This is a genomic window from Mesorhizobium sp. B2-4-3, assembly GCF_006442815.1.
Classification (GTDB): Bacteria; Pseudomonadota; Alphaproteobacteria; order Rhizobiales; family Rhizobiaceae; genus Mesorhizobium.
Genome location: NZ_VFVL01000006.1, coordinates 170,739 through 227,668 on the forward strand (window position 1 = coordinate 170,739; position 56,930 = coordinate 227,668).

Genomic DNA, 56,930 nt, shown 5'->3' on the forward strand with positions numbered 1-56,930 from the left:
GCCTCCTTTGCCACGGGCACAGTCTCGGCCGTCATGCCGCTTCTCCCTGATCGTCATGCGCGTCGTGATAGCTGAGCTCGATGATGCGCGATTCGGTGATGTCGGCGCCAGTGAGCTCGCCGGTGACGCGGCCCTCGCGCATCACCAGGACGCGGTCGGCCAGCAGCGTGAGCTCCTCGACGTCCGAGGAGATCACCAGGATGCCGACGCCGGAGCGGGCAAGGGCGCGGATGGCGTCGTGGATCTCCTCGCGCGCGCCGACGTCGACGCCCCGCGACGGCTCGTCGAGGATCAAAAGCTTGGTGCCGGCATTCAGCCAGCGCGCGATCAACGCCTTCTGCTGGTTGCCGCCGGAAAGGCCGGCGATCTTGGCGGTGACGCCCGGCGTCTTGATGCCGAGATGGGCGACAAGGCTTTCCGCCTGCCGCCGGCTCTTGGCGTCGGAAACGAACGGAAGACCTGGCACGCTGCGCAGAAGCTTCAGCGTCGAGATGTTGATGTTGAAGGCAACGGATTGCTGCAGCATCACCCCTTGCGAGCGGCGCTCCTCGGGCACCAGCGCGATGCCCGCTTTCACCGCCTCGGACGGGTTGGCGACGTCGAGCCGCTTGCCGTCCAGCTCGAAATGGCCGGCCTCGGGGCGGGCAAGACCCACAACCAGATGAGCGAATTCGGTGCGGCCGGCGCCGACCAGTCCGCCGAGCGCCAGAACCTCGCCCTTGTAGAGATCGAGGCCCACCTCCTTCACCGCCTGCTTCCAGGCAATGGAGCGCGCGGAAAAGACCGACTGCCGGCTGCGGTCGGCGGCGAGCCGGTCGCGCTCGTCGGGTGTGCGGATCGCATGGCCGATGATGGCTCGCACAAGTCCCTTCTTGTCCAGCGCGCCGCGCTCGGCCTCGCTGACGATGCGGCCGTCGCGCAGGACGGTGATCCTGTCGCAAAGCTGCAGGACCTCCTCCAGCCGATGCGACACATAGAGGATGGCGACGCCCTGGGCGGCGAGGTCGCGGATGATGGCGAAGAGTTGCTCGCTTTCCGGCTCGGAGAGCGAGGCTGTCGGCTCGTCCATCGCGATCATGCTGGCGTCACGGGTGAGCGCCTTGCCGATCATGACCAGCCAGCGCTGGGCGACCGACAGCTCGGAGACCTTCGTATCGAGCGGAAACCGGATGCCGACACGCTCGGCCGCGGCGCGCGCGGCGACACCCGAGCGCTTCCAGTCGATCATGCCGAACCGTGTCACCTTCGGCGCGCCAAGCAGCATGTTCTGCAGGGCGCTGAAATGCGGGATCAGATTGAGTTCCTGGTGGATGAAGGCAAGCCCGGCGCGCTCGGAAGCTTGCGGCGAACCCATCTGCAGCTCGCTGCCCGCGATGGTCACGCTGCCCTGGTCCGGACTGGTGACGCCGGCGAGACAACGGATCAGCGTGGACTTGCCGGCGCCGTTGGCGCCGACAAGGCCGTGCACCTGGCCGCGCTCGATATCGAGATCGGCGCGGTCGAGCGCAAGTTCACCGGCAAAGGATTTGGTCAGGCCGCGGATGCGCATCCATGCGTCGGCGGCCGAAACGGTCGCCGACACCTAGCCGCTCCGTTTCGCGGAGCGGCCCGGCCGGTATGTCTCACATGCCATTGGGATGTTCGGCCATGAACTTGTCGACATTGTCCTTGGTCACCACCACGCCGGGGATCTCGATGGTCTTGGGCTGCCAGGAATCGCCGGCCTTCATGGAGTCGAGAATGGCCTGGAACACTTCCTTGCCCTCCTGATAAGCGGGCTGCCAGACGGTGGCCGTCATGTCGCCTTCCTTGACCAGTTGCAGGGCCTGGGCGCTGCCATTGATCGATACGGTCGTCACGTCGGTGCGGCCGGCCTGGCGGAGCGCCGCCACGGCGCCCTGCATCGGCTCGTCCCAGCACGACCAGATGGCGAGCGGCGTGTCGCCACCGGCCGGATGCGCGGTCAGCCAGGCCGCGGCCGTGGCGTTGCCGAACTGGACCTGGCCGGGCGCGACCACCTCGCTGTAATCCACCTTGACGCCCGACTTGCCCTTGACGCCTTCGTCGAAGGCCACGCCGCGGTCGATGCAAAGCTTGCCCGGATGGAAAGTCATGGCCAGCACGTTGGCCTTCTCGCCGGCCTTCTCCAGAAGGTACTTCACCGAATCGCCGCCGACCTGCCGGCCGCTGGTCGTCGCCACGATGCCGGGGACGATCTCGCCGCCCCAGGTGCCGACGGGGATGTGCGCATCGCGCGCGGCCGCCAGGCCGGAGCCGATCGAGCTGCTGGCGAAGGCCAGCACGAAGACGGCGTCGACATGCTGGGCCGCGAAGGAGTTCATCGCCGCGTTGGCCTGATCTGCGCTGGCCTGGGTGTCGGTCACCTTGACGTCCCAGCCGGCCGCCTTGGCGGCGTCCGTCGCCCCGCCGATGACGGCGATGTTGAGCGCATCGTTGGCCAGCAGCGCGACGATGCCGAGCGTCTTGTGGTCCTGCGCCTGCACGGCGGTTGAAACGATCATCGTTCCGGCGGTCAGTAAGGCAAGCAAAAGCCTTTTCATCTGGGAAATCCTCCTCTCCCGTTGGTGCCGGCCCATGGCGGGCCGGCCGTTCCCTCTCCTCGGACTCCGATCAGGGGCGCCGGGACACCGGCTTGCCGTGTCCGTCGGGCACCCCTATCGGCCGCTTGCATCCGTTGCGGCTCCCGCGAGCCAACATGAGACGGAGGTGTCTGCTGCTTGATCTTGGTACCGGTACCATACGGTAGTTTTAGCAGACCGGCAATAGCCAGCATCGCTCAGCCGGAGAAATTCGCCTCTGCGCCGTCACATGTGATTTGAAACGGACAAGATCGTGTTGCTAAGCTGATTTTCCTTGTTATCGGTATCAAGCTGCAGCTATGGCTGAGGCAACCGAAGTGGAGAGCGCCGCGAGCGCGTAACAGCGCGAACGAGATGGGAGCAGACATGAAAGTGACCTATGACTTTTCCGGCAAGAACGTCATCCTGATCGGGGGGACGACCGGCATCGGGCGGGCAACGGCGCTGGCCTTCGCCAAGGCCGGAGCCAATCTCTACGTTTCCGGCATCGGCGCGGATTCCGGAGAAAGCCTCAAGGGCGAGGTCAAGCCGCTTGGCGTCGAGATCGAGTTCGAAGAAGTCGACGTTCGCGACAGCAAGGCGATGGCGGCCCTGCACAAGCATGCCTTCGAGCGGTTCGGTCGCATCGACATCGCCTTCAACAATGCAGGCGTCCCGGGTAAGACCGCGCCGGTGCACGAGCTCGAGGACGCCGATTACGACCTGCTGATGGACGTCAATCTGCGCGGCATCTTCAACGGCCTGAGGCACCAGATCCCGCATATGACCGCCAATGGCGGCGGAGCGATCGTCAACACCTCGTCGCTGTTCGGTGTCATGGGCTTTGCCACCACCGCGGTCTATTGCGCCAGCAAATGGGGCGTGATCGGCCTCACCAATTCGGTGGCGCTGGAAGTGGCGCGCAAGAACATCCGCGTCAACGCCATCGCGCCCGGCTCGGTGATGACGCCGCTGCTGCGCGGCATGTTCGGCAGCGAGCAGAGCGCCAAGGACACGGTGCTGCCGATGATCCCGATGGGCCGGATCAGCGACCCGTCCGAAATCGCGCAGCTAGTGCTTTTCCTGTCGTCCGACGCCGCGTCCTTCATCACCGGACAGGCCGTGGTCATCGACGGCGGCGGCTTCGTCGCGGGCGCCGACAAGCTCTGACGCTTCAAGGCAGGGGCAAGCCCCTGCCTTGCTCGCCACTAGGGTTTTGTTTTTCCGCAATTCCGGACGGAAAACCGTCACACACTTTTCCTGGAATTGCTCTAGCCAACCCAGCTCTTCTCGCCTTTGGCGAGGGCGATCTCCACCACTTGAAGGCCCCTGTCCGTCAGCCGCGACGGGAATGCGGTGCGCAGCCGGTCCTCATGCACCGGGATCACCCTGCGCACCTCGCCGCCAACCGATTTCAGCATCTCGGCGCTGGAGAAGATCAGATTGTGTTGGCTGCCGACGGCAAGGCCGATGGGCACGATCTGCGGCGCGGCCGGATCGAGCCCGGTCAAATTGTCGTAGGTGTAGATAAGGTCGCCGGCGAAGATCCAGCGATCCTCGCCGCCGCCGGTGCCGTCGTTGCGGACGGTGACATACATGCTGCCATAGGTGTGGGTGTCGGCGGCGAGATGGACGTCGATCCCCGGCAGCACGTTTTCCTGGTCGCCCTCGATGCAGATCATGCGGCCTTCCTTCGCCGCCTCGACCGCGCGCACGATATCGGCCGGATCGCCGCCGCCCACCAGGAAACGGTATTCCGGCCCGAGCGTGAGAGCCCAGACCCATTTGTCCAGCTCGCTCTTCTGGACGTAGAATTTGGCGTTGGGAAACAGATGCATGGCGCCCATGTGATCGAAATGAGCATGGGTTATGAAGACGCTGGTCACGTCCTCGGGCTTCACGCCGCATTCGGCGAGAACCGCCCACGGCCCGTGGTAGTTTGAGACGCCGTAGGCGGTAGCCAACTGTTCGCCATAGGCGACATGGTCGTAGCCGGTATCGATCAGGATGGTTTCGCCGCTGCCCTTCAGAAGCGCATAGGCATAGGGAAGCTTGCGCGTGCCCTGGTGCTGCGGCCCGTACATCATGACGCTGAAGGGGAATTTCTCCACCGCCGCGTATTCGAGCACCCAGATCGAGTAGTGTGCCATTCAATCCTCCCTTGATAGACTAAGAGCGCTTCGCCGTTTCACGGAAACGGCGAAGCGCTCTATCTCCTTGTTTTGACGCAATTCCGGACGGAATACCGCTCACATTTTTCCTGGAATTGCTCTCGATGCCTTGCCCAGGCAGGCGCGGCGCGTGGACGGCGCAACAGGCTTGGCCGAAATCGATGAGCTCGAAGCCGGGCAACAGGCGCGCGGTCGCGCGCAGATGATCGCTTGTCGCCCTTAGCGCGCGCGTCAGCGTGTCGAACCGCTTGTCCGACCTGTCCTGCGCCCCACGACAGGCCGTCGCCGCGGCACAGGCTTCCATGAGCGTGTCGGCGGCACCGCGCATATGATGGTAGTGGCGCACGGCAGGCTCCGGCGCCTGCAAGGCGCGAACAGCTTCGGCCGCTTGCACGACAGACCGCCTCGCAACCGCCAATGCGCCCTCGGCCAGCACCGCCTGGCGGCGCGACGTCAACAGGAGCAGCGCATAGCCTGAAAGCTGGGTCAGGGTCTGGCTGATCAATTGCTGCGCGTCACGCGCGGAATCGGCATAGCGCAGCAGCGACTGCTCCGTCACGCCGACGCAGGAATACACACCCATCGCAAATCCTCCACGCCGGTATCGCGGCGTCCTCCTCCTTGGGCATTACCTGATTTTGATATCGGTAACAACAGAATTGCTCCAACCGGTGCCGACAGCTTGTTTGTTCGACAAGGGAATGGTTTGATGCCCGCCGGCAGGACAGAGCGATAACAAACATGCCCAGGCGATCATCCGAGGACTCAAGCAAGCGCAATGGGAGCGCCAGGATGCGCGACGTCGCGGTTCGCGCCGGCGTCTCCACCATGACCGTGTCACGGGCCCTGAACGAGCCGGGCAAAGTGTCCGAGGACATGCGCGAGCGGGTCCTGAAGGCCGTTCGCGAGATCGGCTATCTGCCGAACCACCTGGCGGGCAGCCTGTCCTCGAACCGCTCGACGACCATCGGGCTCATCGTTCCCAGCATCGACAATTCGATCTACACGCAAACGGTCAAGGGACTGTCGGAGGTGCTGAAGCGCTCCGGTTTCCAGCTGATGATCGCGGAATCGGGATATGATCCCAACGAGGAAGAGGAACTCATCACCGTCTTCCTCAGCCACCGGGTCGGCGGACTCGTCCTCCACAGCACGGAGCATACGCCCCAGGCCATCGAGAAGATCCGCAAGTCGGGCATTCCTGTCGTCGAGAACGGAAACATCCCCAAAGAGCCGCTCGACATGGTCGTAAGCTATTCAAATCGCGATGCTTCTTACGCGATGACGATGCATCTCGGCAGGCTCGGTTATCGCAAGATCGCCTTCGCCAGCCTCTATTCCGTGCACAATGACCGCTCGCAGGACCGCCTCAAGGGATACCTGGCGGCGCTCAAGCAACTGGGGCACGAGCCCGACCCGCGCATGGTCCTGGAGACGGGACGCGGCCTTGCCGCCGGCGCCGAAGTCGTCGCGCGGGTGATGCAGAGCGTGCCGGAGGTCGACGCGCTCTTCTGCGCCGGCGAAGTTCTGGCCGCGGGCGCGCTGTTCGAGTGCCAGCGGCGCAATTGGTCGGTGCCCGGCCGCATCGCGCTCGCCAGCTTCGACGACGTCGACCTCTTGCGGCATGTCAGCCCTTCGATAACCACCTTGCGGCTGCCGCGCTACGACATCGGCGAGCGGACGGCGCGAATCCTTTTGAGCCGCATCATCGACGGCGCCGATCACCTGCGCGGCAGCGTCGTCGACCTCAAGTTCGAAGTCATCCAGCGCGAGAGCACCTGACCCTGCCCTTTGGACCGGAGCATGACACCGCTTTCCGCTTTTCTACGATTGCATTTTGTTACCGGTACCAATATAAAGTCGAGACCTGCATGGCAGTCGCATGCTTGGCGGGCTGTCGGTAGGAACGAGGGGTCGTGGCAATGCTCACAGAATGGCGGAACAGGATTTGAGCTTGTCGAAGGAAGCCGAAGGGGCAGCGCGCTCCACCCGGGCGAAGCCGTTAAACGAATGCACCGCCTTGATCACGGGCTCCACCGCCGGTCTCGGGAAGGCAATGGCGGCAAGGCTTGCCGAGTCCGGATGCAACGTCATGCTGCACGGTCTGGAAGATGCCGAGCAGATCGAAGCGCAACGCGACGATCTCGCCCGCAAGACGGGCGCCCGTGTGGCCTACCACAAGGCCGATCTCTCGACGCGGTCGGGGGTCGAAGGGTTGATCGACACCGCGATGTCGGTGCTTGGTCCGATCGACATCCTCGTCAACAATGCGGTCGTCCGGCACTTCGCGCCGGTCATGGATTTCCCGGCCGAGCAATGGGACCTTGCGCTCGCGGTCAACCTCTCCGCCGCGTTCCACGCCATCCGGCTTCTGCTCCCGAACATGCGCAGCCGGAATTTCGGCAGGATCTTCAACATCACCTCGGTCTACGGCATGCGCGGAACGACCGACCGCGTCGGCTATGTGACGACGAAGTCTGCTATCCTCGGCTTGACCCGCGCCGTGGCGTTGGAGAACCTGGATCGCGACGTGACCTGTCACAGCCTCTGCCCCGGGTCGGTGCTGACGCCGGGCACGGAGGAACGGGTGGAGAGGCTGATGGCGGAGCGCGGCATCGACAGGACAGCGGCTGAGCGGCTCTTCCTCGAAGGCAAGCAGCCCGGCGGCAACTTCGTCTCCGCTGGGAGCATCTCCGACCTGCTCGTCTTCCTGTGCGGACCGATCGCCCGCGACATGACCGGATCCGTGCTGCCGGTCGAAGCGGGCTGGCTGGCAAGTTGAGCCGGTGCCGAAGCAGGCCGGCATCTCCCGCCAAGTGATGCCGAACTATTTGTTTTACGCATTCCGGACGGAAACCGTGACGCGCTTTTTCCCGGAATTGCTCTAGACGGAGCCACTCATGGACGACCTCTACGAAGTCTACGCCATCCGTTACGGCCACCACGACCGCAACGCGGCCGCGAATTTCATCGGCGGCGACCCGCATGACGGCCCGATGCCGCTCGACTATTTCGTCTGGGCCATCGTCGGCAAATCGCGCACTTTCGTGTTCGACACGGGCTTCGACGCGAAAGTCGCGGACCGGCGCCAGCGCAATCTGCTGCGCCCCGTCGGCGAAGGGCTGAAGATGATCGGCATCGATCCGGACAAGGTCGAGGATGTCATCATCTCGCACATGCATTTCGACCATGCCGGCAATCACGAGCTGTTCCCGAAGGCCCGCTATCACGTCCAGGACGTGGAGATGGCCTACTGCACGGGGCGCTGCATGTGCCACAATTATCTCAGGCATCCGTTCGACTATGAGGATGTGGCCAGCATGATCGGCAAGCTTTATGCCGGGCGCGTGACTTTCCATGACGGCGTCTCGGAGGTCGCTCCGAACCTCACCGTTCACCGTGTCGGCGGCCACTCTAAGGGCCTGCAGGTGATACGTGTGAAGACGCGACGCGGCTTTGTGGTGCTCGGCTCCGACGCATCGCATTTCTATGCCAATTTCGAGCAGAACCGGCCTTTCCCGGTGCTGGAGAGCGCAACCGACATGCTGGACGGCTACGCCACCATGAAGAAGCTCGCCAGCACGCCGAACCACATCATCCCGGGCCACGATCCGCTGGTGCTCGCCCGCTATCCCGCCGCGCTGGCGGGCGTGGACGACATCGTGCGCCTCGACCTCGACCCTATCCCCGGAGCGCCGTGAGCGCCTATGATCGACGCCCCCTGATGGATCGAAAACCTCGGGGTGTTCGTCACAATCGCATGGAGACGACAATGAACAATCTCAAGCTCGGCCTGGCTGGCGCCGGCAGGATGGGAACGCCGATGGCGAAGCGCCTGATGGCGGCAGGCTATGGCGTCAGCGTCTATGACACCAATGCCGCCGCCATCGAAGCGTTGGTCGCGCAGGGCGCCGGCAAGGCCGCGACCCCCGCCGAGCTGGCGACGATCTGCGACGTGGTGCTGCTTTCGCTGCCGACACCGGAGATCGTGCAAGCCGTCTGCCTCGGTCCCGACGGACTTGCTTCCGTCAAGGGCGCGAGCATCGTCATCGACCTCTCCACCACGGGTCCGCGGACGGAGCGCCTCGTCGCGAAAGGCCTCAAGGCCGCCGGCATCGCCTTGGCAGATTGCCCGGTCAGCGGCGGCGTGGGCGGCGCTGAAAAAGGCACGCTGGCAATGATGGCCGCCTGCGACGAGGCGACGATGGAAACGATCCGCCCTATCCTCGAAACGCTCGGCAAACCGGTCCATGTCGGCCTGGAGCCCGGCATGGGCCAGATGATCAAGGTGATCAACAACCTGATGTCGGTGACGGCTTTGTCGATCGCTTCCGAAGCGCTCGTGCTCGGCACCAAGGCCGGGCTGGACCCGGACGTGATGCTCGAGGTCATCAATTCGGGCAGCGGCAGTTCCAACGCGACGATGACGAAGATCCCAAAATTCGTCCTTACCCGTGGCTTCGATTTCGGCTTCGCCATCGGGCTGTCGGCCAAGGACATCCGCCTCTGCCTCGAAGAGAGCGACGCGCTGGGCGTGCCGATGATCGTCGGCGGCGCGGTGCGGCAGTTGCTGACCGTGGCGAAGAGCGATCTCGGCGCCGATGCGGACCTCACCGAAATCATCAAGCCGATCGAAGGTTGGGCCGGCGTGACGGTTGCCGGCAAGAAGGCCCAGGCCTGACGGCAACTGGAACGCATCCGATGAGCGCCAACTCCCCCCAGGCGATTGCTCCGGGCCTGTCGCGCCGGCTTGCGGCGTTCGTGCGCAATTCGCAATGGAGCGACGTGCCGGAGCCAGTGCGCGAGCATGCGCTGCGCGCCCTCTTCAACGGCTTCGGGACCGCGCTTGGAGGTTCGTCCGACCAAGCGATCCTGCGCCTTGCGGCGAGCCTCGCGCCCTTCTCCGCCGGCGAAGCCGCGACCGTGATCGGCCACCGCGCACGACGGGATGCACCGACCGCGGCGTTCCTCAACGCGGCGTCGATGAACGTGTTCGACTTCGACGACACCCATCAAGGCACGATCATCCACCCGACAGCGCCCGTGGCGCCCGCCGTCCTTGCCCTGGCCGAAACCCGGCCAGTCAGCGGGACCGCGCTTCTCCATGCCTTCGTTCTCGGCGTGGAGGTGACCTGCCGGATCGGCAACGCGATCTCGCCGGGCCACTACAATCGCGGCTGGCACATCACCTCGACCTGCGGGATCTTCGGCGCCGCCGCAGCCGCGGCGAAGCTGCTCGATCTTGGCGAGGAGGAAATCCTGTGGGCCTTCGGCAATGCATCGGCCCAGGCATCTGGCCTTGTCGAGACGCTGGGTTTCATGGCCAAGAGCGTCGGTGTCGGCACCGCCGCGCGCGGAGGCTTGCTCGCTGCATTGATGGCGAAGGGTGGGATCGAAGGACCGCCGATGCCCCTCGAAGGTCCGCGCGGTTTCCTCAAGGTCTTGTGCGACGCGCCGCAGCCCGAGCTGATCGAGCGCGGGCTGGGCAGCGACTGGGAAAACCTGCGCAACATGTTCAAGCCATATCCTTGCGGCGTGGTCCTCAATCCCGTTATCGACGCATGCCTGAATCTACGCCGACAGCCGGATTTCTCCGCTGACCGGATCAGCGAAGTCACCGTGCGCGGCTGCCCGCTGCTCAAGGCCCGCGCCGACAGGCCCGACGTCACCACTGGCAGGGAGGCACAGGTCAGCGCGCAACATGCCGTCGCTGTCGCCCTGTTGCGCGGCACGGCCGGTGCGGCCGATTTCAGCGATGCGGCGGTGAGCGATCCTGAGGTGACGGCATTGCGCGCCAAGGTGCGTCCGATCGAAACGGACGAAGCCATTCCGGTCGAGGCAGCCTACATTTCCGTGTGCTGCAGCGATGGAGCGCATTTCGAGATGAGCGAGCTGGCCGCCACCGGCAGTCCGGCGCGGCCGATGACGGACGCCGCGCTGCGCGACAAATTCGCCGCCCTTGCCGAGTACGGCTGCCCGACGATCGATGCGGGCGCGCTTGCCGACAGGCTGTGGGCTCTGCACGACATCGGCGACGTTGGTTCGATCATCGCACTGGCCCGACCGAAGGTGTAAGCGCCAGGCGCACCGATCTCAGCGATTGTGCTGCGGCGGCTTCCAGACATGGGTGGAGATGATGTCCCTCAGCTCCGTGCGCACGGCGCGGAACAGCGGGCGGAATGTCGATGACATCGGCTTCTGCGACGACGTCGCAAGGATGAGCTTGCGCGTGATCTGCGGCTCGAACGGCCAGACCTCGATACGGCCGGCTTCGGCCAGCAGATGCACGGAAGCATAGGGCAGAACCGTATAGCCACCGCCCTCCTCGACAAGCAGCAGGGTCGACGGCATCGCCTCCAGCTCCATCTCGATGCGTGGATAGATGCCGTGCTCGGCGACGATGTTGTCGATCAGCCGTCTCAGGCCATGCGGCCGGCTCGGCAGGATCATCGGCAATTCCGCAAGCACGCTGAGACTCACCGGGCCGCGCGGCAGCGCCGGCTCGGCCAGCGCCGGGCCGATCAGGAAAAGCTCGTCATCGGCGAGCGGCTCGGTCAGCACGGAAGGGTGATTGGGCGAGTTGTAAAGCACCGCCGCGTCGATGCGGCCGGCAATCAGCCACTCGAGGATATGGCCGCTGAATCCTTCGATGACCTGCAGCGCGACGTTCGGAAACTCGTTCTTGATCTTCTTGACGAGCGGCACCGTCAGCACAGTTCCGACGGAGGGCGGAACGCCGAGCACCAGCCTGCCGCGCGGCGAAGCCCTGAGATTGGACACGGCGTTCTGCGCCAGCCGCATGCGCTCGACGATCTCGTCCGCATGCGATTTCAAGAGCGCTCCGGCTTCGGTTAGCACCACGCCGCGGCCGTTGCGGTGGAACAATTCGACGCCCAGTTCCTCCTCGAGCCCGCGGATATGACGCGTGATCATCGGCTGGGTGACATTGAGGTCGAGGGCGGCCTTCGAGAAGCTGCCCGCCGAGCCGACCGCGATGAAGACCTGTAACTGCTTCGTGTCCAACTCAAACCACCCAACCCGCCGCCGGGCGGTGCTTTGCCCGAAGCTCTCGACCTACGTGCGGAACGGATATTTCAGGCCGCGCACGTTCAGGAACACGGCATAGACCGAAGTTGTCGCCGTGATGAACAGCCGATTGTGCCGCGCGCCGCCAAACGCGACGTTCGCCACCATTTCCGGCACCAGGATCTTGCCGATCAATTCACCGGCCGGCGTGTGGCACTGGACACCGTCCCAGGCGCTGATCCAGAGGTTGCCGGCGATATCGACCCGGAACCCGTCCGGAATGCCGGGCGATATTTCGGCGAACACGCGCGAATTTACCAGCCTGTCGCCGGCAACGTCAAACGACCTGACGTGATGCGGCGCGCCGCGGTCGGTCAGATAACCGGAATCGGCGATGTAGAGCGTCTTCTCGTCCGGCGAGAAGGCAAGGCCGTTGGGCATCGAGAAATCGTCGGCGACGACGGTGATGCGACCGGATTGCGGATCGATACGGTAGACCCGGCAGCCGGGCTGCTCCTGATCGGCCCGCCGTCCGACATAGTCGGAGATGATGCCGTAGTTGGGATCGGTGAACCAGACACTGCCGTCCGACTTGACCACCACGTCGTTCGGCGAATTGAACCGCCTCCCCTCGAAGGAGTCCGCGAGCACGGTGATCGAGCCGTCCCATTCGGTGCGCACGACGCGGCGTTCGCCCTGCATGCAGGTGACCAGCCTGCCCTCGCGGTCGCGGGTGCTGCCGTTCGGATTGGCGACGTTGCCGCGAAACAATGAAACCGCGCCGGTCTCCTCGTCCCAGCGCAGCATGCGGTCGTTGGGGATATCGCTCCAGACCAGCGTGCGCAGGTCGGCGAAATAGACCGGCCCCTCCGCCCAGCGGTTGCCGGTGTGCAGCGTTTCGAGGAAGGCGACCGGATCGACAAGGTCGCCGAAGCGCGGATCGATGATCTCGTAGCAGGACATCGGCAACTTCCTTCACGTCAGGATCGGGCCATGAAGGTCACCGTTGTTCCGCCTCAAGATTCAACGCTGGACGAACGGAGCCGGAATGGAATTTCCGGCGTCGATCCACACGCTCTTTTCCTGGAGATATTCGTAGATGGCGGTGCGGCCGTTTTCCCGACCGAAACCCGACTGCTTGTAGCCGCCAAAGGGCGAGAGGTAGCTCGTCGCGCGGTACATGTTGACCCAGACGATGCCCGCCTCCAGCCGGTCCGGCAGCCGGATGCCGCGGCCGATGTCCTGCGTCCACAATCCCGCGGCGAGGCCGTAGATGCTGTCATTGGCGATGGCGACGGCTTCGTCCTCGTCCTCGAACGGAATGATCGAAAGCACCGGGCCGAACACCTCTTCCTGGGCGATGCGCATCGACTGGCTGACATTGCCGAAGATGGTTGGCTCGACGAACCAGCCATCCGCGATCGCCTCGTCCTCGGGCACCTTGCCGCCGAGCAACTGGAGCGCACCCTCGTCGCGGGCGATGCCGATATAGTCGAGGACCTTCTTGCGTTGCGGCTGCGTCGTGATCGGGCCGACCTGCGTATCCGGATCCAGCGGATCGCCGATCTTGGCGGTCCTCGCAAACGCGACCAGCTTTTCGACCACCTGATCGTAGACGGAGCGCTGCACCAGCGCCCGCGAGCCAGCGATGCAGGTCTGACCGGTCGCCGCGAAGATGCCCGAGACCAGCCCGGGAATCGCGGCCTCCAGCTTGGCGTCGGCGAAAACGATGTTGGCCGATTTGCCGCCGAGTTCCAGCGTCACCTTCTTCAGGCCGCCGGCCGCGGCCTGGTAGACGCGCCGGCCGGTGGCGTCGCCGCCGGTGAAGGCGATTTTCGCCACCCGCGGATGCGTGACCATGCGGTCGCCGATCTCGTGGCCGAAGCCGGTGATGATGTTGACGACGCCTTTCGGGAAGCCAGCCTTCTCGAACAGCCTTCCGAAGAAGAGCGCCGAGACGGACGAGAATTCCGACGGCTTCCATACGACGGTGTTGCCGGCGGCCAGCGCCGGCGCAAGCTTCCAGGTCGCCAGCATCAGCGGCGAGTTCCAAGGCGTGATCGCCGCCACGACACCCAGAGGCTCGAGCTTGGTGTAGTTGAAGACGCCAGGCTTATCGATCGGGATGACGCGTCCCTCGATCTTGTCGGCCAGCCCGCCGAAGAAGCGGAACCATTGCGGGATGTATTTGCACTGCATCCGCATTTCGTTGATCAGCTTGCCGTTGTCCCGTGTCTCGAGGACGGCGAGGTTTTCCGCCTCCTCGGCGACAAGGTCGGCAAAGCGCGCCATGATCTGGCCGCGCGCGCTCGCCGTCATCGACCGCCATTCCCCCCGGAAGGCCTGTGAGGCGGCCTCAACGGCCGCATCGACATCGGCGACGCCGGCGCGCGGAACAAGCGCCCAGGCCTTGCCGGTGAAGGGATCGAAGGACTCGAAATACTCGCCCGACGCCGCGGCGGCCCAGCGGCCGCCGATCAGCATGGCAAGCTTGTCCTCGGCGAGCGGCGGACGCTGGATCATGCGCCGATTTCCTGCAGGGCCTCGCGGGCATTGCGGAAAGCGTCGACGCCGGCCGGCACGCCGGCATAGATCGCGACCTGCAGCAGCACCTCGCGGATCTCGTCCTTGGTGACGCCGTTGCGGATCGCGCCCTTGACGTGCATCTTCAATTCGTGCGGCCGGTTGAGCGACGCCAGCATGGCGAGGTTCAGCATGCTGCGCGTCTTGCGGTCGAGCGTTTCGCGGCCCCACACGGCGCCCCAGCAATATTCGGTCACCAACTCCTGCATCGGCCGGTTGAAATCGTCGGCGCTGGCGAAGGATTTCTCCACGAATTCGGCGCCGAGCACCGCCTTGCGGATCTCGAAGCCCTTGTCGAACATGTCCTTACCCATCGGGTTATTCCTTTCTGGTCTGCTTGGGAGGGATCAGAGGCCGGGTGTCGGCCGGTATTTGCGACCGCGCGCCAGCACATGGCCGAGCGAGCCGTCGGTGAGGTAGATCTGGGTGGCCTTGGAATCGTACCGCACGCTTTCCTGGCCGGGATAGCCGAGCAGCTCACGCACGCGCGGGTTCATGTAATAGGTGCAGATGGCAATCGTCGTGACGGCTGAGAAGGCGCCGCCATCCTCCTTGTTGAGCTTCTCGAGATGCGCTTCCGCGCTCAACGCGGGATCGGCATCGAGCCCGCGATCGAATCCTTCCTTGAGGTCGACACGAAAATCGAGCGCCTTTTCGGCATCGGCGAAGGTGCAGACCGAGCCGAACGCCGGCATGTCGCCGTGGGCCGGAATGAGGAAATCCGCAAGGGCGAGGAACGTCTTGTCCGTGCTCATCTCAGGCGACCTTCTGATTGCGCCGTTCCGCAATCATGCGACGCGTGTTGCGCAGCGCCACCGCCATGATCGTCGCGGTCGGATTGGTCGCGCCGGAGGTCGGGAACGTCGAGGCGTCCATGATGTAGAGGTTGGGCACATCGTGGCAGGCACCCCACTGGTCGACGACCGAGCGCTTCGGATCGTCGCCCATCACGGTCGTGCCGATCAGATGCCAGCCGGATTCGCGCACCGGCGTCGAGACCAGCGTCTCGATCGCTCCGGCCGCCCGGACCGATTCCAGGCAACGGTCGATGTTGAACTTCAGAAGCCGGTTCGAGTTCTCGTTGACCTTGTAGACGATCTGCGGCGCCGGCAGGCCGTCGGAATCGACGAGGTTCTTCGACAGCACCACCTGGTTCTCCTCTTCCGGCAGGTCCTCGCCGACGATGCCCCAGATCAGCGAATGGCCGAAGCGGCGGGCGACGTTCTCGTGCAGGTTGGCGCCCCAGAAATCCTGGAAGCGGCCCTCTTCGGCGACATAGACCTTGGAGCCGGTGGCGCCCGACACGCCGACCGGACCGCCGGAGGGCATGCAGTTCCATTTCGATCCGCGCACGAAGCCGCGCCGCTCGTCGGTCTCGTAGAATTCCAGCGAATAGACCTGCTGCCCGAACGGGCCGCGCCAGGAGTCCAGCGGGTCCTCGTAGGAGGCAAGGATGCTGGCGAAGGGATGCATCATCAGCCGCTTGCCGACCATGCCGGATGAATTGGCCAGCCCGTCCGGGCTCTTCGCTCCGCCCGACATCAGCAGCAGCCGCGGCGTGCCGACGCCGTTGGCGCAGAGGATGACGACCTTGGCGCGCTGGCGCCGGTCGCGGCCGTTGGCGTCGACATAGACGACGCCGGTGGCAAGCCCTTGCTCGTTCGTCTCGACCTCCTTGACGCGGGCGCGCGTGACAAGCCGGGCGCCGGCCTTCAAGGCAAGCGGCCAGTGCGAGCGATCGGTGGTCGACTTCGCGCCTTCCGGACAGCCGGTGAGGCAGGTGCCGCGCCGCACGCAGGCATTCAACTCGCCGAACTTCTCGGACGGTATCGCGTTGCTGCCCGGCCACCAATGCCAGCCCATGCGCTCCATGCCGAGCGCGCCGCGCAGACCCACGGAGCCGATCGGCAGCGCCGGGAAAGGATATGGCCCCCGCGGTGGAAACGCCGGGTCGCCCGCGAGACCGGACACGCCGACCTCACGCTCGATCTCGAGCTGGTAGGGCAGCAGATCCTCGTAGGAGAACGGCCAGTCCTCGGCCACGCCATCGAGCGAGCGGACGCGGAAATCGGAGGGCAGGAAATGCATCCATTGCGCGCCGTAGAGCGTGGCGCTGCCGCCGACGCCGGCAAACATCAGCGGGTTGATATCCGTGGTCGAGGTATCGACCGGATAGTCGTTCGGGTTGTCGCGCACGTTCGGATTGGGATGCCACAGCTTGGTGCTGACCAGCTCATGCTCCGGCCGCGCGCCCGTGTAGTCGTTATATTCGGGCCATTCCCCCTGTTCCAGCGCGACCACGGAAAGGCCGGCCCGGGCGAGATGCAGTGCCGCGACCGAGCCGGAAGGCCCGGCGCCGACGATGACGACGTCCACTTCCTCGTCGCGCCGCGCGCGGGTGCCGCGTTCGCTCAGGCTCTCGACATTCATTTCATACCTCCCTCGATGGCTGGCGACCGGCTCATGCGAGCCGTGTGCGGTAGAACGCAGCCGCGCCTATGATGATGATGCCCTTGATGATGAGCTGCATCTCGATCGGAAAGCCCAGCAAAAGCACCAGATTGTTGATGACGACCAGCACCGCGACGCCAAGCAGCGCGACAAAGATGTTGCCACGTCCGCCCGTCAGCGCCACGCCGCCCATGACCGCCGCGACGATCGAGTCGAGCTCGTAGCCCTGGCCGACCCAGTTGGAGACCGTCCCGACATAGCCGAGCAGGAACAGTCCGCCTATGCCGGCGCAGACCGAGCAGATGACGTGGCACAAGATGATGACGCGATCGGGCGCGACACCGTTGAGGAACGCCGCCTTGGGATTGCTGCCCACCATGAATATCTCGCGCCCGAGGCGCGACCGGTGCAGCACGATGCCGAAGACAATGGCCAGCAGCGCCAGGGTGATGAGGTTGACCGGAATGCCCAGGATGCGGCCCGACGCGAGAAAACCCATGCCCGGCGGAAGCGTGCTGATCGGCGCGCCGCCCGTATAGGCAAAGCGGACCCCCTGCAGGATTATCATCATGGCCAGCGTGGCAAGGAACGGACTGACGTCGCGCTTGGCGACCAGCCAGCCGTTGACCAGGCCGACGACGGCGGAGAAGGCGATCGCCGCCGCGAAGATCATCGGGATCGCATCGTTGGTCGTCGCCTTGAACGCCGTCGCAAGCACCGCCACCGTCGCCATCAGCGAGGCCACCGACAGGTCGAGCCCCCGTACCAGGATGACGAAGATCTGGCCGACGACCACCATGCCGAGCGGTGCCGCGATGGTGAGCACGTTGACCAGGTTGGCCGGCCGCAGGAAGGTTGGCGACAGCACGGCCGCGACCAGCAACAGCGCGACGAGGAAGACGATCAACCCATAGCGCTCGAAAATCGAGGCGACGGACACACCTCGGGAGCGGGGCAGCGGGGTCTCCAGCGGTGCCATCACTGCCTCCGCCTTGTGGTGTGGATGCTGACGGCGACGATGATGATCAGGCCCTGGATCACCCACTGGTAGTAGGAAGACACGTTCAGGAAGTTCAGCAAATTGTTGAGCATCGTCACCAGCAGAACGCCGAGCAACGTGCCGAGGACGCCGCCGCGCCCGCCGGCCAGAATGGTGCCGCCGACAACCACCGGCGTGATCGATTGCAGCGTCAAGGCAGTACCAATGCGCGGGTCGCCGACACCGGTGCGGGCGGTCAGGAAGATCGCCGCCAGTCCGGCGCACAGGCCGGACAGCGCATAGGCCATCACCACGATGCGGTTGACGGGCAGGCCGTTCAGCCGTGCCGCCTCGCGGTCGCCACCAACGAAATAGATGCTGCGGCCGGAGCGCGAGCGCTGGAGCCAAAGGCCGGCAAGGGCGAAGATCGCGACGAGGACGATCGCCGTCACCGGGATGCCCCACAGATTCGCATAGGAGAAGTCGGCCAGGCCGCGCGGAACCGATCCGCCCGGCTCCTTGTCGTACATCAGCGTGGCGCCGAAGATGATCGACGACATGCCGAGCGTCACGATCAGCGGATGGACGCGCAGCACGATGGTGAGCAGGCCGTTGAGCGCGCCGATCGCCGTCGCGGCGATCAGGGCGAGAGGCAGTGCCAGCCACAGAAGATCCGGCCGCCACTCGAGGAAATGGGCGATGAAAACGGTCGATGCGCCGACCAGCGAGCCGACCGCAAGATCGATGCCGCCCAAGAGCACCACGAATGTCTGGCCGAGGCTGACCATGCCCAGCACGACGAGTTGCTGGAACAGGTTGCCGAAGTTGCGCCAGGTGAGGAACCGGTCGGACAGGAAACCGCCCGCGGCGACGAGCAGGATGAGCAACGCCACCACAATCACATAGGACAGCGAAAGCCGGTTGCGGCGGAATTCGGCGACGACGGCGCTCATGCGACCTGCTCCAGCCGGGCCGCGGTGCTTTCGCGCCGGTCGAGCGAGCGCACGGCGAGATCCATGATCGCCTCTTCGGTGGCGGACGCGCCGTCGATCTCGCCCGCGACATGGCCTTGCGACATCACGAAGATGCGGTCCGACAGGCCGATGATCTCCGGTAGCTCGGAGCTGATCATGAGGATGCCGACGCCCTGCTCCGCCAGGTTGCGGACGATGCGGTAGATTTCGACCTTGGCGCCGATGTCGACGCCGCGCGTCGGCTCGTCGAGGATGAGCAGCTTGCGGGCGATGCGCGACCAGCGGCCGAAAAGCACCTTCTGCTGGTTGCCGCCGGAAAGATTGCCGACCTTGACCTCCGGCGAAGGTGCGGCCACCGCGAAGTTGCGTATTTGCTCAAGGGCGATTTCGCGCTCGCCGCGCCGATCGATCAGCCCCCGCCTGGTGACGCCGGCCAGATCGGGCGCCATGACATTCGCCGAGATCGGCAAGCCGAGGAAAAGCCCCTCGTCCTTGCGGTTCTCGGTCAGGAAGCCGACGCCGTTGCGGATCGCCTCGCGCGGCATGCGCCGGTCCAAGCGCGTGCCGTCGAATTCAATTGTGCCGCCGTCGAGGTCGCGCGTGCCGAAGATCACCTCGGCCACTTCGGTGCGGCCCGAGCCGACCATTCCGGCGATGCCGACGACCTCGCCCGGCCTGATCGCGAAGCTGACATCGCGCACGCGATGGCCGGCGCGAAGGTTGCTGATCTTCAGGATGTCCGGCCCGCCGGCCGGCGCCTTGCGGCGCGCCGGATAGATCTGCTCGAGGCGGCGTCCGACCATCTTGGTGATCATCTCGTCACGCGTCAGGTCGCCGACCGGACCGGTGCCCGCCACCTGTCCGTCCTTCAGGATCGTCACACGGTCGGCGATCTCGAAGATCTCTTCCAGCCGGTGCGAGACATAGACGATACCGACGCCTTCGCGCTTCAGACGCCGCATGTTGTCGAACAGGAGATCGACCTCACGGCCGGAAATCACCGCCGTCGGCTCGTCGAGCACGAGCAGCCTCACCTCGCCGACCAGCGCCTTGGCGATCTCGACCATCTGCTGGTCGGCCAGAGGCAATTCATCGATCTTGGCATGGGTCGAGATCTTCACGCCGAGCTGCGCCAGTATCTCGGCTGCCCGCGCGTGGCGGGCGCGGCCGGAGATCAGGCCGAGGGCGTTGCGCGGCTGCGCGTCGACCAGGATGTTCTCGGCGACCGAAAGCTCGGAAAACAGAGCGAGTTCCTGATGGATGACGTGGATACCCGCCGCGCGCGCCTGCTTTGGCGACTGCCAGGAAACCGGCTTGCCCAGATAGGTCATGCTGCCGCCATTCGGCCTGATGGCGCCGCCCATGACCCGTATGAGGGTTGATTTTCCCGCGCCGTTTTCGCCGAGAAGAGCGTGGATCTCGCCAGGACGAACGGCAAAATCCACCCTGTCCAGGGGTTTTACGCCCGGATACTCCTTCTCGATGCGACTGAGCTCGATGACGGGAGTGACCATTTATCCGATGCTCGAAATTCCGGTTACGCCAGGGTGTGCGTCCGAAGGAACGCACACCCTGGCAGGCTGGGAGGCTTACTTCGGATAATCGGGCTTGAACGTGCTCGGATTGTATCCGGCCGGCAAGCCGTTGCTCGGCGACAGGTCGCCCGGGTCGCTCATGCTGACATGGTCGAGCAGGTGCCGGTCGCCCTTGACCGAAACAGTATCGGCTCCGGGCGAGGTCACCACGTTGAAGCTGACCTCGACCTTTTCGGGAACCGGGATACCCTTCATGACGTCGAGCACGGTCTCGATGCCGGTGATGCCCATCGAGGTCGGATAGTCGATGCCGACCATCTTGATGTTATGCTGGGAGGCCAGCTGATACATCAAGGCGATATCGCCGCCGGTCATCGGCGGAATTTCGCCGTCCTTGTAGCCCGCCGCGAGGAAGGCCTGGACGGCGCCGGAGCCTTGCAGCGCGCTGTCGGCCAGCACGCCGTTGATCTCCTTGCCGTGCTTCTGGATGAGTGCGGCCATCACCGATTTGCCGGTCGCGGGATTCCAGTCGCAATACTGCTTCTCCAGCACCTTGATGCCGGGAAACTTGCCGAACACCTCTTCGTTCGCCTTGATGCGGATTTCGGCGACGCTCGAGCCGGCAATGCCGGGCAGCATGACGATGTTGCCATTCCCGCCGAGCGTCTCGCACAGCCACAGGGCTTCCAGACGCCCAAGCGCCCAGTCCGAGGCGGTGATGTAGGTGATGTAGTTGCTCGCCGTCTTCACCTTGCGGTCGACCATGATGACGGGAATGCCCTGCTCCATGGCGCGCCCGACGACGGAGTCCAACGCGTCTTCCGTGGCGGCGGCGATCAGCAAGACGTCGACGCCCTGGCTGATCAGGTCCTGGATGTCGGCGATCTGCTTCGAGGGATCGTCATTGGCGTCGGTCGCCAGAAGATGCGCGATCTCATCGCGATGCTGGCCTGCGGCCCAGAACACGCCGTGCTGGAACGCCACGCGCCAGGCGTTCGATATCGAGGCGTTGGAGAAGCCGATCGTATAGGGGCCTTCCTTCTTCCACTTCGACGTATCGACCATCGCGTTGGCGTTCGGATTCCAGATCCAGGTCCGCGGCACGCCGTAATAGCCGGGCTTGGTTTCTTCCGCCGCGGCGGGGGCGGTCGCGCCGAGTCCCAAGGTCGAGACGGCGCCGGCGGCCGCCAGCGCGGCGGGCGCCTTGCGGATGAAGCTCGCACGAGATATCTTTTGATCCAAGATGCTCTTTATAGTCATACCTTCCTCCTCCTGGGCACCCTTTTGGATACCGATTGTTCCTACCCCAAGTAAAAATTTGATAATTTATAGTCTATTTCGTAATTTATATCGAAAAATACAAAGCGCCCGGCGACAACCGGTTGCCCAAGCCTCCCAACGCTTCGGATTAGCGGACGCATCGCCGCGAAGGTCAATCTCCTGAGTTGTAATAGCTGCTATTACGATTTTCTCGATTGGGCGCAGCAACGGTTGCGATCTAATAGGCAGCAGGTACCGGAAGCCTGAGATACGCCCGGGGAGGATCGACCGTTGAAAATTCTCGTTGTGCTGCGAATGATCCCGGATTCCGCTGGCGAGCTCGAACTGACGGGCGACGGACGCGGCATCGACCGCGAATGGCTGGATTTCCAGCTCAATGATTTCGACGACCATGCGCTGGAAGAGGCGATCCTTTTGAAGGAAGCCGCTGGCGCGACGGTCGTGGCCGTCGCCATCGGCGAGGGAAGTAACCGCGTGCTGCAGATGGCGGTCGCCCGCGGTGCGGACGAGGCGATCGCGCTCGAGGCCGAAGCGGACGGCATGATCGACTCGCGCGCGATTGCCGGTTCCATCGTCGCGCTCGCCCGCTCGAAGGCCGCCGATCTCGTCCTTTGCGGCGTCCAGTCGACCGAGGATCTGTTCGGCCAGCTCGTGCCCTATGCCGGCGCCCGGCTCGGCTGGCCGCATGTCTCCGGGTCCAGCAGGCTGAGCATCGAGGCTTCCGCCCTTCGCGTCACGCAGGAGCGCGGCGGCGGCATCGCCGCGACATACGAGATTGCGCTGCCGGCGGTGATTGGCGTGCAGACCGCCTCCAAGGCGCCGCGCTATGTCTCGGGCAGCAAGCTTAGAGAGGCGTCGAAGACGGCCATGGGCAAGGCGGCGTCCGAACCCGCCGGGTTCGAAAGATCGGCCGAGATCGTCGCGCTGAGATTGCCTGGACAGCGCGGCACCGGTGAAAATCTCGGAGACAATCCCGAAAATGTCGCCGACAGGCTGGCCAGCATCCTGGCGGCCAAAGGCTTTGCAGGAGTTTAAGCGATGCGGATTGTCGCCTGCACGGAAGGCTCATTCGGCAAGATCGAGCCCTTTTCGCTGGAAATGATCACGGCGGCGCGCATGGCCGGCGCTGCCGGCGACGAGGTGGTCGCTTTCTTCGCAGGCCAGGATCCGGAACCCGCCGTCACGAGCCTCGGCGCTGCCGACAGGCTTGTCGCGGCGAGCGCCGGCAATACCCAGCTCATCGCCGCCGAATCCTATGCGCGGCTGCTGGCGGATACCGTTGCAGCCGAAGAGCCGGGCCTGGTGCTGGTGCCATACTCCGCCAACGGGCTCGACGTCGCCGGTGATCTCGCGGCGCGCACCGGTTGGCCGCTGGTCTCCTATGTCAACGAAATCAGCCGCGACGGCGACTGGCTGGCCGTCGTCGCGCAGGTCTATGGCGGCAAGATCCTCGCCGAATGCAGTGTGCCCTTGCCGGCCATCCTGATGGTCAATCCCGGCGCCTTCGCCGAAGCCGAGCGGCGCGCGGTCGATCCGTCCAAGCTGCAACATTCCGACGCCACGCCCGTCGTGGCCGAAGGCAAGGTCCGTCTCGTCGGCGTCGAGGTTCCCAATTATGACGGCGTCGACCTCACGACGGCCGAGCGGATCGTCTGCGTCGGCCGCGGCATCGGCGACGAGGCCAGCATCGACATCGCGCGCGGTCTCGCGGACATCCTTGGCGCGGAGATCGCCGGCAGCCGCCCGGTGGTGGACAGCGGCTGGCTGCCGAAGGTGCGGCAGGTCGGCAAATCCGGCCAGAAGGTCAAGCCGAAGCTCTATCTGGCGCTCGGCGTTTCCGGCGCCCCGGAGCATCTCGAAGGCATGTCGAAGTCGGACCTGATCATCGCTGTGAACACCGATCCGAAGGCGCCGATCTTCAATGTCGCGCATTTCGGCGCGACCTGCGACCTGTTCGATCTCGTCGCCAATCTCAGCGAGCGGCTGCAGACCGGCCGCTGATATGAGCGAGACGCCTATACTGTGGATCGTCACGCTGGCGGCCGTCGCGCTGACACTTTGGCGCTCCCGCCGCTACGTCGCAACGTTGGCGCTGGCGCCGGGCGCAAGCCGGTTCGACCAGCCATGGCGCCGCCTGGAAGGTCTCGCCATCGCGATCGGCCTGCATCGCAAGATGCTGCGCAAGCAGCTGTCGGGAATCCTGCACGCGCTGATCTTCGTTTCGTTCTTCGTCCTGTTCACCGTCACGATCGAGGCTTTCGGCTCACGCCTGTTCCCCGGCTTTTCGCTGGCGCCGATCGGTGGCGACAGCTGGATCGCGCTGCTGCAGGATCTGTTCGCGGTGCTGATGCTGGTAGGCCTCGGCCTGGCCGTCTATCAGCGCTATATCCTGAAGCCGGCGCGGTTCAGGGGATCGAGCGGCAACGATGCGGCGATCATCTATGCGCTCATCCTGCTCATCGTCTCATCCCTGCTGATCGAGGCCGGCGCGCGGATCGTCGGCGGCGCCGACGGGTCATGGCGGCCGGTCGCGTCGTTGGTAGCCGATCTGCTCCGCGTCTTGAGCGTTCAGGCACATCCGACGGAGCAAATTGCCTATTGGGTCCATATCGGCGCCATCCTCGCCTTCCTAGTCTATATTCCGGGCTCAAAGCATCGGCACATGTTCCTGGCCGCGCCGAACATCTATTTTCGCAACCTCGAACCGGCCGGGACCGCGCCCGCGGTGCCTCCGGAGCGTGAGAATCCGGGCGTGGCATCGCTTGCACAATTCGACTGGAAACAGCAGCTCGACCTCTTGTCCTGCACCGAATGCGGACGCTGCCAGGCGGTCTGCCCCGCCTACGCCTCGGGCCTGCCTCTCAGCCCGAAGATGCTGATCACCGACATGCGCGACGCGCTGGCGGACGAGACGTCCACACCTCTGGTGGGCGGCGTGATCGCCGAAGAGACGCTGTGGGCCTGCACGACCTGCCGGGCCTGCATGGAGGCTTGTCCGGTCGAGATCGAGCATTTGCCCAAGATCATCGACATGCGGCGCCATCTTGTCGATGAAGGCCATGTCAGCCCCATGCTACAGGACGCGCTGTCGAACCTCACGCGTCTAGGGAACTCGATGGGCAAGCCGTCCAAGATGCGGGCGCGCTGGACGAAGGAGCTCGGCTTCCCGGTCAAGGACGCTCGCAGCGAACCGGTCGACGTCTTGTGGTTCGTCGGCGACTACGCGTCCTACGATCCGCGTGTCCAGGATGTGACCCGCAAGGTCGCCGAGCTTTTCACGGCCGCCGGCGTCGATTTCGGTATCCTCTTCGACGCCGAGCGCAACAGCGGCAACGACGTGAGGCGCGTCGGCGAAGAAGGCCTGTTCGAGACGCTTGCCCAATCCAACATCGACGCGATCCGCGAATGCAGCTTCAACCGCATCGTCACCACGGATCCGCACAGCCTGAACGCGCTGAAGAACGACTATCGTCATTTTGGTGCAGAGTTCGAGGTGCTTCACTACACAGCATTGCTTGCCGAACTGGTCACGGCGGGCAGGCTCGACATCGCACCGGCGGGCGGCGCCACGGTGACCTATCACGATCCCTGCTATCTCGGCCGCTACAATGGCGGCTTCGACGCGCCGCGCGACCTCATCAAGGCGGCGGGCTATGCCCTGCACGATATGCCGCGCTGCCGCGAGAATTCCTTTTGTTGCGGCGCCGGCGGCGGCCGCATCTGGCAGGGCGACGACGGCGTCAAGGAGCGCCCCAGCGAAAATCGCATCCGCGAGGCGCTTGGCCTGGGCGTCGGGATCTTTGTCGTCGCCTGTCCCAAGGACAAGGTCATGTACACAGCCGCCACCGATGCGCTCGGCGTGGCAGGTCAGTTGAAGGTTGTCGACGTGGCTGAGTTGATCAGGCTGCGGGAAGCGCCCGCCGCTGAAGGTTACGACCGGATCGAGGGCGGCGCGATCAACGGCTGACCGCGCCGAGCGCTCTTTGCGGGGTCAAGCGCCGCTCCACATTGCGTCCGGCACCACCACCAGCTTGCCGACGAAGTCCTTGCCCATGAAGTCGGTCTGGGCGCGGTGGAAATCCGACAGTTTGTAGACGCCGCCGACCAGCGGCTTGATCTTCTTGTCCTCGATGTAGCGGACGATGCGACGGAAGTCGGCCCGCGTGCCCTGGCTCGAGCCGTGGAGCTGGAGCTGCTTCAGATACATGGTGCGGAGGTCGAACTGCACCACCGGCCCGGCAATGGCGCCCGCCGTGGTGTAGCGGCCCTCGGGGCGCAGAATGCGCAGCAGGTCGTTGAAGATGGCGCCGCCGACCAGATCCGCCACCACGTCGATGGGCTGGCCGCCCGTCCCTTCGTTCACTGCGGTGAGCAGGTCGGCCACGCCGCGCGTGATCACCTTCTCGGCGCCGATGTCGAGCACGGCCTGTTCCTTGCCCTTGCCGGCCACCGCGTAGGGGATGGCGCCGCGCGCCCTTGCCAGCTGCACGATGCCGGAACCGACGCCGCCGGAGGCGCCGGTGACAAGCACACGCTCGCCGGCCTTCAGCGCGGCACGTTCCAGCATCTGCTCGCCGGTGAGATAGGCGCAGCAGAAGGTGGCGAGCTCGACATCGCTCAGATCGGTGTCGACGACATGCGCGTTTTCGGCCGGCAGCGCCTGGTATTCGGCGTATCCGCCGTCGCGGCCGTGGCCCATATAGTCGATGTCGGCCAGCGAATCGTCGTCGCGGTTATAGATCGAGAAGTCGACCATGACGCGCTCGCCGATGCGGTTCGCAGGCACGCCGTCACCGACTGCGACGACGGTGCCAACCGTGTCGGTGCCCTGGATGCGCGGGAAGGTGAGCGTGTTGCCCTGGCGGCGCCAGGTCGACACGGCAGCCGCATCCTCCTCCGTGCCATAGGCGCCCTGGCGCACCCAGACATCGGTGTTGTTCATGCCGCAGGCGCTGACCTTGACTAGCACTTCGCCGGCAGCCGGCGCGGGCACTTTCACATCGGTGCGGTAGACGAGCTTCTCCAGGCCACCATGGCCGATAAGCTGCACGGCGGCCATCGTGGCAGGGATCGTTCTGGTCATGGCATTCATATCGCTTCTCAGATGTTTGCAAGCACGCTGTTGACCGCGTCGGCGGTCTTGGCGACGACGACGTCGGCCTCCTCCCGCGTCAGGCAGAGCGGCGGCGCGAAGCCGAGGATATCGCCCTGCGGCATGGCGCGGCCGATGACGCCGCTTGCCGCGAGCGCCGTGGCGATCTGCGGCCCGACCTTCAGCGCCGGATCGAAGAAGACGCGGTCGTCGCGGTCCTCGACGAACTCGATCGCAGCCAGCATGCCGTCGCCGCGGACCTCGCCGACATTCCGGCGTCCGCCGACGGCCTTGGCGAGCTCGGCGCGGAAATAGCCGCCGGTCTCGCCGGCATTCTTCACCAGGTCCATCTCATCGATCAGCTCGAGATTGGCGACACCGGCGGCAACGCAGATCGGGTGCGCCGAATAGGTCCAGCCATGGCCGAGGGAGCCAAGCTTGTCGGAGCCCTTGACCAGCACCTGCCAGACCTTGTCGGAGACGATGACGCCGGAAAGCGGCGCATAGGCCGAGGTCAGGCCCTTGGCGATGGTGATCAGGTCCGGCTTGATGCCGTAATGGTCGGAGCCGAACATGGAGCCGAGACGACCGAAGCCGGTCACCACCTCGTCGGCGACGAGCAGCACGTCGTATTTGTTCAGCACGGCCTGGATCTTCTGCCAGTAGCTGGCCGGCGGCGGCACGATGCCGCCCGTGCCGAGGATCGGCTCGCCGATGAAGGCCGCGACGGTGTCCGGGCCTTCGGCGAGGATCATCTCCTCGAGCTTGTCGGCGCAATGTTGCGAGAACTGCTCCTCGCTCATCGAGCGGTCGGCGCGGCGGAAATAATAGGGCGCCTCGGTGTGCAGGATCGGCGCGCGCGGCAGGTCGAAGGCGTTGTGGAACAGCTCGAGCCCGGTCAGCGAACCGGTCATCACGCCAGAGCCGTGATAGCCGCGCCAGCGCGAGATGATCTTCTTCTTCTCGGGCCGGCCCAGCACATTGTTGTAATACCAGATCAGCTTGATGTTGGTCTCGTTGGCGTCAGAGCCGGAGAGGCCGAAATAGACCCTCGACATGCCCTTCGGCGCGCGGTCGATGATCATCTTGGCGAGCGTGATCGAGGCTTCGGTGCCGTGCCCGACATAGGCGTGATAGTAGGCGAGGTTCTTGGCCTGCTCGGCGATGGCATCGGCGATCTTCTGGCGGCCGTAGCCGACATTCACGCAATAGAGGCCGGCGAAGGCATCGATGCTCTTCTTGCCGGTGTTGTCCCAGACGGTGACGCCTTCGCCACCAGCCATGATGCGGGCGGGTGACTCACCCCGCGCATGCGTGCCCATATGCGTCGAGGGATGGAAAAAGTGGTCGCGGTCCCAGGCGGTGAGTTCGTTGGACTGTTCGAGCATTTTTTTACTCCTTGTTCGGATTCCCCCGACGGGCGCTTAGGCTACATCCAGGCAGAGGTATTTCAGATCCGTAAAAGCTTCGAGCCCATGGCGCGAGCCTTCGCGGCCGATGCCGGACTGCTTGACGCCGCCGAACGGGATCGGCGCGCCGGTGATCTTGACCCGGTTGATCGCGACCATGCCGTAGTCCAGGGCGCGGCCCATGCGCGCCTGGCGACCACCGTTCTCGGTAACGACATAGGCGACTAGGCCATATTCGGTGGCATTGGCGCGGGCGATTACTTCGGCCTCTTCGTCGAACGGCGTCACAGCCGCGACAGGGCCGAAGGTCTCTTCGCGCATAATCAAAGCCGCGTCCGTCACATCGACGAGCAGCGTCGGCTGATAGAACAACGGGCCGGCCGCGTGACGCTTGCCGCCGGTCAGGCAGCGCGCGCCGTGGTTAAGCGCATCGGCCACCTGCTCCTCGACCTTCTTGACGGCACGTTCGTGCATCAGCGGCCCGATATCGGCGTCGGCGGATAGGCCGTTGCCGATGCGGAGCTGCTCGATGCGGCGGGCGAAAGCGGCGCAGAAGCGATCATAGATCGGCCGCTGCACATAGATGCGGTTGGCGGCAAGGCAATCCTGGCCGGAGGTGGCGAACTTGGCGTCGAGCGCGATCGCCACAGCCCTGTCGATGTCGGCGTCGTCGAACACGATCAGCGGCGCATGGCCGCCGAGTTCCATCACCAGCCGTTTCATGGTCGCGGCACTTTGCGCGGCAATCAGCCGGCCAACTTCGGTCGAGCCGGTGAAGCTCATCGCGCGGACTCGCGCGTCGGCGCACATCGCCGCGACGATCGTGCGCGCATCGCCAGTGACGACGTTGAAGACGCCTGCCGGCAGCCCGGCGCGCTCACCGAGCTCGGCCAGCGCCAAAGCAGACAGCGGCGTTTCCGAAGACGGATGCGCCACGATGGTGCAGCCGGCGGCAAGCGCTGCGGCGGCCTTACGGGTGAGCATGGCCGACGGAAAATTCCACGGCGTCACGACGCCGACCACGCCGAGCGGCTCGCGGCGCACCGACATCTCGGCATTCGGCAGATGGCTGGTTACACTTTCGGCGTTGAGGCGCTTCGCTTCCTCGGCATACCATTCGACGAAGGAGGCGGCGTAGTCGATCTCGCCGAGCGATTCCTTCAGCGGCTTGCCCTGCTCGAGCGTCATCAGCAGCGCCAGGTCGTCCTTGGCGGCGATGATCAGATCGAACCATTTCCGCAGGATTTTCGAGCGCTCGTGCGGCAGCGCCGAGCGCCAGACGGAAAACGCACGCGACGCGGCATTGATCGCCTTTGTCGTCTGGGCGGCATCGAGCGCGGCCACGAAGGCGACGGTAGCGCCGGTGGCCGGATCGGTTACCTCAAAACTTGCCGCCGCTTCGCTCGCCGTCCAGTGGCCATCGATATAGGCGAGCGCGCGCAACAGCCGGCGATCGGCGAGGCGGTCGAGCGCGTCATGGTGGTTGGTACGGGCAAAGTGCGCGGACATCAGTCGGGTCTCCCGGTGCCGAGGCGATATGGAGAGACTAGTCGCGCGATCGAGACAAAGGGGCTGTTTCGGCAGGCTGATAGAGAGAGATTGTCTCTACTGGCGTGTGGAAGCAGACGACCTCTCTAGCTGGCCAGCCGTCGGATGCCACCAAACGGTGAAATTGGCCGAGCATCCACAACTTCGTCATCCACGGGCGGAGCGGAAGCGAAGCGGACGCGTAGACCCGAGGATCCATTCCGTGACCTTGATCGAAGGGACACAGCGGAGCAGAATTCTGCACCGTTGCAACGCCTCAAAGTCACGGAATGGATCCTCGGGTCTGCGCCGCGTCGCTTCGCTCCTTGCTCCGCCCGTGGATGACGAAGTAGCGGACGTTTCGGCTAATCTCCACACTGATCGTGACTCACCCTTATTCCGGCAGCAGATCGGCCACCGGCAGCACGGCCTCATCCTTGACCGTCTTGGTGACGATGTAGGTGAAATAGCGGTCGATGCCGATCTCGCGCTCAAGCAAGCCGTCGACCAGACGCTGATAGGCGTCAATGTCGCGCGCCATCACCTTCAGCACGTAGTCGACGCCGCCGCCCACCGACCAGCAGGCGACGATCTCCGGAACATCGCGAACGACCCGCTCGAAACGATCGAAGTCGGCCTGGCGGTGGTTGGCCAGGGTCACCTCCATCAGCACGGTCGCCACCGGCGCGATAGCGCGCATGGCGATCGCGGCGTGATAGCCGGAGACGATGCCGGCTTTCTCCAGCTTGCGCAGCCGCATCCAGCACGGCGTCGGCGACAGGCCGACCTTCTCGGCCAACGCCAGCTTGGTGATGCGCCCGTCGCGCTGGATGGCATCGAGAATCCTGAGGTCGATCGGGTCGAGTTTCGCTGCCGCCATGCGGGATCCGCCTTTCGTTGCAGACACCATGACGATGCATTATTTCGATTGTCAATTGGACTGATTTCGATCTCTAATAAGTCATGACATTTTGGCAGCCAGATCCTGCTCTTATCCGCCGGCCGGCCTATCTCTCGCTGGCCGACCAGTTCGCGCGCGCCATCCATGACGGGCGGCTGGCCAACGGCACGCGGCTGCCGACCCATCGCCGGCTGGCCGACGATCTGAAGCTTTCGGTGCAGACCGTCAGCCGCGCCTATGAGGAGTTGATCCGCCGGGGACTGATTTCCGGCGAGGTCGGCCGCGGCAGTTTCGTGCAGACGCAGCGTCGCGAGCCCGAACCGCCCTACATCCCGGAACGGCTGGGCGAGGTCATCGACCTCTCGATCCTGAAGCCGGTCTGCGAGCCGATGCATCTGGAGAAACTGAAGCAGGCGCTGGGCTGGCTGGCCGAGAACCTGCCATCGAGCTCGGCGCTGTCGTTCCGGCCGAACATGGTTTTCCCGCGCCACCGCGCGGTCGCGGTCGAATGGCTGAAGCTTTGCGGCCTCGAAGCCTCGCCGCAGAATATCAGCCTGACCAACGGTGCGACCGCCGGCATGACGGTGGCGCTGATGAGCGTGGCGCCGCCCGGCTCGACGGTCGCTACCGAAGCGATCGGTCACCACACGCTGATCCCGCTCGCCCGCTATCTCGGCTTCAACCTCGAAGGCCTGCCGATCGACGGCAACGGGCTGGTCCCCGAAGCGCTCGACGAGGCCTGCCGCCTGTCAGACATTCGCGCAGTTTTCGTCCAGCCATCGGTGATCAACCCGACGGCGACCTTGATGGACGCCACCCGTCGTGAGCAGATTGCGGCGGTTGCCCGCAAGCACGACATCGCCATCATCGAGAACGACGTGCTCGGCCCGCTGGTCGAAGGCCGACCGCCAGCGGTTGCCGCCTTTGCGCCGGAGCGGACGCTCTACGTCACCTCCTTCACCAAGATTACCGTGCCCGGCCTGCGCATCGGCTACCTTGCGGTGCCGGACCGCTATGTCGCCGCCGTCGCCAACCGCCACCTCGTTTCCAACTGGATGGCGACGCCGATGGTGGCGGAGATCGCGACGCGCTGGGTGAGCGACGGCACGGCGATGGAACTGGTCAACTGGCAGCGCGGGGCGTTGAAGCGGCGCCAGGAGATTGCCGCCGAAATGCTGACAGGCGTCGACTATCGCGTCCACCGCGACGGGCTGCATCTGTGGCTCGAGCTGCCGGGAGAACGTGCCGAGGAGAGCTTTGTCGCGCAAGCGCGCCTGCGCGGAGTGGCGATCGCGCCGGGCACCTCGTTCCGCATCGCCGACACGCCCTGGCATCCGGCCGTGCGCATCTCGCTCGGATCGACCACCGAAGGGGAACTGCGCGCGGGCCTGAGCGTTGTCGCCAAGCTGTTGCTCGGCGACCCGGAGCATCTCCTGCTCGCCATCTGATGCACAAATGGAGTTCAGATTGCCCTGAAATTGTGTCGCGCTGGAAATATTGTCATGATATTATTTTCCCAATTGACATGATTTGGCACGTTTCGCATCGTTAAGGGCATAGGCTTCTCCAGAACGGGGAAATGGATTGCCCGCGCCCATCATCAAGGTTGATGCGATTTCCAAGAGCTTTGGCTCCTTCAAGGTGCTGGACGGCCTGTCGATGCAGGTCATGCCCGGCGAGAAGCTGGCGCTGATCGGCCCGTCCGGCTCCGGCAAGACGACGATCCTGCGCATCCTGATGACGCTGGAGAAGATCGACGGCGGCCATATCCAGGTCGACGGCGAGCAGCTCTACCACATGGAGCGGAACGGCCAGCTGCTGCCGGCCGACGAGCGGCACCTGGCCAGGATGCGCCAGAAGATCGGCATGGTCTTCCAGCTCTTCAATCTGTTTCCGCACAAATGCGTCATGGACAATGTGACCCTGGCGCCGATGCTGACCAAGCGCGTCGCGCGCGCCGCCGCCGAGAAGCGGGCGATGGAGCTGCTCGACATGGTCGGCCTCGCCGACAAGGCGAAGGCGATGCCGGCGCAGCTTTCCGGCGGCCAGAAGCAGCGCGTGGCGATCGCAAGAGCGCTGGCGCTGTCGCCCAAGATCATGCTGTTCGACGAGGTCACCTCGGCGCTCGACCCGGAGCTCGTCGAGGAAGTGCTCAACGTCATGCGCAAGCTCGCCGCCGAGACCGATATGACGATGCTGCTCGTCACCCATGAGATGGGCTTCGCCCACGACTTCGCCGATCGCGTGCTGTTCTTCGACCGCGGACGGATCGTCGAGGAAGGCAAGCCCGATGAGATTTTCCGCCATCCCAAACAGGAAAGAACCCAGAGCTTCCTGAAGAAGATCATCGCGGCCGGACATCGCGTCTGACCGCAATGCAAACGAGCGACGTAGTCGTCTCGGGGCGGCGTAAGCCGTCCACGGGCGGCCAGAGGCCGTCCCGAACCAAGCAAACCAAGAAGACAAACAAGGAGTTGGGAACAATGAAGAAACTTGGCATTCTGGCTGGCGTCGCCGGCCTCGCGCTGACCTCCATGCTCGCCGCCACGAGCGCGGGTTCGGCCGACGACAGCAAGCTCGAGCAGTTGAAGGCGCAGGGCTTCGCCCGCCTCGCCATCGCCAACGAGCCGCCCTATACGGCGGTGGCCGCCGACGGCAAGGTTTCGGGCGCGGCTCCGGACGTTGCGCGCGAGATCTTCAAGCGGCTCGGCGTCGCGGATGTCGTGGCCTCCATCTCCGAATATGGCGCCATGATCCCCGGCCTGCAGGCGGGCCGCTTCGACGTCGTCACTGCGGGCCTGTTCATGAAGCCGGAGCGCTGCGCAGCGGTCGCCTATTCCGAGCCGGTGCTTTGCGATGCCGAGGCGCTCCTGGTGAAGAAGGGCAACCCGAAGGGCTTCAAGAGCTATGAGGACATCGCCAAGGATACGTCGGCGACCGTCGGCGCGCCTGGCGGCGGCACCGAGGAGAAGCTGGCGCTGAATGCCGGCGTGCCGCGCGACCGCGTCATCGTCGTGCCGGACGGCCAGAGCGGCCTGAAGATGGTGCAGGACGGCCGCATCGACGCTTATTCGCTGCCGGTGCTCTCGATCAACGACCTGGTCAAGAAAGCCAACGACCCGAACCTCGACGTCATCGCCCCGGTGGTCGGCGCGCCGGTCTATTGCGACGGCGCCGCCTTCAAGAAGGGCGACGAGGCGCTGCGCGATGCCTATGACGTCGAGCTCGCCAAGATGAAGAAGTCCGGCGAGTTCGCCAAGATCATCGAGCCCTACGGCTTCTCGGCCGCGGCCGCGATGTCGACGACGCGCGAGAAGCTCTGCTCGGCGAAGTAGGGGCTTCTTATCCTTCTCCCCGTTCAACGGAGAGAAGATGTCACGAAGTGACAGATGAGGGGCGGCGGCATACCTTCGTAAGTCTGCGCTGCCCCTCATCTGCCTACCCGTCCTACGCAGCAGCTGCGCTGCAGCTACGGAGGGTAAACCGGCATCCTCTCCCCGTTAACGGGAGAAGGAAGCTAACCGCAAACGTTGGAACCCCATGACCCAGTGGTCCGGCTATCTCGGCCTGATATTGCAGGGAGCGATTGTCACCATCGAGCTGACGCTGATGGGGTCGGTGCTTGCGCTGATCATGGCCTTCCTTGCCGGCATGGGGCGCGTGTCGCGCTTCGTCATCCTGCGCGCGATCGCCACGGTCTATATCGAATTCTTCCGCGGCACCTCGATCTTCGTGCAGTTGTTCTGGGCCTATTTCGTGCTGCCTTTCGCCGGCCTGTCGCTGACGCCGCTGCAGGCGGGCGTGCTGGCGCTGGGCTTGAATGTCGGCGCCTATGCGGCGGAAGTGGTGCGCGGCGCCATCCTGTCGGTCGGCCGCGAGCAATACGAAGCCTGCACGGCGCTCAATCTCGGCCGCTGGCAAGGCATGCGCCATGTGATCCTGCCGCAGGCGCTGCTGGTCATGCTGCCGACCTTCGGCAACAACGCGATCGAGCTGCTCAAGGCGACGTCGGTCGTCTCGCTGATCTCGCTCGCCGACCTGACCTTCCAGGCGCAGGTGGTACGCTCGCAGACCGGCAGCACGCTGATGCCCTTCGTCTCCGTGCTGGTCATCTATTTCGCGCTGGCGCTGATCATCTCCTGGGGCGTTCGCACGCTGGAACGCCGCATGGCGCGCGGGCTTGATGGGGTGCGTGTCTGATGGACTGGGATTGGAACTTCGTCTGGGAGATCATGCCGACCCTGATCCAGGGGGTGAAGATCACCATCCTGGCGACGGTGCTCGGCTCGATCCTGGCCGCGATCGTGGGGCTTGGGATCGCGCTGGCGCGACGCTCGGAGAACCGGTTCGTCGCGCGCGGCGTCGGCTGGTTCGCCGAGTTCATCCGCGGCACGCCGCTCCTAGTCCAGCTCTATTTCATCTTCTACGTGCTGCCCGATATCGGCATCCTGTTGCCACCGCTGGTGGCGGGCGTCATCGGGCTTGGCCTGCATTACGGCACCTACACCGCCGAGGTCTATCGCGCCGGCATCGACAATGTGCCGCGCGGCCAGTGGGAAGCGGCCAAGGCCTGCAATCTCAATGGCCGCCACACCTGGACGCATATCATCCTGCCGCAGGCGATCCCGCCGATGATCCCGGCCCTGGCCAATTATTTCATCGCCATGTTCAAGGAGACGCCGCTGCTTTCGGCGATCACGGTGCTGGAGCTGATGAACCAGGCCAAGAGCGTCGCCAACACCTACTACCGCTACATCGAACCGATGACGCTGGTCGGCGCCTTCTTCCTCGTCATCAGCCTCTGCTCCGTCGTGCTCTTGCGCTGGCTGGAGCATCGCTACGGCAGGATCGAAAGATGAAAGTCATGAAACCTTTGCCTGAGATCCGCCTCGAAACGGCGCGCCCCGCGCTGGACGAGCGTCCGCTGCAAAAGCGCGTCGGCCTGATTGCGCTTGCGACCGACCACACCAGCGAGGTGGATTTCCGCCGCATGGTGGCGAGCGAGCGCGTCGGCGTCTATGTGGCGCGCATCCCCTATGCCAACCCGACCACGCCGGAGAATCTGCGCAAGATGCAGCCGTCGCTTTCGGCGGGCGCGGCGCTCATCCTGCCGGACGAGCCACTCGATGCGATCTGCTACTCCTGCACCTCGGCCTCCGTGGTGATCGGCGATGCCGAGATCGAAGCTGCCATCCAGGCGGCCAAGCCAGGCGTTCCCGTCGTCACCCCGCCGATGGCCGGCATGCGCGGCCTGAACGCCTTCGGGGTGAAGCGCATCAGCATTCTCACGCCCTACACCGTCGAGACCAGCCGGCCGATGGCAGCCTATTTCGCATCACACGGCTTCGATATCCAGAGCTTCTCTTGCCTCGGCTTCGAGGACGACCGCGAGATGGCGCGGATCACGCCGGTGTCCCTTGTCGAGATGGCGCGCAAGGTCATGCATCCCGAGGCCGAAGCGCTGTTCGTCTCCTGCACCGCGCTGCGCGCCGCGCTCGCCGTTCCCGGCATGGAAGAGGCGATCGGGCGTCCGGTCGTCACCAGCAACCAGGCCAGCGCCTGGAATTGCCTGCGGCTGTGCGGCGACGACACGCCGCGACCGGAGTTCGGCCGGCTGTGGACCAAGCCTCTGGCGCAGTGATCGAAATGCCAGTTACGCTTCTGCATATTCGCGCAGCGCGCGAACGCATTGCCGGCAAGGTCGAGCGGACACCCTGCGTGCTGTCGCAAAGCCTGTCGGAGCGTACCGGCAGCCCGGTTCATCTCAAGCTGGAACACCACCAGACCACCGGCGCGTTCAAGCTGCGCGGCGCCTCCAACGCCATCGCCGCGTTGAGCGCAAAAGAAAGATCGCGCGGCGTCGTCGCCGCCTCGACCGGCAATCACGGCCGCGCGCTGGCGCATGCGGCGAGGCTTGAAGGCATCCGCGCGGTGATCTGCATGTCGAGGCTGGTGCCGGAAAACAAGCTCGACGCCATCCGTCGCCTCGGCGCGGATATCCACATCGTCGGCAACAGCCAGGACGACGCCCAGCAGGAAGTCGACAGGCTGGTGGCGGAAGAAGGGCTGGTCATGCTGCCCCCCTTCGACCATCCCGGCATCATAGCCGGCCAAGGCACGCTTGGCTTAGAGATCATGGAGCAGGTTCCAGATACCGCGGCGGTGCTGGTGCCGCTCTCCGGCGGCGGGCTGGCGTCCGGCGTCGCGGCGGCGGTCAAGGGCGTGAGTCCAGGCACCAAAGTCATCGGCGTCTCGATGGCGCTGGGTGCCGCGATGAAGGCCAGCCTCGATGCCGGCCGCCCGGTGCAGGTCGAGGAACTGCCGACATTGGCGGACTCGCTCGGCGGCGGCATCGGCATCGACAACCGGCTGACCTTCGCCATGTGCCGGGACCTGCTCGACGACGTCGTCCTGCTTGCCGAGGACGAGATCGCCGCCGGCATCCGCCATGCCTATGAAGAGGAGCGCGAGATCGTCGAGGGCGCGGGCGCTGTCGGCATCGGCGCGCTGCTTGCCGGCAAGGTCTCGATGACTGGCCCGACCGTCCTCATCCTCTCCGGCCGCAACATCGACATGGCTCTGCATCGTCGCATTGTCTGCGGCGAGGCGGCCACAGCAACGGAGCGCACCGCATGAGCCGGATGACAATTCTCAGCGAAAGCGATCTGCGCAAGATCGTGACACTCGATCTCGACGCCGTTGCCTGCGTCGAGGGCGCTTTTCGCGCCCTGGCCACGCTGCCGGTGGCGATGCCGCCGATTCTTAGGCTCGACATTCACGAGCATCGCGGCGAGGTCGACGTGAAGTCCGCCTATGTGCCCGGCATAGACGGTTTCGCCGTCAAGATAAGCTCCGGCTTCTTCAACAATCCGACGCTGGGCCTGCCGAGCGGCGGCGGCATGATGGTGCTGCTTTCGGCCAAGACCGGCGTGGTCGAGGCGCTGCTGCTCGACAATGGCTATCTGACCGACATCCGCACCGCCGCCGCCGGCGCGGTCGCGGCCAGGCATCTGTCGCGCGAAGACTCCAAGGTCGCGGCGATCTTCGGCGCCGGTTTGCAAGCCGGCCTGCAGCTCGAAGCGCTGCGGCTCGTGCGGCCGATCGAGGAAGCGCGTATCTGGGCGCGCGACGCGGCCAAGGCGGAGGCGACCGCCGCGCGCTTGCGCAAGAAACTGGGCATTGCCGTGCGGGTCGAACCGGATGCAGCGAAGGCGGCAGCCGAAGCCGACATCATCGTCACCACCACGCCTTCGACCGAGCCGCTGATCAAGCCGGGCTTCGTCACCGCCGGCCAGCACATCACCGCGATGGGCTCGGACGCCGAGCACAAGAACGAGATCGCGCCGGCGATCCTGCGCATGGCCGACCTCTATGTCGCCGACAGCGCCAAGCAGACGCGGCGCCTCGGCGAGCTTCACCACGCCATCGAGGCGGCGGTCTTCGCCGCCGATGCCGAGGTGACGGAGCTCGGCCAGATCGTCGCCGGCAGCAGGCCCGGCCGGCGCTCGGCCAGCGACATCACCATCGCCGATCTCACCGGCACAGGGGTGCAGGACACCGCGATCGCCACTTTGGCTCGCGACCGTGCGCGCGCCGCCAATGCCGGGCTCAATTTCGAAAGTTGATGCTGGCCGCCAGGCCCAACAAACGAGGACAACAAAATGCAGCCAAACCTGAAATTCTCGCGGAGCGAATTTGCCGATCGCCTCGCCAAGACGCGCAAAGCCATGGAGGCGAAGGGCGTCGATCTGCTGATCGTCAGCGATCCTTCCAACATGGCCTGGCTGACGGGTTATGATGGCTGGTCCTTCTATGTGCATCAGGCGGTCGTGGTGCCGCCTTCGGGCGAGCCGGTCTGGTACGGCCGCGGTCAGGACGCCAACGGCGCCAAGCGCACCGCCTATCTCGCGCATGACAACATCATCGGCTACGCCGACCACTACGTGCAGTCGACCGAGCGGCACCCGATGGACTACCTTGCCAGCGTGCTTGCCGAGCGCGGCTGGGACAAGCTCTCCATCGGCGTCGAGATGGACAATTACTGGTTCTCGGCCGCCGCCTTCGCGGCGCTGCAGAAGCATTTGCCAAACGCCCGCTTCGCCGACGCCACCGCGCTGGTCAACTGGCAGCGCGCGGTGAAAAGCCCGACCGAGATCGACTACATGCGCAACGCCGCCCGCATCGTCGAGGCGATGCACCAACGCATCGTCGACAAGATCGAGATCGGCATGCGCAAATGCGATCTCGTCGCCGAGATCTATGACGCCGGCACACGCGGCGTCGCCGGCATCGGCGGCGACTATCCGGCTATCGTGCCGCTGCTGCCGTCGGGCGCGGATGCCTCGGCGCCGCATCTCACCTGGGACGACAAGCCGATGAAGGTGAACGAAGGCACGTTCTTCGAGATCGCCGGCTGCTACAATCGCTATCATTGTCCGCTGTCGCGCACCGTCTTTCTCGGCAAGCCGACACAAGAATTCCTCGATGCCGAGAAGGCGACGCTGGAAGGCATGGAAGCAGGCCTTGCCGCGGCAAAGCCGGGGAATGCTTGCGAGGACATCGCCAATGCCTTCTTCGCCGTCTTGAGGAAATACGGCATCGTCAAGGAGAACCGCACCGGCTACTCGATCGGTCTGTCCTATCCGCCGGACTGGGGCGAGCGCACCATGAGCCTGCGCCCCGGCGACCGCACCGAGCTCAAGCCCGGCATGACCTTCCATTTCATGACGGGACTGTGGCTGGAGACGATGGGGCTGGAGATCACCGAGTCGATCCTGATCACCGACACCGGCGTCGAGTGCCTGGCCAATGTGCCGCGCAAACTGTTCGTGAAGGACTGAGGCCGATGTCCGCTTTGCGTCCGTCGCCAATTTCGCCGACCGTCGACTTCGAGCGCGACGGCGTCCAGCACGGCTTCCTGCGCCTGCCCTACAGCCGCGACGATTCCGCCTGGGGCTCGGTGATGATCCCGGTCTGTGTCGTGCGCAACGGCAAGGGCTCCACGGCGTTGCTCACCGGCGGCAATCACGGCGACGAGTATGAGGGGCCGTTGGCGCTTTACGAACTCGCCCGCACGCTCGATCCGAAAAATGTCTCCGGCACGGTCATCATCGTGCCGGCGATGAACTATCCGGCGTTCCGGGGCGGCACGCGCACCTCGCCGATCGACAAGGGCAACATGAACCGCTCCTTCCCCGGCCGCCCGGACGGCACGACGACCGAGAAGATCGCCGACTATTTCCAGCGCGAGTTGCTACCGCGCGCGGACATCGTCTTCGACTTCCATTCGGGCGGCAAGACGTTGGATTTCGTGCCCTTCTGCGCCGCGCATACGCTGCCGGACAAGGCGCAGGAGAAAAAAGCCTTCGCCGCGGTCGAGGCTTTCTCGGCGCCCTTCTCGATGCGCATGACCGAGATCGACGCGGTCGGCATGTATGACACGGCCGCCGAGGAAATGGGCAAGGTCTTCGTCACCACCGAGCTCGGCGGCGGCGGTACCTCGCGCGCCGAGACGGTGCGGATTGCCAGGCGCGGCATCCTCAACGTGCTCCGCCATGCCGGCATCGTCGATGGTGCGGTCGAGAAGAGCAGAACCCAGTGGCTCGACATGCCGTCGGGCGATTGCTTCGCGTTCGCCGAGGATGACGGCATGATCGAGACGATGGTCGATCTCGGCGAGCCCGTGGAGGACGGCCAGGTTGTGGCGCGCATCCATCCGGTCGGGCGCACCGGGCAGGCGCCGCAGGAGATCAGGGCCAGGATGTCGGGGCTGCTCGCCGCGCGTCACTTCCCGGGCCTGGTCAAGGCGGGCGACTGCGTCTCGGTGCTGGCCGTGGCTGTTCGGGGATAATCCTGGCGCAGCGCCCCTACTGCACCACGCGCTTCTCGAGCTTGCGGGCGAGCGTGCGCCGGTGCAGGCCGAGCCGGCGCGCGGTCTCGGAGATGTTGAAGCCGGTCTCGACCAGCGTTTCGTGGATGCGCTCCCATTCGAGGTTCTTGATCGAGGTGGGGCGGCTGGTGAGCGGCACCGAAACGTCGCCCTCGGCGCGGCCGAAGGCGGCTTCGATGTCATCGGTGTTGGCGGGCTTGGCCAGATAATGGCACGCGCCGAGCTTGATCGCCTCGACAGCCGTGGCGATGCTGGCAAATCCCGTCAGCACGACGATCCGCATCGACGGATTGCGGGCGCTGAGCAACTTGACGCATTCGAGACCCGATCCCGCTCCGAGCTTGAGATCGACGACGGCGTAGTCCGGAACGGCCGTTTCGAGCGCGACAAGCAGAGCCTCGCGGTCGTGGCAGACCACGACGTCGTAATCGCGCTTGTCGAAGGAACGCTTGAGCGTCCGCGCGAAGGTCTCGTCGTCCTCGACGACAAACAAGGATCGATCAGATGTCACGATCGTCTCCATCGGTCAGCGCCGCCAGCGGCAGCGAAAGGGTAACGCGGGCGCCCTCGGCCATGTTGCGCGCCGAAACGTCGCCGCCGAGCTTGCGCACCACATTGAACACCAGGAAGAGGCCAAGACCGCCGCCTGGCCGCCCCTTGCTCGACATATAGGGCTGGCCGAGCGAGGCCAGAATATCCTTGTCGAAACCCGGTCCGCGATCCTCGACGGAGAACACCAGCTTCTCATCCTGCCGCTCGGCGGTGATGCCTACCCAATCGTGCGATGCTTCCTGGGCATTGTCGAGCACATTGAAGATCACTTGCTTCAGCGCCGTGTCGGACACGATCTGCTCGTCGGGCTCGAAACCGTTGCTGTAGTCCAGCTTGAGGGGCTGACGGCTGACACGCCACTCCTGGACGAGGTCGTCAAGGAATTGGCGGATCGTGGTGCGGATCGTGCCCTCGCCCCGCGCCTGGCCGGAGGACATGAGGATGCCCGTGACGATGCTTTTGCAGCGCTCGATCTGCGCCTGCATCTCGGCCACGTCCTCGGAAAGCTCGCGGTTGCGCTTGACGCCCTGCATCTGGCGCCAGTCGGACAGGATGACCGATATGGTCGAGAGCGGCGTACCGAGTTCATGCGCGGCGCCTGAGGCCAGCAGGCCCATGCGCACGATGTGGTCTTCCTCGGCCGAACGCTGGCGCAGGTCGGCGAGGTAGGCATCGCGTTCGCGCAGGTTGCGGTTGATGCGCGTCATGAAGATCACGATCAGGCCGGCCGCGAGCACGAAGCAGATGAACATGCCGCGCAGATGCAGCGCCAGGAGGTCGCTGCCGCCATGATGCGGCAGCGCGATCGGCTGGAAAACGAAGATGAGGAAGACGAAACAGGCCGAGGCGGCCACCACCAGGATCCAGGTCGACCATGGCGCCAGCAGCGCGGCGCCGAGCGTGATCTGCAGCAGATAGAGCGACACGAACGGATTCGAGGCGCCGCCGCTCAGGTAAAGCTGCGTCGTCAGCGCCGCCATGTCGAAGATCAGCGCGACGAAGAGCTGCGCGTTGGAGATGCGGCGATTGCCGCGCAGGGCGAGCAGGCTGAAGATGTTGAGCCCGACCAGGAAAAGCACGACGCCGGCCATCTCGGCGAGCGGCAACGGGATCGCGAACCAGTATTGCGTCACCAGGATGGTCAGCACCTGCCCCGCCACCGCCAGCCAGCGCAACTGGATGAGGAGCAGCAGGTTCTTCCTGTTCGTCACGTCGGAATTCGAGGCGGCGCCCCCCTGACCGGCGGGCGGAACCGTCAGGATCGGTTTGTCGCGATGAAACCGCGCGATCGAGATGTTCATCTTGCCGCGTCTCGCTTCCGACGTCCGGCGAAGATCGGCCTGGCAAGCGCGATCGCCAGCATCGCTGCCAGGGCAAACCAAGTCATAGCATAGACCAGATGGCTGTTGCGGAAGGTGACGACGGTGAGCCCACCGCGCGGCCAGCCGGCCGCGCCGGACACCTCGGCATCGATGAAATACGGCGCGACATCCGCCACGCCGCGCGCCTTGGCGATTGCCGCGACGTCACGCGAATACCAGCGATTGGCCGCCGGATCGTTGCTGCGCAGGAAACCGCCGCGCGGTTCGCTGATGCGCAGCAGCCCGTCGACCGTCGCTGGCGCGGTGAACCCGCCGCCCTCACGCTCGAACTCGGCCTTGCGTTCCTGCGGGATGAAGCCGCGGTTGACGAGGGCCGTGAAACCGCGGTCGTCGCGCATCGGCGTCAGCACCCAATAGCCGCCGCCAAGCTCGGTCACCGCCTGCACCAGCGTGTTGGCACCGCCCTGAAAGCGTCCGGTCAACCGCACATGGCGATATTCGTAGTCAGACGCGCTCAACCCGCTCCAGTCCCGCGGACCAGACGCATCGACGACGGGAGCATGGATGCGCTGGTCGACGCGGGCGATCAGGTCGAGCTTCCAGACCCGCCTTTCCAATTGCCAAATCCCGAGCCCGAGAAACACCAGAACGCCGAGAAGCCCCAACAGCGCAGCCAAGAATCGCGACGCGGAGCCCTTCGAGGCGGCGTGAGAGCCGATACCTGCCCGGCCGATCATGTCCTTTGCCTCGACTTTGACCCTCCCCGTGCCCGACACACCCATACCCGAAATTGGGCTCATGGCATCTGCCGCATCTCGTGAAGCCCGGGCATCATGTTGGCGTTGAGGTGGTACATCACCCAGAGCGAGCCGCTGAGCACGATGACGACGAGGATCACCGTGAAGATCAGCGCCAGCATCGACCATCCGCCTTCCGAGGCGGGGTTCATATGTAGGAAGAAGACCATGTGCACCACGATCTGCACCACCGCGAAGGCCATGATGATGATGGCCGTGGCCTGCTTGTTGTCGATGGCGCCGCTCATGACCATCCAGAACGGGATGGCGGTGAGGATGACCGACAGGACGAAGCCGATCAGATAGCCCCTCAGCGACCCGTGCGCGGCGCCGCCATGGGTGTGGTCGCGATCGACATGATCATGCGCGCTCATCTGAGCATCCCCATCAGATAGACGAAGGTGAAGACGCCGATCCAGACGACGTCGAGGAAGTGCCAGAACATCGAGAGGCACATCAGCCGGCGGCGGTTGGCCTCGATGAGGCCGTGCCTCGCGACCTGCACCATCAGCGTCACCATCCACACGATGCCGAAGGTCACGTGCAGGCCGTGCGTACCGACCAGCGTGAAGAAGGACGACAGGAAGGCGCTGCGCTGGGGCGTCGCGCCCTCATGGATCATGTGCGCGAATTCGTAGAGCTCGATGGAGAGGAACGCCAGGCCGAACAGGATGGTCACCACGAGCCAGGCTTGCGTCGCGCCGATGCGGCCCTTGTCCATGGTCAGCATGGCAAAGCCATAGGTGATCGAGGATAGCAGCAGCATGGTGGTGTTGACCGCCACCAGACCAAGATCGAACAGGTCCTTCGGCGCCGGACCGGCCGCGTAATTGCCGCCGAGCACGCCAAAGGCCGCGAACAACATGGCGAAGATCAGGCAGTCGCTCATCAGATAGAGCCAGAAGCCGAGCATGGTGCTGCCGCCTTCGGCGTGCGCGTGCTCCTCTTCCAGGTGGAAGACCGGTGCGGTATCGGCCGTGATCGCCGTCGATGCCATGCTCGAACCCTAGCTCTGGGCGGCGAGGAGCGTCGTCCTCGCCTCTTCCGTTTGCGCGACCTCGGCAGCCGGGACGTCGAAGTCGCGGTGGTAATTGAAGGTGTGGCCGATGGCGGTGGCGATGAGGCAGACGAAGCTCAGCGCTGCCAGCCACCACATGTACCAGATCAGGCCGAATCCGAGCGCGACGCTGAAGACAGCGAGGATCACGCCAGTGCCGGTGTTGCTCGGCATGTGGATCGGCTTGAAGCCGGACAGAGGACGCCGGTAGCCCGCCTTCTTCATGTCCCACCAGGCGTCGTTGTCGCGGATGACCGGCGTGAAGGCGAAGTTGTAGGCCGGCGGCGGCGAGGAGGTCGACCATTCGAGCGTGCGGCCGTCCCAGGGATCGCCGGTGACGTCGACCAGTTCCGCGCGCTTGCGGATGGAGACGAAGATCTGGACCAGGAAGGCGGCGATGCCACAGGCGATCAGGACCGCGCCGAAGGCGGCGATGACGAACCAGATCTGCAGCGAGGGATCGTCGAACACGCGCATGCGGCGCGTCACGCCCATCAGGCCGAGGATGTAGAGCGGCATGAAGGCGAACCAGAAGCCGAGCACCCAGCACCAGAACGAGACCTTGCCCCAGAACGGATCGAGCTTGAAGCCGAAGGCCTTCGGCCACCAATAGGCGATGCCGGCGAACAGGCCAAACAGCACGCCACCGATGATGACGTTGTGGAAATGCGCGATCAGGAACAGGCTGTTGTGCAGCACGAAGTCGGCCGGTGGCACGGCAAGCAGCACGCCGGTCATGCCGCCGACGGTGAAGGTGAGCATGAAGGCTACCGTCCACATCATCGGCAGTTCGAAGCGGATGCGGCCGCGATACATGGTGAACAGCCAATTGAATATCTTGGCCCCGGTCGGGATCGAGATGATCATCGTGGTGATGCCGAAGAAGGAATTGACGCTGGCGCCGGAGCCCATGGTGAAGAAGTGGTGCAGCCAGACGAGATAGGACAGGATGGTGATGACCACCGTGGCGTAGACCATGGAGGTGTAACCGAACAGGCGCTTGCCGGAGAAGGTCGAGGTGACCTCGGAGAAGACGCCGAACAACGGCAGGATGAGGATGTAGACCTCCGGGTGACCCCATATCCAGATGAGGTTCACATACATCATCGGGTTGCCGCCGAAGTCGTTGGTGAAGAAGTTGGTGCCGACATAGCGGTCGAGCGCGAGCAGCGTCAGCACCGCCGTCAGCACCGGGAAGGACGCCACGATCAGAACGTTGGTGCAGAGCGAGGTCCAGGTGAAGATGGGCATGCGCATCATCGTCATGCCGGGGGCGCGCATCTTGATGATGGTGCATATCAGGTTGATGCCGGACAGCGTCGTGCCGACGCCGGCGACCTGCAGCGCCCAGATGTAGTAATCGACGCCGACGTCGGGACTGTAATTGATGCCGGAGAGCGGCGGATAGGCCAGCCAGCCGGTGCGGGCGAATTCGCCGACGAACAGCGAGGCCATGACCAGGATGGCGCCGCCGACCGTCATCCAGAAACTGAAATTGTTGAGGAAGGGGAACGAGACGTCGCGCGCGCCGATCTGCAGCGGCACGACGAAGTTCATCAGCCCGGTGACGAAAGGCATCGCCACGAAGAAGATCATGATCACGCCATGGGCGGTGAAGATCTGATCGTAATGATGGGCGTTGAGATAGCCCTCCGAACCGTTGAAGGCGATGGCCTGCTGCAGGCGCATCATGATGGCGTCGGAAAAGCCGCGCAGCAGCATGACGAGGCCGAGCGCCATGTACATGATGCCGATCTTCTTGTGGTCGACGCTGGTGAACCACTCGCGCCACAAATAGCCCCAGAGCTTGAAATACGTGATGGCGCCAAGAACAGCGACACCCCCGAGCGCCACCACGATGAAGGTGCCGACGACGATAGGCTCGTGCAGCGGCAGCGAGTCCAGAGTGAGGCGGCCGAAGATGAATTTTGTCAGCGTCTCAGGCATCCGCCATTCCTCACAATTCGAAGCGCAGCAGGCCGAGCGATGGCGTCTCGGCGTCGGCGCGGCGGCTGCCTGCCCCTGGACTGAGCAGCCCCGCCCCGCGCAATGGCGAAAGATCGCGCACCGGCCAGTATTTCGCGTCGGCATCGCGGGCCGCGCGCGAGGCGGCGGCCGCTTCTTCCGCCGTGCAGATGCTGGCGACATAGGACGGATCGTTGCCGAACACGGCGCCGCGCCGGGCAAGCTTGTCATATTGCAGCGGCAGGGTGTTGCGCACGCCGGCGAGCCCCAGGCCGCCCTTGGCGTCGATCGACATCATCTCGTTCATGCACATCTTGCCGCGCTCGACGCACAAATTGAGGATGGCGCCATAAAGGTCGGGATCGACGGAGGCGTAATGGCGGACTGGCTCGTTCTCGCTCGGACGTTCGAGCGCGAGATAACTGTCTCGGTTGAGCGTGGCCTGCGCGCTCTTGGTCTGCGTCACCCAATCGGCGAAGCCCTGGTCGGAGAGGCCGTGGAACGCAAAGCGCATGCCGGAGAAGCCGGCGCCGCTGTAGTTGGCCGAGAAGCCGGTATAGGTGCCCGGACGGTTGATGACGGCGTGCAGCTTCGTCTCCATGGCGGGCATGGCGTAGATCTGCCCGGCAAGGGCTGGAATGTAGAAGGAGTTCATCACCGTCGAGGACGTAATGCGGAAGTCGATCGGCTGGTTGACCGGCGCCGCCAGCTCGTTGACGGAGGCAATGCCGTAGTCGGGATAGATGAAGAGCCATTTCCAGTCGAGCGCGACGACCTCGACCTTGAGCGGCTTGTGGTTCTGGGTGACCGGCTGTCCTGGTTCGATCCGGTCGATGCGCCGGTAGGGATCGAGCAGATGCGTGCCGAGCCAGGTCAGCGCGCCCAGGCAGATGATGACGAGCAGGGGTGCCGCCCAGATCACCAGCTCCAGCTTGGTCGAATGGTCCCAGTCCGGCGTATAGGTCGCCGTGGTGCTGGATTGCCGGTAGCGCCAGGCAAACAGCACGGTCAGCGCCATGACGGGCACGATGATGAGCAGCATCAGCAGTGTCGAGACGACGAGCAGGTCGCGCTGCTGCACTGCCACATCGCCCGCGGGCGCCAGCACGACCAGATCGCAACCGCTCAGCAGCACGGCGAGCGGAAAAAGAAGCAAGGCTCCGGATCGTCTCATCAAACGCTGCCCTCGATGGCCCTGCACCAAGATCTTTGCAGGTTGCGATGCGATATGGACCAACGGCTACTGCCGCAGGCACGGCGACGACATTGGACAATTTGTCCAATGCCCAGTCGGTATGGCTTTCGCGAAAGTGTGCACGCATAATGGGATGACGACAACATCGCATCTCGATGACGACATATCGCATCGGGACGATGACAATCGCGTTCCGAACTTGAGCTCGGTGGCGACGGAAACGATGGCTGAAACTTCGACTTCCGGAACGGACAGCAGGCTGATCGGCTCGCATCACGGCCAGGTCAGCGCGGGCGATATCGCGGTCGGCGTGATCATCGGCAGGACGTCGGAATTCTTCGATTTCTTCGTCTATGCGATCGCTTCCGTGATCGTGTTCCCCAAGCTTGTGTTCCCAACGCACGACCCGCTGGTCGGAACGCTCTACTCCTTCGCCATCTTCGCGCTGGCCTTCATCGCGCGCCCGTTCGGCACCGTGCTGTTCATGGCGATCGACCGCGCCTATGGCCGCGGCGCCAAGCTGACGATCGCGCTGTTCCTGCTCGGCACCTCGACGGTCGCCATGGCATTCCTGCCCTCCTATGAGGATGTCGGCGCGGCCGCCGCCTGGCTGCTGGCGCTCACCCGCTTCCTGCAGGGCCTGGCGCTCGGCGGGACATGGGACGGACTGCCCTCCCTCCTGGCGCTGAACGCGCCGCAGAACCGGCGCGGCATCTATGCGATGATCCCGCAGCTCGGCGCGCCGATCGGGCTCATCGTGGCAAGCTCGCTGTTTGCCTTCTTCGTCGCCAACCTCTCGGCCGACGATTTCTTTGCCTGGGGCTGGCGCTATCCCTTCTTCGTCGCCTTCGCCATCAACGTCGTGGCGCTGTTTGCCAGGCTGCGCATCGTGGTCACGCCCGAATTCTCGAAACTCTACGAGAGCGGCGACCTGCAGCCGACGCGCATCAGGGAGATGGTTCGGACTGAAGGACGCAACGTCGTGGTCGGCGCCTTCGCGCCGCTGGCGAGCTTTGCCCTGTTCCATATGGTGACGGTGTTCCCGCTATCCTGGGTGTTCCTGTTCACCAATGAGGGCCCGGAACGTTTCCTGGTCATCGAGGCGGTGAGCGCGCTGTTCGGCATCGCGGCTATCGTGGCATCGGGGCCGCTGGCCGACCGTGTCGGACGTCGTGCCTTGCTCGGCGGCGGCGCCGTCGCCATCGCCGCTTTCAGCGGCTTTGCCCCACAGCTTCTCAACGGCGGCACCGTCGGCGAGACGGTGTTCATGGTGCTCGGCTTCATCCTGCTGGGCCTAAGCTTCGGGCAGTCCTCGGGCGTCGTGGCATCGAGCTTCTCGCGCCAGCACCGCTATACCGGCTCGGCGGTGACGTCGGACCTGGCCTGGATGTTCGGCGCCGGCTTCGCGCCGCTTGCCGCCCTGCTTCTGGCCGGCAATTTCGGCCTTATCGCCGCCGGCGCTTACCTGCTTTCGGGCGCCGCCTGCACGCTGATCGCGCTCTGGATCGACAGGCAAGCGTCGACGACCGACCGCTAGACCGTGATGGCGCTTTCGTTGAATCGCCATCACGGTCTAACTCTTTGTTGGGGCATGATCTTTCTCCGAAAACCGGTTCCCACTTTTCGGGATCATGCCCTGGTACATTGTCGCGGCGGCAGGCGCCTAATCAGACCTGGTAGAAATCCCGGTACCATTCCACGAAGCGCGGGACGCCGATCTCGATCGGGATCCTGGGCTTGAAGCCGATCACCTCCTCGAGCGAAGTCACATCGGCGAAGGTCGCCGGAACGTCGCCCGGCTGCAGCGGCATCAGGTTGCGGATCGCCTTGCGCCCGAGAGCATCTTCCAGAACGTCGATCAGCCGGCTGAGCTCGACGGGCGAGCTGTCGCCGATGTTGTGGATCCTGAACGGCGCGGTGCTCGTCGCCGGGTCCGGCGCAGCGCTTTTCCAATCGGGGTTGGGTGTCGCGGGATGATGCATGACGCGGACCACCCCCTCGACGATGTCGTCGATGTAGGTGAAATCGCGCTGCATGTTGCCATGGTTGAAGACATCGATCGGCTGGCCGGCGAGGATGGCCTTGGTGAAGATGAACAAGGCCATGTCGGGCCGTCCCCATGGACCGTAGACGGTGAAGAAACGCAGGCCCGTCGTCGGCAGCCCGAACAGATGGCTGTAGGTGTGGGCCATCAGCTCGTTTGCCTTCTTGCTGGCGGCATAGAGGCTGAGGGGATGGTCGGCGGAATCATGCACCGAGAACGGCATGCGCGTGCTGCCGCCATAGATCGAGCTCGACGAAGCGTAGACGAGATGGCCGACCGAGGCCTGCCGGCACCCTTCCAGGATGTTGAGGAAGCCGTTGAGATTGCTTTGCGCATAGACGTGCGGATTGACCAGCGAATAGCGGACGCCCGCCTGTGCGGCGAGATTGACGACGATCTCCGGCGCGACCGACGCAAAGACCCCCGAGATTCCGTCACGGTCGGCGAGATCGACATGCTCGAAACGAAAGTTTGGGAACGCCTTCAGCCGCTCGAGCCGCGCCTGTTTCAGCGTGACGTCGTAATACTCGTTCATGGAATCGAGGCCGACAACCAGCCGGCCTTCGGCAAGCAGCCGCTGGCAAAGGTGAAAACCTATGAAGCCGGCCGCGCCGGTGATCAGGATCGGCCTGCTCGACGTCAATGCATACCCCTAACGTTGTAGCCAGACCATTTACCGACCGATCGCCCGCGGACTGTCTGCGGATCAACGCAGCCCAGGCCGATCTTGGCGACAGGTTCGGGCACGCCTTGAATTCCTCAGGCTGGTCGAAACTTGCGCCTTTTATGGCAGGCCGGCGACGAATTCAACGATACGCTGTCTTTTGCCATTCCCAGGTAGCTCCCGGTCATCGCGCCGGCGGTAGAGCCAGCGGCTGCAGCGTCTTCAACATGGCGACCAGCTGGCTCTGCTGATGGGTGCCGGTTTTCTGGAAGACGCGCTCGAGATAAGTGCGGGCGGATTTGACGGTGATGCCGCCCCGCGCGGCCGTTTCCGCCAAAGTGAGGCCGGCGGCAAGATCGGCTGCCAGCCGTGCCTCCGCCGGCGTCAGATCGAACAAGGCGTTGAGCAGGCTCGCCGAAGGCACAAGCGCGCTCGGCTTGACGGGCGTGGCCATCACAAGGATGTCGGCGTTGCCGAAGATGTCGTGCGCCGCGCGCCGCAGCGGCAACAGATGGACGACGAAAGGCGCCTCGCCGCCGATGCCCGGCACGGGTATCGATCCGACCGAATTGTCGGTACGGCTCATGCCGGTCACGGCCAGCTGGAACAGCCGGTTGGCGTCGCGGTCGGCGATTGCCAGCCCGCCATAGGCCACGGGCAGGAAGGCCGTATCGAGCCTGTCAAGATGTGGGTTGGTGGCCATGACGCGCCCATTGGCCGACAACACGGCTGCCGGCAACCCAAGCAGGTCGAGCGCCGAGGTGGCGGCCTCCGCCCGCTCCACCCGCAGCCGGCCGGCGACAAGGCTGGCGCGGGCCAGATGCGGCCGCAGCGCGTCGAGCCCGTCGACCTCGCCTTGCGCGAAGCCGCCGTCCCGGATCCATTTCTGGAAGACGAAGGTCGCCAGCTCGCCAGTCGGCATCGGTATCGCGGTGCACAGATGCGCGCCGATGCCGAATTGCCGCAGCATGATACGGGCCGGATCGCGCTCGATCTCATCGGGGCTCATAAAGTCATCGACGCGCACGAAGCTCGCTGGCTGCAAGCCGCACATCTTCTGCACACTGTCGCAGAACTTCCAGAAATCGCCCTTGATGAACTCGTCGAACAGCGGCCGCAGATTGTCGAGCGTCGTTCCGCGCGGCGGGCCGTCGTCGCTGAAGAAGAAGACCTGAGCGCTGGCCGCGTTCGACAGGCCGCTCGCTTTCTGGAGCACCGACTTCCATCGCTCCGGGACGAAGGCCGCCTCGTATATGGTTTCAATCAGATCGATCATGGCCGCCTTTAGGAACGATGCGGGCCGCGCAGGCCCAGAAGGCACCAGTATCCGACAGCGCAAATGCAATCTCAAGCCAATGCTTATATGCGAGCACGGTCAGGGTTCGGACCGGGCAACGCGGAATGAGATTTTGCGCATCGGCCCGATTGGGGATTTGCTTTTCTTGGTGATCCCCCTTCATTGGGGCAAACTGCTAGCGGGCTGTCAGGAGGAGAAATGAGAGCACGCGCGGCGACGGTCGGAGACTTGGAAGATGTTTTCCACGGCCTGTCCAAGCGAATGTCGGACGAATATGTGGCGGCCGGCAAGGACAGCAAAAGCGCCTATGACAATCTGATGATGAACCTGAAGGAAGGCCGGGCGCATGCGCTCGTCCAGGACGACAGGACGGTGGCGATCATCGCCTGGCACGAGCATGCGGACGCCGCCGATACGCTCTTTGCCGCGCAGGAGGATTTCTTCAACGCCGCGACGGTCCGCTTCTGCAGGCGCCACATCCGCCATGTCCAGGCGCTCGCCGGCAACCTTCCCATACATTCGCGCAGCTGGCTGGACAGGCCCGACGTAGCGAAATGGTTCCGCGTGATCGGCTATGTCGACCGCGGGCGGGAGGACGGCGCCACCCTGTTCGAGCTGCCGCCGGCCGCCAATAGCTGACGAAAGCCTGGCCGCTCCTTGCGGCCCCCGAATACGGGGCGGCTTGCGCGAAAATCCGATTGGAAAGATTGTAGGCGCAGGCAGCCGGGCAAGCCGGCGCGCCGGATCGGGATGGCTGCTGGAAATCGGGATGCTGCGCGTCTGCCTGGCCCTTGTCGCCATCGCTGCTCTGACGAGACCGTCGGGGGCGGAGACACGCGCGTCCCATCTTTTCGATCGTCCCGAGCTGTCGGCGGCATATTCGGGCCAATCCGATCTCGTCACCGCATACACGACCGGCATGGCGCGCTACCGGCTTCAATATTCGGGCCATACGGACCAGGCCGGTTTGGCCGCCCCGCTCGAGCCTCGGCTGCTGCGGCCTGAATTCCAACAACGGACATGGCGTTCCTCGGATGGCAGCCTGCTGCAGGGCTTTGCCGGCAAGGGCGGCTTCCGGCTGACCGCAGGCAACTGCGTGACCCGCATCTGCATGGCCAGCGAATGCAGCGAGGCCGGCTGGCCGCTTTACGCCTGCAGCGACGGGCGCAAGCGCAAAATGTCGGTCAAAAGCTTTGTGACGGCAACATTCGACGGCATCTCCTACCGGCGGTTGAGCGCGCCGTGAGCCCAGCGGCTAACTAGCTTGGCGAGTATCATGCCGATCGATCGTTCAACTTGTCGCTGGCGGGCCTAATGGACTGGCAAGGCGTTTCTTCAACCTGCGCAACGAGAGGGTTCGTCTTAGATCGAACCAGCCTATACGCCGCCGCACGCGTCGCATGGCTGAAGCGTGGACCCTATCCACGTCTTGATTGCCGCGACCGAGATCCAGAACGACGGGGGATGGCGGCCGCAAGAGTGCTCGCAGCGCGTGCGCGTGCATCTCGGCATATTTGCTGTAATTCACGGCGGCGTCCCAGTTGGGCGGCCGCGCCAGGACGGTAGGATTGCTGTTTATTTCGAAAGTCTGGACGCGCCCGTCGACAATACCATAGTCGATTCGGCCATAGTCGATGCCCGCCAGGTCGAAGGCGCGCTCGATTTGAGAGGCGTGCGGATTCTCAGCGACGTAGGCCCGGCTTTCTGCCCTGTCCGCCTCGGTGAAACGGGTACTTGGAAACTTGATGTACCAGTTTTCGTTGATGAAACAGTGCTGCGGGTAGATGGTCGGTCCAACCTTGTAGGCCGAATATTTTCTGAAGCGGCCGTCCGATGACGGCACCGCTCCATATTCGACAATCATCAAATCCGGATTGCGTCGGATCTTCGGCGGAAGGCCCGCGATTGCGGCGTCCAGAGCGCCCGCGCTGTCCAGCAAGCCAGTCAAGGGCGGATCATGCCGGCTTTCCCAGCGCACGAAGACCGGGAACCGCCGGATGGCGTGGCGATCATCAAGACGATGCACGTCGAAAGCATTGAGCCCGGCTGCCTCCAGCCGCTTCAGAAGATCGAATCGACCCGGAACTTTCGCCGGATTGTTGAGCAACAGCGCGGCGGGGTCCTGCGCGGAAATGCTTTGGTGAAGCTGCGAAGCGGCCTGCAACTGGGCAGCGGACAGCCTTTCGAAGTCCGTGAAAATGAAATTCCCGGTGGCGGTCCGGCCAAGCCGATCGATCTTCTCGTAGGGTATTATTCGCAAAAGATCGCCCAGGCCATGGTGATAATAGCCAAGGAACACCCCGATCGTGTAAGCATGTCTCTGGGTACAGAGATAGTAGATCGGTGCTGACGTTGCAGCCGCGATCATGGAAAGCATGACCGCGCTGAGCGGACGTGGATCGCTTCGAAACTCTGTTGGGCAGAATGGGGACCAATTCCGCAGCGATGCATGGACGATACCCAACTCAAGAGGGCCGCTCTGCCGACCACCATTGGCGAGGCGTACGCGCCGGCTGCTTCAGCGGCTCTGCGGACATCTATTCTATTCATGATGAAATGCGCGACCAGGCCCCCGTCTGGCGGTCGCCATGGGGCGACGTGTTCGTAACGAAATATGATCTCGTTTCGGCCTGCCTTGTCAATCGCCAGTTGTCGCACATGCCGCCAGGCGATCGAAGCGATGCAAGCAGCCAGCGACCGGCCATCAACGAATGGCTGATGTATCAGGAGGGGCATGCGCACACGGCAATCCGCCAGGCCCTCCAGCAACCCTTTGTCGGCAAGGGAACGGCCGCGCTGGAGCCGGTCGTGGCGGAAGCCGTCGATCTGCTGGTCTCGAAGGCTGATCTTTCCGGTGTCGTCGACGTGGTGGCCGCCTTCACGCGGGCTGTTCCCGAACAGGTGATTGGCCGGTCGCTTGGCGTACCGGTTGAAGACATGGCAAGGCTGCGCGCCTGGTCGGCATCGATACGCACCATTCTCGATTCGGGGTTTGACGATGCCTTCGGACCGGCGCCAAACGCGGCGGAAGAGATGTCTGCTTACTTCACCGACCTACTGCGCGGCCAATTGGCGCGCGGAGAGATGCCGCCGCTGCTTGTCGGATTGCCCGCGCTGGTCGGCCAAGTGGGGCTCTCGACCGCTGGTCGCAACGTCGCTTTCCTGGCCTTCGCCGGTCACGAAACGACCGTGCACCTGATCGGCAACATGTTGTTCCATCTGGCCCACGCACCGGCGCAGTGGGCCAGCTTGCGGGCCGATCGACGCCTTGCCGCCAGCGCCGTCGCCGAAACCTTGCGGATGGAAAGCCCGGTACAGAAGATTTGTCGGTGGCCGGTTAAAGCGATCGAGCTGACCGGCCAGCCGATCAATGAAGACCAGTTGATTGTACTGCTGGTCGGGGCCGCCAACCGCGATCCCGACCAGTTCGCCTCGCCTCGCACGTTCGACATCAACCGACATGCCAGACAGAACCTTGCCTTCGGTCGCGGCGCTCACGTCTGCATCGGCAGGGCGCTTGCGGAAATGGAGGGAAGGTTGTTGCTGGAAGCCATCCTTCGACGCTGGAAAAAAATTGAACCAACGGCCGACGGCGAGAAATGGATGGACAACTCTTCAATACGTGGATTGGAGCGGTTGTGCTTGCTATTGAGCTGACCGAAATCAAGACCCGGCATTGCCCAATCCGGCCAGAAATAGGCTGTCTACCTGTCCAAGCAAGACAGGCGCCTTCATGCCGGCGATGCTTACGCCGCCTTGCAAACGGTGGCGCTTCCAGCGGCCGTAGAGATCGTCGACAGGCTTTAGTCGAACGAGGTCGAGCTGACCGATCCGCCGAGCATATTCATATTGGGGATTGGCAGCCAGAGCGCGGTCCAGCCTTTCGGGGAGGGTGCTATCCAGCGGTTTTTCCGAGCTGGTTTCGACAAGAAGCTGATAATGCGGTCGTGGGCTCGTCGTGGCCGCAAGCAACGCATAGGTCGGCACATGGATCAGTTCGAGGCAACTTGCAACGAATGTCTCGCTCAGCTTCTCGCCGCACATGTCGACGGTGACACCGGCGCGGCCGCTGAATCGCAGACGGGGCGTGTCGCCGCTGAAACCGACAACCTCCACCATGTCGCAGGTGTCGTAACGATAGAGACCGGAGCCCGTCGAAACGACGACCCGATATGTACGGCCGATTTCAAGCTGCCAGGCAAAACGGCAATCGCCGGATTCGTCGATGAATTCGAAGAAGCCGCTATGCGCGGCGAGCACCGAGCCCGCTCCGTCGCCGTAAGGAACGGAGACGGCGGCCTCGGTCGACATCAGGCCCTTCGATTGCATGAAAGCACGCGGGAAAAGCGCCTGCAGCTCCGCTGCGAAGCCTTTGCTCGATGCATCGGTCCAGCAGCTGATCGTATCGAGCCGGGGCCAAATCGCGGAGAGATCGTCCGATGACCCACAAAGCATGTTTTCCAGCGTCTCGATACGGCGATTAACCGATTTCCTTTCCTGCGTTATCGCCAGTCTGTTAGCCAGGGTCGGTAGCAGATTCGACGCGTCGCGCCGCATCGCACGCAGGATTTCGGTAAGGTAGGTAGGGCTCCAGACCCAGATCAGAGCCAGATCCTCGGCCTGCAGCAGACAGAGGCAGGTCTGTCTCTGCCAAGCGTCGAAATCGGCAAGGAGCCTGAGTTCCATCGGTACAGCCGAAAGCTCGATCAGACTGCTGCGCAAAGCACCGAAATAGGCGAAAGGCAAAGGACTGCCCAACGGATAGGGGCCGATGCGCTGGTTGAGCGAACGCCCCACCGGGCTCAGGGCGAAATAGCTTCGGCCCTGCGTGACGGCGGGACGGCGCGCAATGAGGTCCGCAAGCCAAGGATAAAGACAATCGGTAAAGGATTTGAGCCCGGCATCCGTGTAAGGAATATTTTTCGCGCCGCCCGAGCTTCCCCCGGTCTGCTCGAAGAAGCGCACCGGTTCTGCCGTCAGCACGGCCCCCACTCCTTCGATCAGCCGGTCAATATAGGGCTGAAACGCCGCATAATCGCCGATCGGAACGAGCCTGCTGAACGACTCAGCCGACGTGACCTCGACGAATCGGTTGTCGCGCCCGAAAGCGGTGAGGCGATTGGCCTTGATCAGATCTGCAAGGGTGCGGCGCTGCGCTGTCTCGACATCTCCAAGGCCGGCATCGAATCGCATTCGGGCCGCAGCGGTGGCTCCGGCAATTCTCGCCCAGGCGTCAGCGACCACCGCTCAATCCCTCCGCAAAGCTGGTCGCCCCGTACCGCTTCAGGTTGAGAGGATGGAATTCCGCCAAACAAGCGAGTTCGACCCCGCGAAAATACGCTGGATTGGCTTTGAGGAAGAATGCGGCAAAGCGGTTGCGTTCCGCTGTCTCTTCGACGCCCGCCCATTCCCGTCGGAGATGGCCCTGCGATTGGCCGAAATCGATAAGTCCGCTTGCGGCATCGAAAAAACAGCCGTAGCGCGCGGCAGCTATGCGATTGCGGATCAGGCGTAAATCGCTTCTGTCTTTCCCGTCGATGGCTGGGACGAATTCACGGAAAAAGTTGGGTAGAATTCGAAAGGTGCGATGGCCCATCATGATCGAGAACCAGAACAGTCTTGCTTCGCCCAGTTCGGCCT

General features: G+C 64.3%; 54 protein-coding genes (2 of these 54 cut by a window edge). 23 read left to right on the top strand and 31 right to left on the bottom strand.

Features of this window, described 5'->3' with window-relative positions:
* The 3 genes in view from FJ956_RS09130 to FJ956_RS09140 are tightly spaced (at most 40 nt apart) and all read right to left on the bottom strand, a layout consistent with a single transcriptional unit that may run on beyond the window.
* Positions 1-35 carry the 5' end (the start) of an ABC transporter permease gene (locus tag FJ956_RS09130; protein ID WP_140675094.1) on the bottom strand. 979 nt of this gene lie to the left of the window's left edge, so 35 of the gene's 1,014 nt are visible here — the first part of the coding sequence; its start codon is at positions 33-35; its stop codon lies off the left edge, out of view.
* The gene (locus tag FJ956_RS09135; RefSeq protein ID WP_140675097.1) at positions 32-1,582 is read right to left on the bottom strand and encodes a sugar ABC transporter ATP-binding protein; all 1,551 of its coding nucleotides are present in this window, start codon (positions 1,580-1,582) and stop codon (positions 32-34) included. The genes FJ956_RS09130 and FJ956_RS09135 overlap by 4 nt, the downstream gene beginning before the upstream one ends.
* 40 nt (positions 1,583-1,622) lie before the next feature.
* Positions 1,623-2,561, bottom strand: coding sequence for a sugar ABC transporter substrate-binding protein (locus FJ956_RS09140; RefSeq protein ID WP_181170144.1), 939 nt, complete (start codon positions 2,559-2,561; stop codon positions 1,623-1,625).
* Between the two features lie 405 nt (positions 2,562-2,966).
* Between FJ956_RS09140 and FJ956_RS09145 the strand changes: the two genes are divergently transcribed.
* On the top strand, positions 2,967-3,749 hold the full coding sequence (locus tag FJ956_RS09145) for an SDR family NAD(P)-dependent oxidoreductase (protein WP_181170145.1): 783 nt from the start codon (positions 2,967-2,969) through the stop codon (positions 3,747-3,749).
* Positions 3,750-3,850: 101 nt separating this feature from the next.
* On the opposite strand, the gene FJ956_RS09150 is transcribed toward FJ956_RS09145, so the two are convergent.
* Both FJ956_RS09150 and FJ956_RS09155 read right to left on the bottom strand, forming a co-directional pair.
* Complete coding sequence (locus FJ956_RS09150) at positions 3,851-4,729, bottom strand: N-acyl homoserine lactonase family protein (RefSeq protein ID WP_140675106.1); 879 nt, start codon at positions 4,727-4,729, stop codon at positions 3,851-3,853.
* A 19-nt stretch (positions 4,730-4,748) separates the two neighbouring features.
* The gene (locus FJ956_RS09155; RefSeq protein WP_140675110.1) at positions 4,749-5,333 is read right to left on the bottom strand and encodes a hypothetical protein; all 585 of its coding nucleotides are present in this window, start codon (positions 5,331-5,333) and stop codon (positions 4,749-4,751) included.
* 209 nt (positions 5,334-5,542) lie between these two features.
* On the opposite strand from FJ956_RS09155, the gene FJ956_RS09160 reads away from it, so the two are divergent.
* The 5 genes from FJ956_RS09160 to FJ956_RS09180 all read left to right on the top strand — a co-directional run bounded on the left by FJ956_RS09160 (position 5,543) and on the right by FJ956_RS09180 (position 10,825).
* On the top strand, positions 5,543-6,532 hold the full coding sequence (locus FJ956_RS09160; RefSeq protein WP_210241579.1) for a LacI family DNA-binding transcriptional regulator: 990 nt from the start codon (positions 5,543-5,545) through the stop codon (positions 6,530-6,532).
* 151 nt (positions 6,533-6,683) lie between these two features.
* Positions 6,684-7,532 (top strand): SDR family NAD(P)-dependent oxidoreductase, encoded by an 849-nt coding sequence (locus tag FJ956_RS09165; RefSeq protein ID WP_140675115.1) that lies wholly within the window; start codon positions 6,684-6,686, stop codon positions 7,530-7,532.
* A 118-nt stretch (positions 7,533-7,650) separates the two neighbouring features.
* Positions 7,651-8,451: an N-acyl homoserine lactonase family protein gene (locus FJ956_RS09170; RefSeq protein WP_040985787.1), complete on the top strand. Its 801-nt coding sequence runs from the start codon at positions 7,651-7,653 to the stop codon at positions 8,449-8,451.
* A gap of 59 nt (positions 8,452-8,510) precedes the next feature.
* Entirely contained in the window at positions 8,511-9,431 is a 921-nt protein-coding gene (locus FJ956_RS09175; protein WP_140675118.1) for an NAD(P)-dependent oxidoreductase, read from the top strand.
* Between the two features lie 20 nt (positions 9,432-9,451).
* The gene (locus FJ956_RS09180; protein ID WP_140675120.1) at positions 9,452-10,825 is read left to right on the top strand and encodes an MmgE/PrpD family protein; all 1,374 of its coding nucleotides are present in this window, start codon (positions 9,452-9,454) and stop codon (positions 10,823-10,825) included.
* Positions 10,826-10,843: 18 nt separating this feature from the next.
* On the opposite strand, the gene FJ956_RS09185 is transcribed toward FJ956_RS09180, so the two are convergent.
* The 10 genes from FJ956_RS09185 to FJ956_RS09230 form a co-directional block, all read right to left on the bottom strand.
* Positions 10,844-11,773, bottom strand: a complete 930-nt coding sequence (locus tag FJ956_RS09185; RefSeq protein ID WP_140675123.1) for a LysR substrate-binding domain-containing protein — start codon at positions 11,771-11,773, stop codon at positions 10,844-10,846.
* Positions 11,774-11,824: 51 nt separating this feature from the next.
* Positions 11,825-12,739, bottom strand: coding sequence for an SMP-30/gluconolactonase/LRE family protein (locus tag FJ956_RS09190; protein ID WP_140675126.1), 915 nt, complete (start codon positions 12,737-12,739; stop codon positions 11,825-11,827).
* Between the two features lie 60 nt (positions 12,740-12,799).
* Entirely contained in the window at positions 12,800-14,299 is a 1,500-nt protein-coding gene (locus FJ956_RS09195; protein WP_246672024.1) for an aldehyde dehydrogenase, read from the bottom strand.
* Positions 14,296-14,673, bottom strand: a complete 378-nt coding sequence (locus FJ956_RS09200) for a carboxymuconolactone decarboxylase family protein (RefSeq protein ID WP_040985791.1) — start codon at positions 14,671-14,673, stop codon at positions 14,296-14,298. Before FJ956_RS09200 ends, FJ956_RS09195 begins: the two co-directional genes overlap by 4 nt.
* Before the next feature lie 33 nt (positions 14,674-14,706).
* Entirely contained in the window at positions 14,707-15,114 is a 408-nt protein-coding gene (locus tag FJ956_RS09205) for a hypothetical protein (RefSeq protein WP_140675131.1), read from the bottom strand.
* Between the two features lies 1 nt (position 15,115).
* Positions 15,116-16,789, bottom strand: coding sequence for a GMC family oxidoreductase (locus FJ956_RS09210; protein ID WP_140675133.1), 1,674 nt, complete (start codon positions 16,787-16,789; stop codon positions 15,116-15,118).
* A gap of 31 nt (positions 16,790-16,820) precedes the next feature.
* Entirely contained in the window at positions 16,821-17,789 is a 969-nt protein-coding gene (locus FJ956_RS09215) for an ABC transporter permease (RefSeq protein WP_140675136.1), read from the bottom strand.
* The gene (locus FJ956_RS09220) at positions 17,789-18,742 is read right to left on the bottom strand and encodes an ABC transporter permease (RefSeq protein WP_140675139.1); all 954 of its coding nucleotides are present in this window, start codon (positions 18,740-18,742) and stop codon (positions 17,789-17,791) included. Before FJ956_RS09220 ends, FJ956_RS09215 begins: the two co-directional genes overlap by 1 nt.
* The gene (locus tag FJ956_RS09225) at positions 18,739-20,277 is read right to left on the bottom strand and encodes a sugar ABC transporter ATP-binding protein (RefSeq protein WP_140675142.1); all 1,539 of its coding nucleotides are present in this window, start codon (positions 20,275-20,277) and stop codon (positions 18,739-18,741) included. Before FJ956_RS09225 ends, FJ956_RS09220 begins: the two co-directional genes overlap by 4 nt.
* Positions 20,278-20,352: 75 nt before the next feature.
* Positions 20,353-21,558, bottom strand: coding sequence for a substrate-binding domain-containing protein (locus FJ956_RS09230; RefSeq protein ID WP_140675145.1), 1,206 nt, complete (start codon positions 21,556-21,558; stop codon positions 20,353-20,355).
* A 291-nt stretch (positions 21,559-21,849) separates the two neighbouring features.
* Here FJ956_RS09230 and FJ956_RS09235 point away from each other — a divergent pair, with 291 nt between their 5' ends.
* From FJ956_RS09235 to FJ956_RS09245, 3 genes are read left to right on the top strand one after another with little or no spacing between them, the layout of a single operon-like run.
* Entirely contained in the window at positions 21,850-22,614 is a 765-nt protein-coding gene (locus FJ956_RS09235; RefSeq protein WP_140675148.1) for a hypothetical protein, read from the top strand.
* A gap of 3 nt (positions 22,615-22,617) precedes the next feature.
* Positions 22,618-23,580, top strand: coding sequence for an electron transfer flavoprotein subunit alpha/FixB family protein (locus FJ956_RS09240; protein ID WP_140675151.1), 963 nt, complete (start codon positions 22,618-22,620; stop codon positions 23,578-23,580).
* A gap of 1 nt (position 23,581) precedes the next feature.
* Positions 23,582-25,546, top strand: a complete 1,965-nt coding sequence (locus tag FJ956_RS09245) for a (Fe-S)-binding protein (RefSeq protein WP_181170146.1) — start codon at positions 23,582-23,584, stop codon at positions 25,544-25,546.
* 24 nt (positions 25,547-25,570) lie between these two features.
* On the opposite strand, the gene FJ956_RS09250 is transcribed toward FJ956_RS09245, so the two are convergent.
* The 4 genes from FJ956_RS09250 to FJ956_RS09265 all read right to left on the bottom strand — a co-directional run bounded on the left by FJ956_RS09250 (position 25,571) and on the right by FJ956_RS09265 (position 30,487).
* A complete protein-coding gene (locus tag FJ956_RS09250) occupies positions 25,571-26,671 on the bottom strand; it encodes an alcohol dehydrogenase family protein (RefSeq protein ID WP_140675158.1) in 1,101 nt (366 codons plus the stop codon).
* Positions 26,672-26,679: 8 nt separating this feature from the next.
* Entirely contained in the window at positions 26,680-28,059 is a 1,380-nt protein-coding gene (locus FJ956_RS09255) for an aspartate aminotransferase family protein (RefSeq protein WP_140675161.1), read from the bottom strand.
* Between the two features lie 36 nt (positions 28,060-28,095).
* Entirely contained in the window at positions 28,096-29,589 is a 1,494-nt protein-coding gene (locus tag FJ956_RS09260) for an NAD-dependent succinate-semialdehyde dehydrogenase (RefSeq protein ID WP_140675164.1), read from the bottom strand.
* 412 nt (positions 29,590-30,001) lie between these two features.
* A complete protein-coding gene (locus FJ956_RS09265) occupies positions 30,002-30,487 on the bottom strand; it encodes an Lrp/AsnC family transcriptional regulator (RefSeq protein WP_140675169.1) in 486 nt (161 codons plus the stop codon).
* Positions 30,488-30,570: 83 nt separating this feature from the next.
* On the opposite strand from FJ956_RS09265, the gene FJ956_RS09270 reads away from it, so the two are divergent.
* The 10 genes from FJ956_RS09270 (at position 30,571) to doeB (ending at position 40,358) form a co-directional block, all read left to right on the top strand.
* Entirely contained in the window at positions 30,571-31,956 is a 1,386-nt protein-coding gene (locus FJ956_RS09270) for a PLP-dependent aminotransferase family protein (protein ID WP_140675172.1), read from the top strand.
* 136 nt (positions 31,957-32,092) lie between these two features.
* On the top strand, positions 32,093-32,878 hold the full coding sequence (ehuA, locus tag FJ956_RS09275; RefSeq protein WP_140675175.1) for an ectoine/hydroxyectoine ABC transporter ATP-binding protein EhuA: 786 nt from the start codon (positions 32,093-32,095) through the stop codon (positions 32,876-32,878).
* Between the two features lie 113 nt (positions 32,879-32,991).
* The gene (gene ehuB, locus FJ956_RS09280; RefSeq protein ID WP_140643249.1) at positions 32,992-33,843 is read left to right on the top strand and encodes an ectoine/hydroxyectoine ABC transporter substrate-binding protein EhuB; all 852 of its coding nucleotides are present in this window, start codon (positions 32,992-32,994) and stop codon (positions 33,841-33,843) included.
* Between the two features lie 205 nt (positions 33,844-34,048).
* The gene (ehuC, locus tag FJ956_RS09285; protein ID WP_140675178.1) at positions 34,049-34,708 is read left to right on the top strand and encodes an ectoine/hydroxyectoine ABC transporter permease subunit EhuC; all 660 of its coding nucleotides are present in this window, start codon (positions 34,049-34,051) and stop codon (positions 34,706-34,708) included.
* A complete protein-coding gene (gene ehuD, locus FJ956_RS09290) occupies positions 34,708-35,367 on the top strand; it encodes an ectoine/hydroxyectoine ABC transporter permease subunit EhuD (protein WP_140675181.1) in 660 nt (219 codons plus the stop codon). Before ehuC ends, ehuD begins: the two co-directional genes overlap by 1 nt.
* Before the next feature lie 5 nt (positions 35,368-35,372).
* Positions 35,373-36,149 (top strand): ectoine utilization protein EutA, encoded by a 777-nt coding sequence (gene eutA, locus FJ956_RS09295; protein WP_140675184.1) that lies wholly within the window; start codon positions 35,373-35,375, stop codon positions 36,147-36,149.
* Between the two features lie 5 nt (positions 36,150-36,154).
* The gene (eutB, locus tag FJ956_RS09300) at positions 36,155-37,144 is read left to right on the top strand and encodes a hydroxyectoine utilization dehydratase EutB (protein ID WP_181170147.1); all 990 of its coding nucleotides are present in this window, start codon (positions 36,155-36,157) and stop codon (positions 37,142-37,144) included.
* Positions 37,141-38,133 carry a cyclodeaminase gene (locus FJ956_RS09305; RefSeq protein WP_140675191.1) on the top strand — a complete coding sequence of 331 codons (993 nt, stop codon included), beginning with the start codon at positions 37,141-37,143 and terminating at the stop codon, positions 38,131-38,133. Before eutB ends, FJ956_RS09305 begins: the two co-directional genes overlap by 4 nt.
* Positions 38,134-38,169: 36 nt before the next feature.
* Positions 38,170-39,348, top strand: a complete 1,179-nt coding sequence (doeA, locus tag FJ956_RS09310) for an ectoine hydrolase DoeA (protein WP_140675194.1) — start codon at positions 38,170-38,172, stop codon at positions 39,346-39,348.
* Between the two features lie 5 nt (positions 39,349-39,353).
* Entirely contained in the window at positions 39,354-40,358 is a 1,005-nt protein-coding gene (gene doeB, locus FJ956_RS09315; protein WP_140675197.1) for a N(2)-acetyl-L-2,4-diaminobutanoate deacetylase DoeB, read from the top strand.
* 16 nt (positions 40,359-40,374) lie between these two features.
* Here doeB and FJ956_RS09320 read toward each other — a convergent pair whose 3' ends face one another.
* Genes FJ956_RS09320 through cyoA form a run of 7 tightly spaced genes read right to left on the bottom strand, consistent with a single transcriptional unit; the run spans position 40,375 to position 47,264 of the window.
* Positions 40,375-40,908, bottom strand: coding sequence for a response regulator transcription factor (locus tag FJ956_RS09320; protein WP_210241581.1), 534 nt, complete (start codon positions 40,906-40,908; stop codon positions 40,375-40,377).
* Positions 40,898-42,250 carry an ATP-binding protein gene (locus FJ956_RS09325; RefSeq protein ID WP_140675203.1) on the bottom strand — a complete coding sequence of 451 codons (1,353 nt, stop codon included), beginning with the start codon at positions 42,248-42,250 and terminating at the stop codon, positions 40,898-40,900. Before FJ956_RS09325 ends, FJ956_RS09320 begins: the two co-directional genes overlap by 11 nt.
* The gene (locus tag FJ956_RS09330) at positions 42,247-43,071 is read right to left on the bottom strand and encodes an SURF1 family protein (protein WP_140675206.1); all 825 of its coding nucleotides are present in this window, start codon (positions 43,069-43,071) and stop codon (positions 42,247-42,249) included. Before FJ956_RS09330 ends, FJ956_RS09325 begins: the two co-directional genes overlap by 4 nt.
* Positions 43,068-43,442, bottom strand: coding sequence for a cytochrome o ubiquinol oxidase subunit IV (cyoD, locus tag FJ956_RS09335; protein WP_140675209.1), 375 nt, complete (start codon positions 43,440-43,442; stop codon positions 43,068-43,070). The genes FJ956_RS09330 and cyoD overlap by 4 nt, the downstream gene beginning before the upstream one ends.
* A complete protein-coding gene (cyoC, locus tag FJ956_RS09340; RefSeq protein ID WP_140675212.1) occupies positions 43,439-44,065 on the bottom strand; it encodes a cytochrome o ubiquinol oxidase subunit III in 627 nt (208 codons plus the stop codon). Before cyoC ends, cyoD begins: the two co-directional genes overlap by 4 nt.
* 9 nt (positions 44,066-44,074) lie before the next feature.
* Positions 44,075-46,072, bottom strand: a complete 1,998-nt coding sequence (cyoB, locus tag FJ956_RS09345; protein ID WP_140675215.1) for a cytochrome o ubiquinol oxidase subunit I — start codon at positions 46,070-46,072, stop codon at positions 44,075-44,077.
* Between the two features lie 10 nt (positions 46,073-46,082).
* Entirely contained in the window at positions 46,083-47,264 is a 1,182-nt protein-coding gene (gene cyoA / locus FJ956_RS09350; RefSeq protein ID WP_140675217.1) for a ubiquinol oxidase subunit II, read from the bottom strand.
* A 244-nt stretch (positions 47,265-47,508) separates the two neighbouring features.
* Between cyoA and FJ956_RS09355 the strand changes: the two genes are divergently transcribed.
* Entirely contained in the window at positions 47,509-48,822 is a 1,314-nt protein-coding gene (locus FJ956_RS09355) for an MFS transporter (RefSeq protein ID WP_140675219.1), read from the top strand.
* A gap of 130 nt (positions 48,823-48,952) precedes the next feature.
* Here FJ956_RS09355 and FJ956_RS09360 read toward each other — a convergent pair whose 3' ends face one another.
* Together FJ956_RS09360 and FJ956_RS09365 are read right to left on the bottom strand one after the other, a co-directional pair.
* On the bottom strand, positions 48,953-49,972 hold the full coding sequence (locus tag FJ956_RS09360) for an NAD-dependent epimerase (RefSeq protein WP_140675223.1): 1,020 nt from the start codon (positions 49,970-49,972) through the stop codon (positions 48,953-48,955).
* Between the two features lie 205 nt (positions 49,973-50,177).
* A complete protein-coding gene (locus FJ956_RS09365) occupies positions 50,178-51,269 on the bottom strand; it encodes a helix-turn-helix transcriptional regulator (RefSeq protein ID WP_140675227.1) in 1,092 nt (363 codons plus the stop codon).
* 219 nt (positions 51,270-51,488) lie between these two features.
* On the opposite strand from FJ956_RS09365, the gene FJ956_RS09370 reads away from it, so the two are divergent.
* Entirely contained in the window at positions 51,489-51,929 is a 441-nt protein-coding gene (locus FJ956_RS09370; protein ID WP_140675231.1) for a hypothetical protein, read from the top strand.
* 130 nt (positions 51,930-52,059) lie between these two features.
* The gene (locus FJ956_RS09375) at positions 52,060-52,536 is read left to right on the top strand and encodes a hypothetical protein (protein WP_181170154.1); all 477 of its coding nucleotides are present in this window, start codon (positions 52,060-52,062) and stop codon (positions 52,534-52,536) included.
* Between the two features lie 45 nt (positions 52,537-52,581).
* Here the strand turns inward: FJ956_RS09375 and FJ956_RS09380 are convergent, their stop codons facing one another.
* Entirely contained in the window at positions 52,582-53,667 is a 1,086-nt protein-coding gene (locus FJ956_RS09380) for a hypothetical protein (protein WP_140675234.1), read from the bottom strand.
* Between the two features lie 17 nt (positions 53,668-53,684).
* Between FJ956_RS09380 and FJ956_RS09385 the strand changes: the two genes are divergently transcribed.
* Complete coding sequence (locus FJ956_RS09385; protein ID WP_140675236.1) at positions 53,685-54,947, top strand: cytochrome P450; 1,263 nt, start codon at positions 53,685-53,687, stop codon at positions 54,945-54,947.
* 6 nt (positions 54,948-54,953) lie between these two features.
* Here FJ956_RS09385 and FJ956_RS09390 read toward each other — a convergent pair whose 3' ends face one another.
* Together FJ956_RS09390 and FJ956_RS09395 are read right to left on the bottom strand one after the other, a co-directional pair.
* A complete protein-coding gene (locus tag FJ956_RS09390) occupies positions 54,954-56,534 on the bottom strand; it encodes a GH3 auxin-responsive promoter family protein (RefSeq protein WP_140675239.1) in 1,581 nt (526 codons plus the stop codon).
* Positions 56,524-56,930, bottom strand: partial view of a hypothetical protein gene (locus FJ956_RS09395; RefSeq protein WP_140675242.1) — the 3' portion only. The gene runs 331 nt beyond the window's last position; the window shows 407 of its 738 coding nt (coding positions 332-738); its start codon lies off the right edge, out of view — the gene reads right to left on this strand; it ends in the stop codon at positions 56,524-56,526. The genes FJ956_RS09390 and FJ956_RS09395 overlap by 11 nt, the downstream gene beginning before the upstream one ends.

Bases quoted from the DNA above. Each gene is read 5' to 3' on its own strand.
- doeA (WP_140675194.1), top strand. From the start codon at position 38,170: ATGCAGCCAAACCTGAAATTCTCGCGGAGCGAATTTGCCGATCGCCTC.
- FJ956_RS09260 (WP_140675164.1), bottom strand. From the start codon at position 29,589: ATGTCCGCGCACTTTGCCCGTACCAACCACCATGACGCGCTCGACCGC.
- FJ956_RS09370 (WP_140675231.1), top strand. From the start codon at position 51,489: ATGAGAGCACGCGCGGCGACGGTCGGAGACTTGGAAGATGTTTTCCAC.
- cyoA (WP_140675217.1), bottom strand. From the start codon at position 47,264: ATGAGACGATCCGGAGCCTTGCTTCTTTTTCCGCTCGCCGTGCTGCTG.
- FJ956_RS09240 (WP_140675151.1), top strand. From the start codon at position 22,618: ATGCGGATTGTCGCCTGCACGGAAGGCTCATTCGGCAAGATCGAGCCC.
- FJ956_RS09380 (WP_140675234.1), bottom strand. From the start codon at position 53,667: ATGCTTTCCATGATCGCGGCTGCAACGTCAGCACCGATCTACTATCTC.
- FJ956_RS09305 (WP_140675191.1), top strand. From the start codon at position 37,141: ATGAGCCGGATGACAATTCTCAGCGAAAGCGATCTGCGCAAGATCGTG.
- doeB (WP_140675197.1), top strand. From the start codon at position 39,354: ATGTCCGCTTTGCGTCCGTCGCCAATTTCGCCGACCGTCGACTTCGAG.
- FJ956_RS09205 (WP_140675131.1), bottom strand. From the start codon at position 15,114: ATGAGCACGGACAAGACGTTCCTCGCCCTTGCGGATTTCCTCATTCCG.
- eutB (WP_181170147.1), top strand. From the start codon at position 36,155: ATGCCAGTTACGCTTCTGCATATTCGCGCAGCGCGCGAACGCATTGCC.
- FJ956_RS09170 (WP_040985787.1), top strand. From the start codon at position 7,651: ATGGACGACCTCTACGAAGTCTACGCCATCCGTTACGGCCACCACGAC.
- FJ956_RS09255 (WP_140675161.1), bottom strand. From the start codon at position 28,059: ATGCTCGAACAGTCCAACGAACTCACCGCCTGGGACCGCGACCACTTT.
- FJ956_RS09270 (WP_140675172.1), top strand. From the start codon at position 30,571: ATGACATTTTGGCAGCCAGATCCTGCTCTTATCCGCCGGCCGGCCTAT.
- ehuB (WP_140643249.1), top strand. From the start codon at position 32,992: ATGAAGAAACTTGGCATTCTGGCTGGCGTCGCCGGCCTCGCGCTGACC.
- FJ956_RS09365 (WP_140675227.1), bottom strand. From the start codon at position 51,269: ATGATCGATCTGATTGAAACCATATACGAGGCGGCCTTCGTCCCGGAG.
- ehuD (WP_140675181.1), top strand. From the start codon at position 34,708: ATGGACTGGGATTGGAACTTCGTCTGGGAGATCATGCCGACCCTGATC.
- FJ956_RS09200 (WP_040985791.1), bottom strand. From the start codon at position 14,673: ATGGGTAAGGACATGTTCGACAAGGGCTTCGAGATCCGCAAGGCGGTG.
- FJ956_RS09160 (WP_210241579.1), top strand. From the start codon at position 5,543: ATGCGCGACGTCGCGGTTCGCGCCGGCGTCTCCACCATGACCGTGTCA.
- FJ956_RS09175 (WP_140675118.1), top strand. From the start codon at position 8,511: ATGGAGACGACAATGAACAATCTCAAGCTCGGCCTGGCTGGCGCCGGC.
- FJ956_RS09355 (WP_140675219.1), top strand. From the start codon at position 47,509: ATGGCTGAAACTTCGACTTCCGGAACGGACAGCAGGCTGATCGGCTCG.
- FJ956_RS09195 (WP_246672024.1), bottom strand. From the start codon at position 14,299: ATGATCCAGCGTCCGCCGCTCGCCGAGGACAAGCTTGCCATGCTGATC.
- FJ956_RS09230 (WP_140675145.1), bottom strand. From the start codon at position 21,558: ATGACTATAAAGAGCATCTTGGATCAAAAGATATCTCGTGCGAGCTTC.
- cyoB (WP_140675215.1), bottom strand. From the start codon at position 46,072: ATGCCTGAGACGCTGACAAAATTCATCTTCGGCCGCCTCACTCTGGAC.
- FJ956_RS09245 (WP_181170146.1), top strand. From the start codon at position 23,582: ATGAGCGAGACGCCTATACTGTGGATCGTCACGCTGGCGGCCGTCGCG.
- FJ956_RS09220 (WP_140675139.1), bottom strand. From the start codon at position 18,742: ATGAGCGCCGTCGTCGCCGAATTCCGCCGCAACCGGCTTTCGCTGTCC.
- FJ956_RS09150 (WP_140675106.1), bottom strand. From the start codon at position 4,729: ATGGCACACTACTCGATCTGGGTGCTCGAATACGCGGCGGTGGAGAAA.
- FJ956_RS09155 (WP_140675110.1), bottom strand. From the start codon at position 5,333: ATGGGTGTGTATTCCTGCGTCGGCGTGACGGAGCAGTCGCTGCTGCGC.
- eutA (WP_140675184.1), top strand. From the start codon at position 35,373: ATGAAACCTTTGCCTGAGATCCGCCTCGAAACGGCGCGCCCCGCGCTG.
- FJ956_RS09140 (WP_181170144.1), bottom strand. From the start codon at position 2,561: ATGAAAAGGCTTTTGCTTGCCTTACTGACCGCCGGAACGATGATCGTT.
- ehuC (WP_140675178.1), top strand. From the start codon at position 34,049: ATGACCCAGTGGTCCGGCTATCTCGGCCTGATATTGCAGGGAGCGATT.
- FJ956_RS09330 (WP_140675206.1), bottom strand. From the start codon at position 43,071: ATGAGCCCAATTTCGGGTATGGGTGTGTCGGGCACGGGGAGGGTCAAA.
- cyoD (WP_140675209.1), bottom strand. From the start codon at position 43,442: ATGAGCGCGCATGATCATGTCGATCGCGACCACACCCATGGCGGCGCC.
- FJ956_RS09180 (WP_140675120.1), top strand. From the start codon at position 9,452: ATGAGCGCCAACTCCCCCCAGGCGATTGCTCCGGGCCTGTCGCGCCGG.
- FJ956_RS09265 (WP_140675169.1), bottom strand. From the start codon at position 30,487: ATGGCGGCAGCGAAACTCGACCCGATCGACCTCAGGATTCTCGATGCC.
- FJ956_RS09165 (WP_140675115.1), top strand. From the start codon at position 6,684: ATGGCGGAACAGGATTTGAGCTTGTCGAAGGAAGCCGAAGGGGCAGCG.
- cyoC (WP_140675212.1), bottom strand. From the start codon at position 44,065: ATGGCATCGACGGCGATCACGGCCGATACCGCACCGGTCTTCCACCTG.
- FJ956_RS09215 (WP_140675136.1), bottom strand. From the start codon at position 17,789: ATGGCACCGCTGGAGACCCCGCTGCCCCGCTCCCGAGGTGTGTCCGTC.
- FJ956_RS09210 (WP_140675133.1), bottom strand. From the start codon at position 16,789: ATGAATGTCGAGAGCCTGAGCGAACGCGGCACCCGCGCGCGGCGCGAC.
- FJ956_RS09375 (WP_181170154.1), top strand. From the start codon at position 52,060: ATGCTGCGCGTCTGCCTGGCCCTTGTCGCCATCGCTGCTCTGACGAGA.
- FJ956_RS09190 (WP_140675126.1), bottom strand. From the start codon at position 12,739: ATGTCCTGCTACGAGATCATCGATCCGCGCTTCGGCGACCTTGTCGAT.
- FJ956_RS09325 (WP_140675203.1), bottom strand. From the start codon at position 42,250: ATGAACATCTCGATCGCGCGGTTTCATCGCGACAAACCGATCCTGACG.
- FJ956_RS09145 (WP_181170145.1), top strand. From the start codon at position 2,967: ATGAAAGTGACCTATGACTTTTCCGGCAAGAACGTCATCCTGATCGGG.
- FJ956_RS09250 (WP_140675158.1), bottom strand. From the start codon at position 26,671: ATGAATGCCATGACCAGAACGATCCCTGCCACGATGGCCGCCGTGCAG.
- FJ956_RS09225 (WP_140675142.1), bottom strand. From the start codon at position 20,277: ATGGTCACTCCCGTCATCGAGCTCAGTCGCATCGAGAAGGAGTATCCG.